This is a genomic window from Pseudomonas sp. OV546 (genome assembly GCF_900116845.1).
Classification (GTDB): Bacteria; Pseudomonadota; Gammaproteobacteria; order Pseudomonadales; family Pseudomonadaceae; genus Aquipseudomonas; species Aquipseudomonas petroselini.
The window spans coordinates 1,026,817-1,083,449 of record NZ_FPCE01000001.1 but is presented as its reverse complement, the minus strand read 5'-3'; the positions used below and the strand labels follow the sequence as shown (position 1 = coordinate 1,083,449).

The window sequence follows — 56,633 nt, the reverse complement described above, 5'->3', positions numbered from 1 at the left end:
CGGGCAATGGTTGTGCGCACCTGATCAAATGGATTGACATGCTTGCCTGAAGCAACAATATAATTGCCCCAGGCAACCATTCGAGTATTCGCGCATGTCTACCCCTCTGCTGATCGAGCGCGCCGGTGTCGTGCGCGGCTTCAACCGCTTCTATACGCAGCAGATCGGCGTGCTGCAGGAACACCTGCTGCAAAGCGACTACTCGCTCACCGAAATCCGCGTGATGTACGAGTTGTCTTCCCGAGGCGATCTCACCAGCGCTGACCTGTGCCACATGCTCAGCCTGGACGCGGGTTACCTGAGCCGGCTGGTAGGCGGCCTGGAAAAGCGCGGCCTGATCCAGAAAGTCCGCTCCGTTACCGATGCTCGCGCGGTGCAATTGCACCTCAGCGATCTCGGTCGCGCCGTGTTGGCGCCCTTGGAGCAACGCACCCAGAACGAAGTCATCGCCCTGCTCGACAGCCTGCCGGAGCAGCAACAGCATCAGCTCACCGAAGCCATGAAACGCATCCAGGCCCTGCTGCAAGGCACGGCGCCCAGCTATCTGCTACGCGATCCACAACCCGGCGACATGGGGTTGGTGGTGCAACAACAAACCGCGATATACGCGCGTGAATATGGCTGGAATTGGGAATTCGAAGCGCTGGTGGCGGAGATTGTCGCCAAGTACCTGCGCGAATTTGATCCGACCTCCGAGCGTTGCTGGATCGCGGAAAAGGACGGTGACGTGGTGGGGTCGGTGTTTGTGATCCGCCATGACGACACCACAGCCAAGTTGCGCATGCTCTACGTGGATGCCAGCGCGCGGGGCATGGGCATCGGCCAGCGTTTGGTGGACGAGTGCGTGCGTTTTGCCCGCCAGGTGGGCTACACCCGCATGCTGCTGTGGACCGTGGACATCCTGACCGATGCGCGCAAGCTCTATCAGAAAGCCGGGTTTGAGTTGGTGGAGGAGGAACCGATGGTCAGCTTCGGTAAATCCCTGGTCAGCCAGACCTGGGCCCGCGCGCTGTGAAACGGTCCCGCGCGATTGCCGCGCGGGACGTCAAGCCTTACAGGTCGGTGATTTCCTTGTGGCGCGGCACCAGCGTCTTCATCACGCTCCAGGCCACCAGGTAGGCCAGCGCACAGATCGCGAACATAATCATGTAGCCGGTGTGGATATCGTTGACTGACTTGTAGTAGTCGAACACCCAGCCACCAATCTTGGTCATCACCACCCCGCCCAAACCGCCGGCCATGCCGCCGATGCCGACCACCGAGGCCACGGTCTTCTGCGGGAACATATCGGAGACGGTGGTAAAGATGTTGCACGACCACGCCTGGTGCGCCGACGCGCCCACGCCGATCAACAATACCGGCACCCAGAAGCTGATGTAGCCCAGGGGTTGCGCCAACAGCACCACCAACGGAAACAGGGCGATCACCAGCATGGCTTTCATGCGGCCGTCATACGGCGCATCGCCACGGGCCATGAAGTAGCTCGGGAACCAGCCGCCGCCGATGCTACCGACCATGGTCATGCTGTACAGCACCGCCAGGGGCAGCACGATGTCGGGACCTTTCATGCCGTATTGCGCCGACAAGTAGGTGGGCAGCCAGAACAGGAAGAACCACCACACGCCGTCGGTCATGAACTTGCCGAAGGCGAAGGCCCAGGTCTGGCGGTAGGTGAGCAACTTGAACCACGAGACTTTTTTCTCTGCCACGCCCGCAGTTGCCGGGGTGAACGGCTGCACGGTCTGGTCGCTGCGGATATACGCCAGCTCGGCGGCCGACAGGCGTTTTTGCTCATCCGGCTTCTTGTACAGCGCGACCCACACCGCCACCCATACAAAGCCCAGGCCGCCGATCACGATGAAGGCCGCTTCCCAGCCCCATAACCCGGCAATCAACGGCACGCAGATCGGCGCCAGGATCGCCCCAACGTTGGCACCGGAGTTGAAGATACCCGTGGCCAGGGAGCGTTCTTTCTTGGGGAAATATTCAGCGGTGGCCTTGATCGCAATCGGGAAGTTGCCCGCTTCGCCAATCGCCAGCACGGCGCGGGAGAGCATAAAGCCGGCAATCGACACCGGAATCACCGCCAGGCCGATTGCACCGCTGATCGCCGCGATGCCCTCGCCCATCGGTACCGAGAACGCATGCATGATGGCGCCTGTGGACCAGATGCCGATCGCCACCACGTAGGCCGCCTTGGTGCCGATCTTGTCGACAAAACGCCCGGCGAACAGCATGGAGATCGCGTAGACAAACTGGAACACTGCGGCAATGTTGGCGTAATCGGTGTTGCTCCAGCCAAATTGCGTCGACAGTTGCGGCGCCAGCAAGCTGAGCACCTGGCGGTCGAGGTAGTTGACGGTGGTCGCGAAAAACAGCATCGCGCAGATGGTCCAGCGGTAGTTACCTACTGCTTGGCCAACGCGATGAGCATGGATGGGCTCGATCAAGTTCATGGCATCACTTTTTATTTTTGTTAGGTAGGACATATGTAACGTCATATGTCGTCGTACAACTGTGGCTTTTATATCGAGGTCCCTATCCCCTGTCAATCTGAAAGATTAGGGTTATATGAGGTCTTGCGCGGCTGTGAAAAGTGTCAGCTTTGAGCGGTTGTAGGATGACAAATCCTGAATACCCGGCTGGGTGGCTTGCCGGGTACATCATCGAGCACGCCGAAAGGCTGCATGCCAAGCTTCTCCAGCACGCGGATCGACGCCGCATGGTCGGGCCGGACCAGGCCAAATACCTCGGGTAACGCCAGGGTTTCAAATGCCAACTTCAGGGCATCGCGCCCCACTTCGGTGGCATAGCCCTGGCCCCAGGCTTGCTCGGCAAAGCGGTAACCCAGGTTGATGCGCCTTTGCGTCAGGTAATTGAGAGGCGCGATACCGCCAAAGCCGATGATGTGCTCGGGTGCTGCGTGGCGCGCAATCGCCCACCAGCCATAGCCCTCGCTGGCCCACTGCTCGAGCCAGCCGTCGAGCAGGCGTTGCGCATCGGCCAGGCACGTCAGGGGGCCGGCGGGGTTGAACAGGTGGGTCCGAGGGTCGCCGAAGATCGCGAACAATGGCTGCAGGTCGCTGGGGAGTGGCTGACGGTAGGTGAGACGCGCGGGGCTGGCGAGCATTCGGATAACTCTCTGGAAAATTCACAAAGTTCAATGCATCTGCAAAAAAACGCAAATACGGGTGAATTATTTCATGTCCGCTTGTATCTGAACTGACAGAGCGGTGCCATCGCTGCGATGGCACCTCCCCTGTTCTGCTTTAGAGTGCCCCCGCATGAAATTACGTAAGAAAAGCGTCAAACCCATCGGTTTGAAAGACATCACCATCGTTGACGACGCCAAGGTGCGCAAGGCAATCACCGCTGCCGCCTTGGGTAACGCCATGGAATGGTTCGACTTCGGCGTCTACGGGTTTGTCGCCTATGTGCTCGGCAAGGTGTTCTTCCCGGACGCCTCGCCCAGCGTACAAATGATCGCTGCATTGGGTACCTTTTCGGTGCCCTTCCTGATTCGCCCGCTGGGCGGTCTGTTCTTCGGCGCACTGGGCGATAAATACGGGCGGCAAAAAGTACTCGCCGCCACCATTGTGATCATGTCCCTGAGCACCTTTGCCATTGGCTTGATTCCCGGCTATGCCTCCATCGGCATCTGGGCGCCGATCCTGCTATTGCTGTGCAAAATGGCCCAGGGCTTCTCGGTCGGCGGTGAATACACCGGCGCGTCGATCTTCGTCGCCGAATACGCCCCGGACCGCAAGCGCGGTTTCCTGGGCAGCTGGCTGGACTTCGGCTCCATCGCCGGTTTCGTGCTCGGCGCCGGTGTGGTTGTACTGATTTCCACCGTGTTGGGTGAAGCCGAGTTCGAAGCGTGGGGCTGGCGCCTGCCGTTCTTCCTCGCCCTGCCCCTGGGCATCATCGGCCTGTACCTGCGTCACGCGCTGGAAGAAACCCCGGCGTTCCAACAGCACATGGACAAACTCGAGCAAGGCGACCGCGAAGGCCTGACCCACGGTCCCAAAGTGTCGTTCAAGGAAGTCGCGACCCAGCACTGGCGCAGCCTGCTGACCTGCATCGGCATCGTCGCGGCCACCAACGTGACGTACTACATGCTGCTCACCTACATGCCGAGCTACCTGTCGCATAACCTGCATTACAAAGAAAACAGCGGCGTGCTGATCATCATCGCGATCATGGTCGGGATGCTGTTCGTGCAGCCGTTCATCGGTTTTGTCAGCGATAAGATCGGTCGCAAGCCGTTCATCATCGCCGGCAGCATCGGCCTGCTGTTCCTGTCTATCCCTGCCTTTATGCTGATCACCAGCGGCAAGATCGGGCTGATCTTCGCCGGTTTGCTGATCCTGGCGGTGATCCTCAACTTCTTTATCGGGGTGATGGCCTCGACACTCCCGGCGATGTTCCCCACGCACCTGCGCTACAGTGCATTGGCCAGTGCGTTCAACGTGTCGGTGTTGATCGCAGGCGTCACCCCGACTGCCGTGGCCTGGCTGGTGGAAAGCACCAACGACCTGTACATGCCCGCCTACTACCTGATGGTGTTTGCGGTCGTTGGCCTGGTCACCGGCCTGACCATGAAAGAAACCGCCAACAAGCCGTTGCGCGGCGCAGCGCCGGCCGCTTCGGACATGGAAGAAGCCAAGGAGCTGCTGCAGGAACATCACGACAATATCGAGCAGAAGATCGAAGACATCGATGCCGAGATCGCCGAATTGGAAGCCAAGCGCAACAACCTTGTGCAGCAGCATCCACGGATTAACTAAGCCCTCAACGTGCGTGGTGGGCCAGGACCACCACGCAATTGGAGTGTTCACCTATGATTCCTAGCGTCACCTCAGCACAGTCCCTGCTCAGCGCCGATGAGCGCGCTGCCATCGCCGAAATAGAAGCCAGCACCAGCATCCTGCAACTGGTCACCCGCCTGACCGGCATGCGCTTTGCCGGCCTCGCCAAATTCACCGACCAGGAATGGGTGGTCTGCTCCGTGCACGACACCGCCGAAATGGGCATCCAGGTCGACGACGTGCTCGACCTCGAAACCACGCTGTGCAGTGAGTTCTTTATCAACCCTCAGACGCTGTTCATCCCGCAGATCAGCCAGAGCGGCCGTTTTGCCACGCGCCCGGTGGTCAAGCAATTCGCCATCGAAAGCTACGCCGGTGCGCCGATCTTCCTGCCTGACGGCCGCCTGTTCGGTGCGCTGTGCGCGCTGGATTCCAGGGCGACGCTGTTTGAAGACCCCAACCTGCCGGAAACCCTCAGCCTGTTCGCGCGGCTGATCGGTTGTATTTTCTACGCTAACCTGACGGCGGCTGATCACTGACAGTCGCTTTGCCACGCAGTGCCGCCACATCGCGCTTAGGCGGCATGCCGAACAAGCGGCTGTACTCGCGGCTGAACTGTGACGGGCTTTCATAGCCCACTTTGAACGCGGCACTGGACACGTCCTGGTGCTCGTTCAACATCAAGCGCCGCGCCTCATTCAGGCGCAGCCACTTCTGATACTGCAACGGGCTCATCGCCGTCAGCTGGCGAAAGTGATGATGAAAGGTTGCCGCACTCATTTGCACGCGCGCCGCCAATTCATCGACGCGCAATGCCGCGTCGTAATTGAGCTTCAGCCAATCAATCGCTTTGGCAATCCGATAGCCCTGCCCGTCGACGGAACAGATCTGACGCAATCGGCTCGCCTGGTCGCTTTTCAGTAGACGATAGTGAATCTCGCGCTGGATCAACGGTGCCAGCACCGCAATTGCTTCGGGTTCATCCAGCAGCGCCACCAGACGCGCGAAAGACGCCAGCATGCCCTGGGTCACCGTACCGATGCCCACCCCCTTCAGCACCGCCCGCTCCCGCGCCGGCGGCAGCTCACTCTGAGCGATCAGCTCGGCCAATATGCGCAAATCCAACTTGAAGGTGAGCCCAAGGCAAGGTCTTTCGGGGCTGGCCACCAGCACTTCGGAATTGGCGGGAATGTCCAGTGAGGTCACCAGGAAGCGCGAAGTATCGTATGGATAACCCTCACCCCCCGCCCACAGCTGTTTTGCACCTTGGGCAACCAGCACGATGCACGGCTCGACCATGCACACCACGGGGCTTGCGGGCCGTTCACGTCGGTAGAAGCCAAGACCAGGAATCGGCATGGGGTAGTCGCCCGGTGCCTGCACCCGCGATCCAATAGCCTGGATCAGCGCGTCCAGGGGCGTTTCATTGATAGTCATGACAGGCTCTTTTTCTCTCGTCATCGGACTTTACCCCGAGCGGTCCGTGGCGTCCCGGCAAACCGCAGAACTCAGAGGATCAGGCAAGTAATCCATTCAAACGCACTACAGAACCCTGACCGCCCCCGGGAAAATGTGCGCACCCAACCCCTCAAGGATCATCCGATGAAAAACCTCCTGCTCACCCTGGGTTTGCTGGTGACCTGCACCTCTTCACTGGGAGCCGATATGTCCAACGGTGCCAACAACTTCTACACAAGCGACAAGATCAATGTCGAAAAGGTCACCTTCAACAATCAATACGGCATGGCGGTCGCGGGCAACCTGTTTGTGCCCAAGGACCTTGCCCCCACCTCCAGAAATGCTGCGATTATCGTTGGCCACCCGATGGGTGCCGTCAAAGAACAGAGCGCGAACCTCTATGCGACCAAAATGGCAGAACGGGGTTTTGTAACGTTATCCCTGGATCTCCCATTCTGGGGAGAAAGTGCCGGCACACCACGCAATGCGGTGTTGCCCGAGCTCTACAGCGAAGCCTTCAGCGCCGCCGTGGATTACCTCGGTACCCAGCCAATCGTCGACCGCGAGCGCATTGGCGTGATCGGTATCTGCGGCAGTGGCAGCTTCGCCATCGCTGCCGCGAAGATCGACCCACGCCTCAAGGCCATCGCCACGGTCAGCATGTACGACATGGGCGCCGCGACTCGCAATGGCCTCAAACATGGCGTGACCTTGGCGCAACGCCGACAGGTACTGCTGCAAGCGGCCAACCAGCGCTATGTGGAATTCCAGGGGGGCGACACCGTCTACACCGGCGGCACACCGAACGCCCTGACCGGCGATGCGGTTGGCGATGAGTTCTACGATTTCTATCGCACATCGCGCGGTGAGTTCACCCCCACCGGCGCCTCGCCACACACCACCACCCGGCCGACGCTGAGCAGCAACGTGAAGTTCATGAACTTCTACCCGTTCAATGACATCGAGACCCTTTCTCCGCGTCCGCTCTTGCTGATTGCCGGCGCCAATGCGCACTCCCGCGAATTCAGCGAGGACGCCTACCAGCGTGCTGCCGAGCCCAAGGAACTGGTGATCATCCCCGACGCCGGGCATGTGGACTTGTACGACCGGGTCGACCTGATCCCGTTCGACACGCTCGCCGGCTTTTTCAGGAAGTACCTGAAGTGACGACCGCCGAGCCAAAAAACTGGGGCGCCGTACTCGCAATGTCACTGGCGGCATTTGCCCTGGTGGCCTCCGAGTTCCTGCCCGTGAGCCTGTTGACGCCGCTGGCGACCGACCTGCATATCACCGAGGGCCAGGCCGGACAGGGCATTTCGGTATCAGGGCTGTTTGCCTTGCTCACCAGCCTGGTAATTGCGGCCGTGGCGGCGCGGGTTGAACGCAAGCGCTTGCTGCTGTCCTTGACCCTGCTGATGATCATTTCTGGCACGGTGGTGGCATTCGCACCCAATTACTCCGTGTTCATGCTGGGCCGCGCGTTGATCGGCGTGGCCATCGGCGGCTTCTGGTCACTGTCGGCCGCCACCGCCATGCGCCTGGTGCCCGCAGCCCAGGTGCCGCGGGCATTGGCTATCGTCAATGGCGGCAACGCACTGGCAACGGTGATCGCGGCACCGTTGGGCAGCTTCGTCGGCGGCTTGATCGGCTGGCGCGGGGCGTTCTTTTGCGTCGTCCCCGTTGCAGTGCTGGCGGCGGCCTGGCTGATGCTCAGTCTGCCGTCGATCAAAGCGCAGGGGGCGGCAAAAAACGGCCGCCTGTTGGGCTTGATGAAGCGCAAGCCGGTGGCCTTGGGCATGCTGGCGGTCAGCGTGTTTTTCATGGGCCAGTTCATGCTGTTCACTTACCTGCGACCGTTTCTGGAGGCTGTCACCCAGGTCAGTGTTTCCCGGTTGTCGCTCATATTGTTGGTGCTGGGCCTGGCCGGACTGGTGGGGACGCTCCTGATCGAGCGTTTGCTGAAAAAGAGCGTGTTCCTGACATTGATCATCATCCCTTTGGTGATGGCGGGGATTGCGCTGGCGCTGGTCAAGGTCGGCAGCTCCATGGTGATGACCACGTTGTTGCTGGGGCTCTGGGGCCTGGTCGCCACCGCCGCGCCGGTGGGCTGGTGGACCTGGCTGTCGACAACCCTGCCCGACGATGCCGAGGCAGGGGGTGGCTTGATGGTCGCGATCATCCAGCTGGCGATAGCATCGGGCGCTATCGTTGGCGGCCTCGTGTTTGACTGGAGCGGTTACCAGGCTACCTTCCAGTTGAGTGCGGCGGTGCTGGGTGCGGCAGCCGTGTTGGCGTGGCTCGCGGCTCGCGCCAGCGGTTACCGCGCACTGTCGATGATTTGCCCGCCATCCGGTGTGAGGCTGTAGCCGGTAATGAATTGCGCGTCCTGGCTGGCCAGGAACAGCACCACCGGCGCAATGTCATCTTCAGGCGAGCCGTAACGCCCCAGCACATTGGTCAGCGCCGGGGCGTCATACGCATCGCCCCAGGTGTCGGCCACCGGCAACAGGTTGTTGACCGTGATGTTGTCCACTCCCCATTCTCGCGCCGCCGAGCGTGTGAGTGCGCGTACGGCTTCCTTGGCGATGTTGTAGGTGCATAGCCTGCCGGTGAAGCCCAAAGCCAGGGGACGCAACGCGCTCCAGCGTGAGCCCTGATCCGCTGCAACGCTCTCAACGTTTTGCCACGGCCGCCGATAACACGTCATACCCCTGACTTGCAGCGACGCTCTGCGGGAAACAATGCCGAACTCTCTCGCTCCTATCGTCCGCTCGCTTTCCGACCGCACCAGCCTTTCACTGGCGCGCACCTCGCTGTTCCGGTTCATGGGCTTGTTGGCCGTGGTATTTGCTGCCGCGGCCTACTCGCTGGTTTACCTCGCCCACGAACTGGACCGTTCCGAGCAGGTTGAAAGCGCCTTCTATACCCGTAAAGCCGTGCAATCGCTGGAGAAAACCTTACGGGTGACCGTCAAGGACTACGCCTTTTGGAGCGATGCCTACAAGCACTTGCACGTTAAAGTCGACAATGACTGGGCTTACATGCGGGGCAATCTCGGCGCCACGTTGTTTGATGATTTCGGTTTTCAAGGCCTGTTTGTGGTCAACGACGCCGATCGCACGGTGTACGCGGTCGTCGACGGCAAGCTGCTGGATATCGACCTCACGCAATGGCTGGGCCAGCCCATTGCCGGGATTCTCGACCAGGCCCGTGCGGGTGCCGACAGCGAAACACCGATCACCACCTTTATCAACGTGCACGGCAGCCCCGCGCTGGTGGCGGCCGCCGCCATCACTCCCGGCACCGACCCCACGGTGCGGGCCGATGGCCGGCCGGCCTCGGTGCTGATCTTCATCGACATCCTCAACAGCGCCAAACTGGCCGTGATCGGCGATGAGTTCGGCGTGAACAAACTGCACATTGCCAGCCCCGATGAAATCGGCAAAACGTTGCTCTTTCCCCTCGGCGACAACGGTACCGCCGGCAGCCTGCACTGGGAGCCGGCCCGGCCCGGTTTGCGGCTTATGGGGGTCGGTCTGCCGCTGCTGGGCCTGGCCGCGTTGCTGGTGTGCCTGATGACCTGGGCCATTTCGCGCCGCACCACCGCCGCCGCGCTCGCCCTGGATGCGAGCCATTCGTCGCTGCAGAACAGCCAGAATGCCCTGGCCACCAGCGAAGCACGCTTTCGCGATGTGGTGGAGGCCAGCTCCGACTGGGTGTGGGAAATCGACGCCGGTTGGCGCTTCACTTACCTGTCGGAACGCTTCGAAGGCGTCACCGGGTTGACCCGCTATGCGTGGATCGGGGCGACGATGAACGACTTGCTGGAGACCGAGTCGGGCCTGCTTTCCCAGTGGCTCAGCGCACCCGGACGACGCCCGGATATCAGCGTGCAGTGTCGCTACGTCGATGCAGCAGGACAGGAACGCACCACTCGGCTGTCGGCGCGAGAGATGCCGTGCGGCGGGTTTCGCGGGACGGCCACCGACGTGACGGAAGAAGTCGAAGCCCGTCGGCGCATCGAGTTCTTGTCCCAGCATGACGCCCTGACCGGGCTGCCCAACCGCACCCGCCTGCAAGCGTTCCTCGACGGCAAACTCAAAGCCCTGCCCTCCACCGAACAGCCCCTGGTGATGCTCAGCCTGGACCTGGATCGGTTCAAGCCGGTCAATGACCTGCTCGGGCACGCGGCCGGTGACCGGGTGCTCAACGAAGTGTCTGCGCGCCTGGCGGACTGCGTGCGCCATGGTGATCTGGTCGCTCGTGTCGGCGGCGATGAATTTGTGCTGATCCTGACCGATGCAGGCACTCAGGACGAAGTCGAAACCCTGTGTAAGCGGTTGATCGAATCCATCGAACGCACGATCAGAATTGACGAGCAAGAGGTGTTCATCAGCGCCAGTATCGGGATTGCCATCGCGCCCAACGATGCCCGCGAAGCCGCGGAACTGCTGCGTTACGCCGACATTGCGCTGTACGAGGCGAAGGCCGCCGGGCGCAATACCTGGCGGTTCTATTCCGGCGACATGAATGCGCGGATCATCGAACGTCGGCGTCTGGAAAGCGACCTTCGGTATGCGATCAAACATGCGGAACTGCGCCTGCACTTCCAACCCCGCTATCGCATCGCCGACGGGCAAATGGTCGGCGCCGAAGCGCTGGTGCGCTGGCAGCACCCGGTACGCGGCCTGATCGCGCCGGACACTTTTATTCCGATTGCCGAAGAGTCCGGGTTGATCCTGGCGCTGAGCGATTGGGTACTGGAGACCGCTTGCGTGTGTGCCGCGCAGTGGCCGGAGCCTCTTTTTGTGTCCGTCAACCTGTCACCCACGGAGTTCAAGCGTGGCAACCTGGTGGAGCGTACGCGGCAAGCGCTGAATAGCTCAGGCATTGATCCCGCGCGCGTAGAACTGGAAATCACCGAAAGCGTCATGCTTGAAGATGCCACCGGGGCGCTTGAGGTAATGTGCACACTCAAGCAATTGGGCGTACGCATTGCCATGGATGACTTCGGCACCGGCTACTCGTCCCTGAGCTATCTGCGCGCCTTCCCGTTCGATGGTTTGAAAATAGACCGCAGCTTCCTCACCCGACTGGAGGAAAGTGACGATGACAAGGCAATTATCCAGGCGATTGTCGGGCTGGGCCGCGCCCTGGCACTAACAGTCACGGCCGAAGGCATTGAAACCGCCGAGCATCTGGCGCTGCTCAAGGCCGTGGCCTGTGAAGAGGGCCAAGGCTATTTCCTCAGTCGGCCATTGGATATCGAGGCGCTCAACAGCTTGCTCGACGTGCACGCCGGCACCGTGCAGTGATTACCGGAAAAACTGGCTCGGCGTCTTGCCAAACTGTTTCTTGAACATGCTGGTAAACGCGCTCGGGCTTTCATAGCCCAGTTCCAGGGCGATATCGATCACCTTCTCGCCCACCGCAATGCGCTCCAGCGCCAGCAGCAGCCGCGCCTGCTGACGCCACTGGCCGAAGGTCATGCCGGTTGCCTTGCGGAACAGGCGCTGGATGGTGGTCTGGTCCAGGTTCAGGCGCGCGCTCCAATCCGCCACGGTGGAGGCGTCCCCCGGATCGTCCTGTAACGCAAGGCAGATCTGCTTGATACGCGGGTCGGCGGGCTGGGGCAACGCCAGTGGCAGCGCCGGCAGGATGGCGAGTTCGTCGAGGATCAGGTGCATGATCCGCGCCTCCCGCGAGTCCTCGGCGTACGGCGGTTTCAAACTCACCGACGCCCTGATCAGCTCGCTCAGCAGCGGCGAGATGCTGACCGTCTTCGGCTCGCCGGGCATGTTCGGGAACCGGTCCGGGCGCACAAACACGCTGCGCATTTTCAGGGTGCCGACACAGCGCAACGAATGCACCTGCCCGCTGGGCATCCAGATCCCGCGATTGGGCGGTACCGTCCACTGGTTCAGCGCCGAGTACACCACCATCACCCCTTCGATGGCGTAGAGCAGTTGATGTTTTTCGTGGCTGTGGTCGGGGATCACCCAATTTTCCGGGTAATCCGTGGCGGAACTGATGACCGCCCAGGCGCCTTCGTTGATTTCCTGGAGAAATTCATTCAGTGGTTTGATCATTTCGCCCTTTTTGCGATGGTTGCCGCCCGAATTACGCGAGACAGGCATTCATGACGAATCTAGCATAAACGCCGAATCATTTTGTAATGGATGGTGACCTTAAGAAGTCGCCGCCTCTGATTAGCTGCCTTGTATGGAATGCCTGCATGTCGACCCTCACCGCGTCACCCGCCGCTGCAACCACTGCACCCCAAGCCAGCCCCTTGGTCATGCGTATCCTCGGCGCCTGCGCCTTGGCGCATTTGATCAATGACCTGATCCAGGCCGTGCTGCCGTCGATCTACCCGATGCTCAAGGCCAACTACGGGCTGTCGTTCACCCAAGTGGGCCTGATCACCCTGACCTTCCAGCTCACCGCCTCGCTGCTGCAACCCTGGATCGGCTACCACACCGACCGCCACCCCAAACCGTGGCTGCTGCCGGCGGGCATGGTGTGCACCTTGATCGGCATCCTGATGCTGGCGTTTGTCGGCAACTTCCCGGCGATCCTGCTGGCGGCCGGCCTGGTCGGCGTCGGCTCGTCGACCTTCCACCCGGAAACTTCGCGTGTCGCGCGCCTGGCCTCCGGCGGTCGCTACGGCCTGGCCCAATCGACCTTCCAGGTCGGCGGCAACACCGGCAGCGCGCTGGGCCCGTTGCTGGCGGCGGCGATCATCATTCCCTACGGCCAAGGCCATATCGCCTGGTTCGGGCTGTTTGCCGTGTTCGCGATCCTGGTGCTGTACGGCTTGAGCCGCTGGTACCGCAACCACCTCAACCTGTTCAAGCTCAAGCAAGGCGGCAAAGCCACCCATGGTTTGTCCAAAGGCCGCGTGACCTTCGCCCTGGTCGTACTGGCCGTGCTGGTGTTTTCCAAGTACTGGTACATGACCAGCCTGACCAGCTACTTCACGTTCTACCTGATCGAAAAATTCCAGCTGTCGGTCTCCAGCTCCCAGATGTACCTGTTCCTGTTCCTGGGCGCAGTGGCGGTCGGCACCTTCGCGGGCGGCCCCATCGGCGACAAGATCGGCCGTAAGAAAGTCATCTGGTTCTCCATCCTTGGTGCAGCGCCGTTCACCCTGGCGCTGCCCTACGTCGACCTGTTCTGGACGGCGGTATTGAGCGTCGTGATCGGGTTTATCATCGCCTCGGCCTTCTCGGCCATCGTGGTCTTTGCCCAGGAACTGGTGCCGGGCAATGTGGGCATGATCGCCGGGATCTTTTTCGGCCTGATGTTCGGTTTCAGCGGGATTGGCGCGGCGCTGCTCGGTTTGCTCGCTGACACACACGGTATCGAGTACGTCTACAAACTGTGCTCGTTCCTGCCACTGGTGGGCATCCTGACCGTCTTGCTGCCGTCTACCAAAGGCATTTGACCGCACTTATCCGCATGACTGACGCAGGCAGGGACGCCTGCGCAGCATGCCGCAAGCCAATCCGTGCTTAAATCCTTGTTTGGCAGCTTCCCGCGCATTTCTGCTCGCCGCCCCTCCAAGGAACCCCCGCATGCGCCTGCCAGACTTCATTCTTGCAAACCTCGAACCGATTCTTCAGGCCTGGGAAGACTTTGCACGCACCATCCAGACCCCAGGCGCCGACCTCGACCGTGCAGGCCTGCGTGATCACGCCGAACAGATGCTGCACGCCATCGTACTCGACCTGCGCACCAGCCAGACGGTGCAGGAACAAACCGAAAAGGCTCAGGGGCTGGCACCGCAGAATGACACCGAGAGCCCCGCTGAAACGCATGCGGTAACCCGCTTGATGGCGGGGTTCTCCATCGACCAGATGGTGTCTGAATACCGTGCGTTGCGCACCAGCGTACTCAGCCAGTGGCTTGACCAGATCAAACACGGCACGGCGCTGCAAGTCGACGACATGAACCGCTTTCATGAGGCCATCGACCAGGCGCTGGCGGAATCCATCGCCAGCTACTCGCGCGCGGTAGAAGCGTCGCGCAATGTCTTCCTGGGCATTCTCGGTCACGACCTGCGCACGCCGCTGGGTGCGATTCTGCTGGGCGCCGACATGCTCAGGCGTTCGCCGGCCTTGGGCGAGCGCAATACCCGCGTGGCCACGCAGATTTACACCAGTGTCCAACGCGCCAGCCAGATCGTTGGCGACCTGCTGGATTTGACGCGCTGCCAGATGGGCCCCGGCATTCCGGTCAAACGCACGGCCGTCGACCTGGCACCGATCTGTGAACGGATCGTCGACGAAATCCGCGCGTTTCACCCCGACTCACACATCCTGTTCGAAGCGACAACCCAGGCCACTGGCGCCTTCGATGGCCCGCGCATGGAGCAAGTGTTTTCCAACATCATCAGCAATGCAGTGCAACACGGTGATGCGCGTTCACCGATCAAGGTGCAATTGTCGGCGTCAGCAGAGACGTTGGTGTTCGCGGTGCACAATCGCGGCAACCCCATCCCGGTGGACGTTTTGCCATTTATCTTCAACCCCATGGGGCGCTTTTCCCAACGCGCGGTGATTGAACACGGCCCCACGGAAGGCCTCGGGTTGGGCTTGTTCATCGCTTCTGAAATTGTGGCGTCCCACCAAGGGTTGATTGAAGTCGAGTCGAGCCTGGCGTCTGGTACGGTGTTCCGCGCAACGGTGCCTCTGTACTGACCTGCGTGCACTGACCTACGTGCACCGACCTCCGCGGGCTGATAGCCGTTCGCCAGTAAGGCTCCGAAAACCGCTCGCGAAGGCTTACAATCGCGGTTTTCAACGCAACCCTGGCAGACCCGGCAGCACATGACGCTCGACCCTCCTACGATTTTGGCACTCACCGTTGCCCTGGCAGCCGCTGCCGCCCTGTACCTGGCCGTTGAATGGCGCAGTGTGCGTGAACCTTCGCTGCTGTACTGGAGCGCCGGTTTCGCGACCATCAGCATCGGGTCCACGCTTGCGCTGCTGCGCATCAATGGCTTTGTGATGATCGGCATCTGGTTCGCCAACGGCCTACTGGTGAGCGCGCACTTTCTGTTTTTGCTCGGCGTGGCGCGGTTCACCCAGGTGCGCCTGTCACGCCTTTGGCTGCTGATGCTGGCGGTCTGGTTCGGCATGCTGATGCTGCCGGCCGACCTGCAGTGGTCCAAAGCCATGCTGGGGGTGCAGTCGCTGCTGGTGGCGCTGCCGACCTTGCGCGCCAGCTTTTTGCTGCGCCCCCATGGCAAATCGTTGAGCATCGGCGCGGTGCAATTGCGTTATGTGCTGCTGATCCATGGCACCTTCTATGTGGCCAAGGCCCTGTCGGTACTGATCCCCGGCACCTTGATCGACCTTGCCGCGTTCAAGGGCGAAATCATCCAGGTCTCCCTCGTGGAAGGCGCCATGGCAATCATGCTGATTGCCCTGTCGATGACCGGCTCCGAACGCTACCGACGCGAACAACAGATCGCCCGCCTCGCTGCCCGCGACCCCCTCACCGCTCTGTACAACCGCCGCGCCCTCGACCTGCGCGCCCCACGCCTGCTGGCCCAGGTGTCGCCGGCGCAACCGGGTGCGTTGCTGCTGATCGATATCGACAACTTCAAATCGGTCAACGACCTCCACGGCCATATCGCCGGCGACCGCTTGCTGATCGCGTTGAGTGAAATGATCCGCGGCGTGGTGCCCCGAGGTGCGCTGGCCGCACGCCTCGGCGGCGATGAGTTCGTGATCCTGTTGAACCCGGCCTCCACGGAGCAGATTGTCACGCTGGGCAGCAGCCTGCGCGACCAGTTTCACCAACTGGCCGCGCAGACCTTCGCCACGCCCGCGCCGGTCACCCTGAGCATCGGCGCCAACCTGTTTGATCAACCACCGCCGAGCCTGACGGCGCTGATTGAACAAGGCGATACCACGCTGTATGAATCCAAGCGGGCTGGCCGTGACAGCATCCGCCTGGTCGACCGGACCGGCACCGGCCCGTACGGCTAACTGCTTTTTCCAAAATCGACGGTGGCGGCGAATGCAAATGAGATGACGACCGTTGCAGCCATGCCAACACAAGCATCGACACAACGTTTTAGCAACCACAGTAACCACGATGCGAAGCGAGCCGCTCTTGATCTTGATCTTGATCTCAGGCGCCCCGTCAAACACGCTGGCCGTAATTCGACAGGGATTTGGGGGGTAAACCGGCAGGGATGCCGGTTTAGCCGCCCCGCGCCATGGATGGCGCGTGGCGGCGGCCCCCCAAATCCCTGTCGGATTACGGGCACACCGAGCGTGAGCGAGGTGCCGAGTGTTGGGGCAAGAGCGTTTTGCTTACTTTTGCGCTCTTCAAAAGTGAGCCGCCGTAAGGGCGGAACCCATAGCAGCCGTTACCTAAATAACGGATATGTACCCGGTCTGATCCAACATCCTGGTCGTCTGCAAGGCCGCCGGCGGGAGCAAGCTCCCTCGCCACAGATCCAGCGCCATACCCAGAATTGTGTAGATACCGAGGCCCCGATGGCGCTGAATCAGTCACCAGATGAATCGACTGACACACCGCTATCGGGGGCAAGCCCCCTCCCACATTGGGATCGCAGCCTAACCGTTAGAGGGCGCTCGACTGTCAGGCCGCCACGGGAGCAAGCTCCCTCGCCACAGGTCCAGCGCCGTACCCAGAGTGGTGTAGATACCGAGGCCCCGATGGGTGACACACCGCTATCGGGAGCAAGCCCCCTCCCACATTTGGATCGCAGCCTAACTGTTAGATGGCGCTGGTCTGCCAGGCCAGCGCCCTCGCCACAGCGCCACACCCAGACGTGTATAGATGCCTATACCCATCGCACGCAAGCCAGCGCCCACATTGACCCCCAGTAAAACGCTCACAGCAACCCACAAATCACCAACCCACCCAGCCCGAACAGACACGCCATCCCAACCGCATACGCCAGGGTGCGCCAGGGTTGCCATCCACCCAGATACATCAGCGTGTGCGCCATGCGCGCCAAGGTAAAACCACCAAACAGCGCCGCAGTCGTCCCAGTGGGAGTCCCCAGCACCACACACAACCCGCCAAGCACAAAGAACAACGGAATATTCTCCAGATCATTCGCCCACGCCTTACTCGCCCTCACCACCTGCGGCAATTCCCCTGCATGCGCAGCACAGCTGAAGAACGCCGCATCCTCCTGATTGATAAACGCCCGCGCCCGTATCCGGAAAAAACCCTGATAACAGGAAATTGCAAACATCTTCAGGCACAGCACCAGCACGCACAGCGCATAGACCTGCAAACGCTCACTCATCGCGGCCGCCGTTCACCACCAGATAAAGCAACGGCCCTACCGACACAAACACCGCCGTCAGCAAAAAATACGGCACCACCGACGCCAGCGACCGCCCGCGCCGCCGCGCATCCCGGTACATCCACACGCACGCCAGCACCGCCATCAGGTACAGGTCGATCACCACTTGCGCGGTGTCCGGCCGCGACATCAGTTCGCGTCCAAAGGCCAGCAGCGACTGCTCAGCCGTGAGCATCGTCGCCAGGGTGTACAGCGAAAATCCCAGCAGGCCCGCCAGGGCGATATAGGGTCTTCTCATGGTCGCTTCCTTGGAGTGATGAAGGCCCACGTTAGTGATAAGGTTCGGCCCTCGCAATGACCTCGGAGGTCATGATCCCGCCATGGACACCCCTTCTACCGCCGGCGAGCAGCTGCGCCAACTGCGCAGGCGCGCCAAGCTGAGCCAGCTCGACCTGGCCTTGATCACCGGCGTTTCCCAGCGCCACCTCAGTTGCATCGAGACCGGGCGGGCCAAGCCGAGCCCTGGCACCTTGCATAATCTGCTCACGGCACTGGAGACCCCGCTGGAGCAGTGCAACGGTGTGTTCCTCGCCGCCGGCTATGCGCCGCGCTACAGCGCCACCCCGCTCGCCTCGCCCGCCATGGCCGCGATCCGCGAAGCGGTCAACCATGTGCTGCACGCCAACAATCCCGCCCCGGCTATCCTGTTGGACAGCCAGTGGCAAGTGCTGTCGGCGAATGCCAGTACCGGCGTGCTGTTTGGACTGCTGGGCATACCGCCCGATGCAGCCTTGGGCTTGAACCTGCTGACCACGCTGCTGCAATCGGGCGGTCTGGGCGATCACCTGGTCAATGCCGAGGAGATACGCACCCTGGCCTGGCAGCGTGCCACCCGTGAGGCGCTGGGCAATCCTGAATTGGCCACGTTGCTGACGACATTGCCGACACCGACCCACACCGAACTGCCCGCGCAGATGCCACCGCTGGTACTGACGCGCGTCCGCTCAGCCCAAGGTGAACTGAGCTTTCTGTCCACGTTCACTACCTTCGGCATGCCCCAGGACATCACCCTCACCTCCCTGCGGATCGAACACCTGATTCCCGCTGACGAGGCCACTTGGCAAGTGATGCGCCGCGCGTATGCAGAGTATGCGGCGCTGGTTTTGTGAAATATCTGTACGTAGACTGCCGCCATACCCCCACTTGAAGGCGGCGAAAAAAAAGTGATGCACGTTACCGAAGTCTCCATTGCCCAATTGCGCGCCGCGCTTGAATCCGGCCAGACCACGGCGGTTGAACTGGTCCAGGCCTACCTCGCACGGATCGATGCCTATGACGGTCCGCAGACCGCCACCGCCTTGAACGCCGTGGTGGTGCGCAACCCCGATGCGCTGAAAGAAGCCGAGGCGTCCGATGCCCGCCGGGCCAAAGGCGAAACCTGGGGGCCATTGGATGGCATTCCTTACACGGCCAAAGACAGCTACCTGGTCAAGGGCCTGACCGCGGCATCCGGTAGCCCGGCGTTTGCCACCCTGGTCGCCCAGCGTGATGCGTTCACCATCGAACGCCTGCGCGCCGGTGGCGCCATCTGCCTGGGCAAGACCAATATGCCGCCGATGGCCAATGGCGGGATGCAGCGTGGCGTGTATGGCCGGGCGGAAAGCCCGTATAACGCCGACTACCTGACCGCACCGTTTGCCTCCGGCTCATCCAACGGCGCCGGCACCGCGACGGCGGCGAGCTTTGCAGCCTTTGGCCTGGCAGAAGAAACCTGGTCGAGCGGACGCGGCCCGGCCTCCAACAATGGCCTGTGCGCCTACACGCCCTCCCGTGGCGTGATTTCGGTGCGCGGCAACTGGCCGCTCACACCGACCATGGACGTGGTGGTGCCCTATGCCCGCACCATGGCCGACCTGCTGGAAATCCTCGATGTGGTGGTGGCCGAAGACCCGGACACCCGTGGCGACCTCTGGCGCCTGCAGCCGTGGGTGCCGATTCCGAGTGTGGCTTCGGTGCGCCCTGCGTCCTACGCTGAACTCGCGGTGCCCGCTGAATCCCTCGCCGGCAAGCGCTTTGGCGTGCCGCGCATGTACATCAATGCCGACCCGGACGCCGGCACCAGCGAAAAACCTGGGATCGGTGGCCCTACCGGGCAGAAGATCAACACCCGCGCCAGCGTGATCGACCTGTGGCAAGACGCACGCCAGGCGCTGGAAGCCGCCGGCGCCGAAGTCATCGAGGTGGACTTCCCGCTGGTGTCCAACTGCGAAGGCGACCGCCCTGGCGCGCCTACCGTGTTTAACCGTGGGCTGGTGTCCAAGGAATTTCTCCACGATGAACTGTGGGAACTGTCCGCCTGGGCCTTCGATGATTTCCTACGCGCCAACAACGACCCCGCGCTCAACCGCCTGGCGGATGTGGACGGGCCGAAGATCTTCCCCCACGACCCGGGCACCCTGCCCAACCGTGAGGACGACCTGGCCGCCGGCATGGACGAATACGTGCGCATGGCCGAACGCGGCATCACCCCGTGGAACGAGATCAGCACCTTGCCCGACGGCCTGCGTGGCCTGGAGCAAACCCGGCGGATCGACCTGGAAGACTGGATGGACACGCTCGGCCTCGACGCGGTGCTGTTCCCCACCGTCGCCGACGTAGGCCCGGCGGATGCCGATGTGAACGAAGCCTCCGCCGATATCGCCTGGAGCAACGGCATCTGGGTGGCCAACGGCAACCTCGCCATCCGCCACCTGGGCGTACCGACCGTCACCGTACCGATGGGCGTGATGGCCGATATCGGCATGCCGGTGGGGCTGACGTTTGCCGGGCGGGCCTATGACGATTCGGCGTTGCTGCGGTTTGCCTCGGCGTATGAAGCTACCGGCAGCAAACGCCAGATTCCGCCGCGTACGCCGCCGTTAGCAGCTGGCTAAACACGGTCAACCCTATGCAAGAGGGCTTACCGTGGAAGCAAGCTTGCTGTGGTGAGCGGGCTTGCCCCGCGCTGGGCTGCGCAGCAGCCCCATTGGGCTTACGGTGATACTGACGGGGGACAAGTCAAATCGTCGCACCTCTCCCCACCACAGCAAGCCCCACACATTTGCGTCGGTATTTCACATCAAGTGATGAAGGGCACGGCGATCAGCAGGATCGCCGTGCCATGGGCCAGCGTCGCCGCCAGCACACCGTAACGCAGGCGCACCAGCGCGCAAGCCAACCCTTCGATCAGGGTAAACAACAACACCGGCCAGCCCAGCTGAGTAACGCTCAGTGCCAGGAATGTATGGCAAGCCGCAAAGGCCACACCGCTGATCAGTGCCGCGCGCAATGGCGCCACCTGCTGTTCCAGATACCCCTGCAAATACCCGCGAAACAGCACCTCTTCCAACGCATTGGCACCATAGGCCAACACCACCATACCCGGCAGCCATGCCCAGTAGCCCGGGATCGCTGACGCTTCAATTGCCTGGTAGAAGCGCAGCGGCACACCGATCAAGCATCCGACGGCAAGGCCGACCGCAAGGCCGCCGATTCGATGCCCCCTTGACCAGCAGATCAGCGCCGACAGGTCTGGCGCCACTCGCATCAGCACGGCAATCAGTAGCAACGACAAGCCGCCCAACGCCGCCAACACAAACGCATTGGCCGTGAACGCCAACTGCACTTCGCTGCCCAGCGACCATAGGCCCAACGGGGTCATTACATCGCGCATCAGCACGAACGCCGCCAGCAGAATCAGGATACGCAGGGCCGTCAGCGACCTGGGCGTGAGTGCAAACCACAGGCCGAACAACAGCAGGCCCGGCGCCAGATACGTGGCGTAATTGATCAGTACTGCCATTCCTTGGGTAATCATGGGTCGCTCAGCCGTGCGCCACCGCGATCATATCGATCTCCACCGCCGCCGACTTCGGCAACTGCATCACCCCCACCGAGGTACGCGTATGCACCCCGGCTTCACCGAGGATCTCGTGCAGCAGGTCCGACGCACCGTTGGCCACCTCACTTTGCTGATCAAAGTCCTCGGCACTGCGCACGTACACGGTGATGCGCGGGATCGCCTTGATCGCGTCCAGCGAACCCAGCGCCTGCTTCAGCAACCCCAGGCAGCGCAACGCACTGATGCCGGCGGCGATTTGTGCCTGGGCCAGGGTCAGGTTTTCACCGACCTTGCCCGGCAGCACGATGGTATCGCCGACCCGCGGGATCTGGCCGCTGATGTACAGGTGGTTGCCGTCCCGGACCAGGGGCGTGTAGTTACCACCGACCTTGAATTCGTCCATCAGGTAGCCAAGGCGTTGTTGCGCGGCCTGGTATTTTTCGTCGCTGGTCATGGGCGTGAATCCTCGTGTCGGCGCCGCCACTTATCCACCACGTCACCGAGGGTCTTGGGCTCAGCGTTGCGAATCCAGGCCATGAAGGGCCGGTCGAACGTGAATGCCGGACCACAGTGCTCAAGCATGAAGCGGCGTACGTTCTGCGTGTTTTTGTAGTGAGGGGTAACGGGCGTGTTGCGGGTGATGGGGTCGCTGTGCCAATTGAAGTCCATTTGCTTGACGCTCTGACGCCTCAGGAGCCCCCAGCATAGCGCCAAAATGCCAAGATGGGCGCCGCTCGACCGACGCTCACCCTGGTTTTTTTTGCGGTCAGCCGCCGAAATCGGCGCCACGCGTGTTGACGAACACTGCATAGATCGAATGGCTGCCGGCCATGAACAGGCGGTTACCCTCACGGCCGCCAAAACACAGGTTGGGGCAGCGTTCCGGCAGCGAGATATGCCCGATAGCCTTGCCCTGCGGATTGAACACGCGCACGCCATCGAGTTTTTCCAAGTCGGCCTTGGGGTCGCCGTTGCCGCCCCAGCCACACCAGAGGTTGCCGCTCTCGTCGCACTTGATGCCGTCCAAGGCCGCGTACTCCAGGCCTTCGATATGCTTGCGACGGGCGCCCAGCGTACCGTCGTCATTCACGTCGATGGCCCAGATCAACCGGTTGGGCTTGGCCCGGCCTTCGACCACGTAGAGCAGTTTCTCATCCGGGGAAAAGCACAGGCCGTTAGGGCCGTTGAGGTCGTCGATCACCCGCGTGACCTTGCCGCTGTCACCGTCGATGCGGTAGACGCCATGGGGCTGGGTGGGCGTGATCTTGTGCCCTTCGTAGTTGTTGCCGGTCTGGAACGGCGGGTCCGTGAACCACACCAAGCCATCCCGTTTGCACACGATGTCGTTGGGCGAATTGAAGGGCTTGCCGTCAAAGCTGTCCGCCAGCACGGTGAGGCTGCCGTTGTGCTCGGTGCGGGTGATGCGCCGGCCCTCCTGGCTGGTGGTCGAGCCTTCGCACACCAGCAGCCGGCCTTGGCGATCACGGCACATGCCGTTGGAGAAATTGGCGTTTTCGCGGTAGACCGACAGGCTATCGGTCACCTCGTCCCAGCGCACGATGCGGTTGTTGGGGATATCGCTGAGCAGCAGGTAGCGGCCATCGCCGATCCACACCGGCCCCTCGGCCCAACGCAAGCCGGTCGCCAGTCGCTCGACACTGGCATTGAACAGGCGTAATTCCAGGAAACTGTCATCAAGCACTTTCACCAAGGGGTCTGGGTATCGCTGGCTCAATGGCTCAGCGGCATCTGCCAGGCGCGGCAAGTTGCCCAGCACTGCCACGGAGGCGGAAACCGCCAGGGAACGTTGCAGGAAAACGCGGCGACTGTGGTCGGTCCGGGCAGGCGAAGAGGAAGAATCCATGGTGTGTCTCCGTTATTTTATTGTTAGACGGGACGCCATTTTTAACCAGTGATGAGACATCGTACAAGAACAATGAAATCTCGAGCCCGAGCAAACCCTCAGCACCGTGTAAATATCCGAAATTTTACTTTCCAAACGGCACAAGAGTATTGCAATGTTGTACGACGACATAAGCGGTAACGTGTTGTCCCACCCCCAACAACAATAAGGAAACACCCATGCAAAAAGTCAAAGTGCTGATCGGTTTTCTGTGCCTGTTCAGCGGCTACGTGGCCGCAGCCCCCGCCGCCGATAAAGACGTCGCCCAAGCGGTCGACCACCTGACCCAAGCGATGCTGCATAAAGACCTCAAGCAGCTCCAGAGCCTGACCGCCGAGAACCTTACCTACGGCCACTCCAGCGGCAAGATCCAGAACAAGCAGGAATTCATCGCCGATATCGAGACCGGTCGCAGCGGCTTCAAGACCCTCGAAATGCAGAAACAGACCATCACCTTGAGTGGCGATACCGCCTTGGTCCGCAACCACTTCTCCGCCCTGGCAGTGAACAGCGGCAAAGAAGTGCCCACCGAAATCGAGAACTTCCAGATCTGGCAAAAGCAGAAAGGCCACTGGCTGCTGATCGGTCGCCAGGCGTTTAAATTCTAAGGGCTAGCGGTGAGCCGCCTGGCTCACCACTGCACGACCTTGCGCACCGTCAGCAACGCTTCGCGCAACGCCGCCATGTCCACCGACCCCAAGGCCAGCCGTAGTGCGTGGGGCACATGGGCCGAGACGGAAAACGGCTCGGCGGTTGACACGGAAATGCCCTCGCGCTGCAAGGCCATGGCAACCTGATCGGCGCGGGCCTCTTCCGCCAAGGGCAGCCACAAGAAATACGAACAGGGATGACGGGTGTACGCCAGGCCCTTCAACACCTGGGCTGCCAGGGCCTGGCGCGCCTGGGCATCACGGCGCTTTTGCGCTTCCAACTGCGCCACTGTGCCGTCCTCGATCCAGGCCACCGCCATAGCACTCATCACGCCGGGCACGTTCCAGGTGGTGGCCATGATGCTGCGTTCCAGGCCCTTGACCCATTCAAGCGGCGCCACCACAAACCCCACCCGCAGGCCGGTCGCGACGCTTTTCGAAAGCCCGCCCACATACACCGTGCGCTCCGGCGCCAGGGTGGCCAGGGGCGGCGGCGCGTCCTCGACCAGAAACGCATAGGCCGCGTCCTCGATGATCATCAGGTTGTGCTGCCGGGCGATCGCCACCAGCGCCTGGCGCTGGTCCAGGCTCAGCACCCAGCCCAGCGGATTGTGCAGCGTCGGCATGCTGTACACGGCACGCACCGAGCGCTTGCGACACAGCTTGTGCAGCGCGTCCAAGTCCGGGCCGGCCGCCGTGACCGGGATCGCGACAACGTCCAAGTGCAGGGTCTCGGCCAACACTTTGAACCCTGAATAGGTCAACGCATCCACCGCGATCACATCCCCGGGCTTGAGCAACGCCATCATCGTCACCGCCAAGCCGTGCTGGGCGCCGCTGACCAGCAGCACTTGGTCGGCCTCCACGCTGAGCCCCCTGCTGAGCACATGCCGCGCAAACGCAGCACGCTCGTGCAGGCGACCGGCGTGAGGCTGGTAACGCAACAACGCTTCGAGGTCGCCGGATAACGCCAATTGGCGTAACGCCGTGCGCAGCAGGTCCGCCTGGCCAGGCAGCGACGGGTAGTTGAAGTTGAGATCCAGCATCCCCGCCGCCACCGTCATCTGCCCACTGCCCTGCCCCGGCGGCAACGCGATCTCGCGCACGAACGTGCCACGCCCGGTTTCCCCACTGACCAGGCCCATGGCTTCCAGCTCGGCGTACACCCGGCTGGCGGTGACCAGGGCCAGGCCATGATCGGCGGCCAGTTGCCGGTGCGTCGGCAGCCGTGTGCCGGGCGGCATTATCCCGCTGCGAATATCGGCGGCGAAGCGGTCGACCAGGGACTTGTAGCGGGCGCGAGGCATAGACACTGTATCCATGACAATTTTTTGATTGTCTTAATGCTGCCCCCTAGGATGGCCTGATCGCAACCTCTCCTTTCTTCAGGGCACCCTTCATGGAACGTACATCCCCCTTCAACACCCTGGACAGCCGCACGCAAGGCTGGATCAACGGCTTTATCGGCGTGGTGATTTTCAGCGGTTCCCTGCCCGCCACACGCCTGGCCGTGATGGAGTTTGACCCGGTGTTCCTGACCATGCTCCGCGCGGCCATCGCCGCCGCCCTGGGGCTGTTCCTGCTGGGGCTGTTCAAGGAAAAACGCCCCGCACGTCATCAGTGGCTGCCCCTGGCGATCGTCTCTCTGGGGGTAGTGATCGGCTTTCCCTTGCTCACGGCGCTCGCGCTGCAATACGTGACGTCCGCCCACTCCATCGTGTTTATCGGCCTGCTGCCCCTGGCGACCGCTGTATTTGCCGTGCTGCGCGGTGGCGAGCGCCCGCGCCCGGTGTTCTGGGTGTTTTCGATCCTGGGCAGTGGGCTGGTGATGGGGTATGCCGTCGCCCAGGGGCTGAGCGCCGCACCGGCCGGCGATCTGCTGATGCTGCTGGCGGTGCTGGTCTGCGGCCTGGGTTACGCCGAAGGCGCCAAGCTGTCGCGCAGCCTGGGCGGCTGGCAGGTGATCTGCTGGGCATTGGTGGTGTCGATGCCGGTGGTGGTGCCCTTGAGCCTGGTACTGGCGCCGCCGAGTTTCCGCGGCATCAGCCTGCCCGCCTGGCTGAGCCTGGGCTATGTGGCGTTGTTCAGCATGTTGCTCGGCTTTGTGTTCTGGTACCGAGGCCTAGCCCAGGGTGGCATCGCCGCCGTGGGCCAGTTGCAATTGCTGCAACCGTTTTTCGGCTTGGCGCTGGCGGCGGGCCTGCTGCATGAGCCGGTCAGCCTGGGCATGGTACTGGTGACGGTCGCGGTGATCGGCTGCGTGGCGGGTGCAAAGCGGTTCGCGCGTTAACGCTGCGGCGCGACCATCTTGAACTTGATGTTGATGTCATTGGACACCACGCGATTGCCGGCCCATTCGCCCTCGCCAATCTTGAAGTCGCCGCGCTTGAGGATGAACTCACCGTCGAACACGCCGATACCGCCTTGCTCCTTGAGCACCACGTCGACCGTCACCGGGTGCGTGATGCCCTTGAGGGTCAGGTTGCCGCTGATGGTGTAGCGGTTGTCCCCCAGGGCCGTAACACCCGTGGACTCGTACACGCCCACCGGATACGTCGCGGTGTCGAACCAGGACGCACGTTGCAGCTCATCGTTCGCGTCGGGGCTGCCGGCGTCGATGCTCGCGAGTTGGATCTTGAGCAACGCATGCCCGGCTTCAGGTTTTTGCGTGTCGAAGGTCAAGCTGCCCTCGAACTCGCTGAAGGTGCCATACACCCGCTGCCCCAATTGTTTATAAGTGAAACTGATCTGGCTGGCGGTGCGGTTGACGTCCTTGTACTCCACCGCCTGGGCGCTGGCGCCATAGGCAAGGATCAAAGCCAGTAAAGCGACCGGGGACATTCGACGTTTCATGCAACGCTCCGCTGGAAGTAACGACACAGGTACTGAGCTGGTAGGTCATACCAGGGATTTATTCCAATCAGGCGTCTGTCCTGCTAAACAGAGTAGTCGCCCAAGCACAACAAGGATTCTGCATGCACGCCCCTTCACTCCAGGACACCACCGCGCGGGAAGGCATCTGCTACGGCTGCGGCGGCAGCAACCCCCACGGCCTGCACATCAAGAGCCGCTGGGACGCGGATGGCACCCACCTCGTGGCCGAGCACCTGCCCGAGGCAAAATACAGCGGCTGGCCCGACCTGGTCTACGGCGGATTGATTGCCATGCTGGTGGACTGCCATTCCAACTGGACCGCCATGGCCTACCATTACCGCGCCGAGCAACGCGAACCCGGCAGCCTGCCGCGCATCGACTGCGTCACCGGCAAGCTGGGCATCACATTCATCAAGCCGACGCCCCTGGGCGTCACCCTCACCCTGCGCGCGCGGGCTGAAGGCGATGTGGGCCGCAAAACCCGCGTGATCTGCGAGGTGTACGCCGATAACGTGCTGACCGCAGTGGGCGATTCGATCTTCGTACGCGTCGACACCGGCCAACTGGCCGCCGCCGCCCATGGCCGTGAGGGCTGATCCTGGTCTACATTGACTGCCACCGCTAATCGAGGATTGCACCGATGACTCGTCTCACCGCGAAAGACTTTGCGCCCGAACTGCTGGAACTCTACGACGGCTATGCCCACGGCAAGATCAACCGCCGCGAATTTCTCGACCGCGCCGCGCTGTTCACCTTTGGCGGCCTCACCGCCTCGGCCTTACTCGCGGCCCTGAGCCCCAACTACGCCCTGGCCGAACAGGTGAAATTCACCGACCCGGACATCGTCGCCGACTACATCACCTACCCCTCACCCAAAGGCAACGGCAACGTACGCGGCTACCTGGTGCGCCCGGCCAAAGCGGCGGGCAAGCTGCCGGCAGTGGTGGTGGTCCACGAAAACCGGGGCCTCAACCCCTATATCGAAGACGTCGCCCGACGCTTGGCCAAGGCCGGTTTTATCGCCCTGGCGCCCGACGGCCTGACCTCGGTCGGCGGCTACCCCGGCAACGATGAAAAAGGCGTGGAACTCCAACAGAAAGTCGACCCGACCAAGCTCATGAACGACTTCTTCGCCGCCATTGAATGGCTGATGCACCACGACAGCAGCACCGGCAAGGTCGGGATCACCGGCTTCTGCTATGGCGGCGGCGTGACCAATGCCGCCGCGGTGGCCTACCCCGAACTGGGTGCGGCGGTGTCGTTTTATGGACGCCAGCCGGAGGCCAAGGATGTGCCACGGATCAAGGCGCCGATCATGCTGCACTACGGTGAGTTGGACACGCGGATCAATGAAGGCTGGCCGGCGTACGAGCAGGCGTTGAAGGCGGCAGGCACCCGCTATGAGGCATATATCTACAAGGGTGCCAACCACGGTTTCCATAATGACTCAACGCCGCGTTATGACGAGGCGGCGGCAAATCTGGCGTGGAAAAGAACGCTCGACTGGTTCCATAAATATTTGGCCTAGACGCCCCTTAACTGTGGGAGCTGGCTTGCCTGCTCCCCCATTAGATCCACTGCGTTCTCGAGGTCAGTGTTCCAAGGCATACCGGCGGCAATGGTTGAGGTAACCCTGCTCATGGCTACCCACCAGTTGCACCACGCTGGTCCAGAGCCAGGACGGCGCGTCCAACTGCTTGGAGCGGTTCTCCTGCAACACCGCCATCCAGTCCTTGCGTGTGTCGCGATCCATCTGCCGCGCATGGGCGATACCGACCACCCGCGCGAGGTAGCCGGCGGCGTGCATGGCATCGATCTCGCTCAGTTCGTCCAGCTCCAGCTTCATGTCCTGGGGCAGCAGTTCACGGATAAAAAACCCGTGATCCAGAAAACGCGTGGCCACCATCCGCTCACCCAGGCCCGGTGACAGCTGGCGTGCACCCTCCACCACGCGACGACCGTTATCCCTCGGCATCTTCGCCCGCGCCGCACGGGGTGCAGCAGCCCCGACGGCTTCCTTGATATCAATCAGGCAATACTCTTGATCATCGTTGTCGCCCACGCCGAGCAAGGCGGCATACCGCAGCAAGCCGAGCGAACTGCAGCCCTTGACCCAATAGGCCGAGTCCAGCAGTTCGACCCTGGCATCCTTGGGCCGCCCCTTGAGGGAGGTGACCAATTGATGGATTTCATCCGAGGCACACAGGGTTTGCAATGCGGTTTTCTCGGCCCGTGATAACGACCAGAAATGCTTGCCCAAGGGGATGGTCGGCCGGGCGCTTTCGATGCGCTCACGCGCGAGGTTTTTCCAAGTGCGCGCCACCGCGCTGCGCATGCCCGCCTTGACCTGGGACGGACGTGGCGGGACCTGGTCGGGTTTGTCTTTGAACGCCTGTTCGTAGCCCAGCATCATTTCTTCGAGCATACGTGCGGTGGTGACGCCGGGCAGGTCCGAGCCGCGTGCAGCGGTCGCCAGGGACAAGGCCAGGCGCACCAGATCGTGGGTCGGATTACCGATCACCGTCTGGTCAAGGTCGCGGATATGCATATCGATGCGGCCGTTGGTGTCCCCGGTAGGCCCCAGGTTACCGGCGTGGCAGTCGCCGCAGATCCAGATGGCCGGGCCGTGGGGCAAGCGGCGGCCAGTCTGGCTGTGCAGCCACTCATAAAATTGCACCGTGCTGCCGCGTACGTAAGCGTGGGCGGAGCGCGCCATCTTCAAGTTTCGCAATTGGGTCAGGCGAGGCATGCGGGCGGAGGGGCGCGGTATTTTCATGGAATCACTCAGTGCAGGTGTTGCGGTAGAGCGCTGGCCCTCGGAAAATGTTTCATTATGTTTCAAAAAAAGCGTTCAGCCCGGCTGCGCCATGTCCCGCAACCAGCCCTTGAACGCCAGCATCGCCGAGGTCTCCGCACGCGACTGCAAGCGCGTCAGCCAATAGCTGCCGGTGGTGATATCGACGTCGAACGGCTGGCGAATGACATCGCTCTCCAGTTGCCGCGCAAACATCATCGCCGGTGCCAACGCCACCCCCATGCCTTGCAAGGCTGCCTCCATCATTGCCAATGACGAGTCGAACACGATGCTGCGCGGGGCCAGGGTGTCGGCGGGCAACCCGGCCGCCTGGAACCACAGGCTCCACTCATCGGTGCGGTAGGAGCGCAGCAACGTGTGTTTGAGCAGGTCAGCGGGTGCGTGCAGTTGCTCGGCCAGTTGCGGTACGCAGAGCACCGTCAAGGGTGCAGCCAACAGTTCGCAGGCATCCGTGCCATGCCAGGCACCGGCGCCAAAACGGATGGCGTAATCCAGGCCCTCGGCGGCCACATCGACGCGGTTGTTGTGGGTGGAAAGGCGCAGGTCGATAAACGGATAGCCGCGTTGAAAATCCGCCAGGCGTGGCAGCAACCACCCTACCGCAAACGTGCCGACGGCCCCCACGGTGAGGACCTCGCGGTAGTGCCCGCCTTCAAACTGGCCCAGCGTGTGGGCGATGCGGTCAAAGGATTCACGCACCACCGGCAGCAGGGTTTCACCTTCGCGTGTCAGCATCAGACCCCGTGGCAGGCGCTTGAATAATGTGACATTAAGTTGCGCCTCCAGGCTTTTTACCTGATGGCTGACCGCCGCCTGGGTGACGCACAATTCAATGGCCGCACGGGTAAAGCTCAAGTGACGGGCGGACGCCTCGAATGCGCGCAGGGCATTGAGGGGCAAATGGGAACGCAGCATGCTTTACCCTAGATTTTCTAATGGCAGATGCAAGATATCATCGTTTGTCGAAGGGACGGAACCTCACTAGATTTGCGACGCCTGCGCAGGCTCTGATCGTCAGCGCATCATTTACATGGAAGCGAGTAATCATGAACTTCAGCGTACGAAATTTCCTGTTTTCGGCCTTATTTTTCGTCTCCGGCACCAGCATGGCGGCGACCGATTTGCGCAAGGTCGTGGACAGTCATGTTGAGCCCCTGATGCAGCAACAAGGCATTGCCGGCCTGTCGGTGGCCGTCGTCAACAAAGGCAAGGTGCAATACTTTAACTACGGCGTCGCCAATAAAGACAAACAGCAGCCCGTGACTCAAGACACACTGTTCGAGATCGGCTCGGTGAGCAAAACCTTCACCGCCACCCTGGGCGGCTATGCCGAGGCCAGCGGCAAGCTCCAGCTCTCGGACAAGGCCAGCCAGCACCTTGCAGCCCTCAAGGGCAGTGCCTTCGACCGCATCAGCCTGCTGCAACTCGCCACCTACACCCCCGGCGGCCTGCCGCTGCAGTTTCCGGACGCCGCCGACAACGCCGACGCCATGATCGGCTATTTCCAGCACTGGAAACCCGCCTACGCGCCCGGTGCGCAGCGTCTCTACTCCAACCCGAGCATTGGCCTGTTCGGCTACCTGAGCGCCCAAAGCCTGGGCCAGCCGTTCAACACGGCGATGGAGAAAACCCTGCTGCCCAAGTTGGGCCTGAAGAACACCTATGTCAGCGTGCCTGCTGATAAAGCCGACGCCTACGCCCAGGGCTACGACAAGCAGGACAAACCTGTACGCGTCGGCCCCGGCGCGTTGGACGGCGAAGCCTATGGCATCAAGACCAGCACCCAGGACCTGGCGCATTACGTCATGGTGAACATGCACCCGCAAACCCTGGAGAAACCGCTGCAACAGGCCATCGCCACCACGCACACCGGTTACTACACGGTCAACGGTATGACCCAAGGCCTGGGCTGGGAGTCCTACCCCTACCCGATCACCCTGCAAGCGCTGATGGATGGCACCTCCACACCGATGGCGATGGAGCCGCACAACGTGAAGTGGCTGAACCCGGCTCAGGCGCAACCGGCGAACGTGCTGTACAACAAAACCGGCTCAACCGGTGGTTTTGGTGCCTACGTGGCGTATGTGCCGAGCAGGGACATCGGCGTGGTGATATTGGCCAACAAGAATTACCCGAATGCCGAGCGCGTGAAGGTGGCCCATGCGATCTTGAGTGCACTGGACCATTAAAAAGACTGCACATACCCCCCGTGGGAGCGGGCTTGCCCGCGATGAGGGTGTGCCAGCCAGCACAGTTGGCAACTGACACACCGCCATCGCGGGCAAGCCCGGCTCCCACAAGGTATTGCGGTATTGGCGGGATTTACATACCCAACCAGTGCGGCAACGCCAACGAGATAAACGGCAAGTAGGTGACCATGATCAGGAACACCAACAGGATCATCAGCCACGGCAACGCCGCACGGATCGTCTGCCCCAGCGTCAGCCCCGTCACCGCCGACGTCACAAACAGGTTCAACCCCACCGGCGGGTGCACCAGGCCGATCTCCATATTCACCACCATCACGATACCCAGGTGAATCGGGTCAATGCCCAGCTTCATGGCAATCGGGAAGAAGATCGGCGCCAGGATCAGCACGATGGCCGAAGGCTCCATGAAGCTGCCGGCGATCAACAACACCACATTGACCATGATCAAAAAGCCAATCGGCGTCAGGCCTTCGGAGAGCACCCAAGCGGTGATTTCCTGCGGGATCTGCTCGGTGGTCAGCACATGGGCAAACAGCATGGCGTTGGCGATGATGAACATCAGCATGATCGCCAGGCGCCCGGATTCCAGCAGCACCTTGGGGCAGTCGCGCAGCTTCATGTCCTTGTAGACGAACAGCGCGACGAACGCTGAATAAACCGCCGCCACCGCCGCCGCTTCGGTCGGGGTGAACATGCCGCTGTAGATGCCGCCGAGGATGATCACCAGCAGCAACAGGCCCCAGAAAGCACGCCGTGCGCAGGTCAGCCACTCGCGGAAGGTCGCTCGCGGCTGCGCCGGCAGCTTCTTGATGCGCGCGACGATGTAGATCGCGATCATCAGCATCAGGCCCAGCAGCAGCCCCGGAATGACGCCCGCCATAAACAGCTTGCCCACCGAGGTTTCAGTCGCCGCCGAATACACCACCATCACGATCGACGGCGGGATCAGGATGCCCAAGGTCCCCGCATTACAGATAATCCCCGCACCGAATTCCTTCGGGTAACCGGAACGCACCATCCCCGCCACGGCAATCGAACCCACCGCCGCCACCGTCGCCGGTGACGAACCCGACAGCGCCGCAAACAGCATGCACGCCAACACCGCCGCAATCGCCAGGCCGCCACGGATATGGCCGACGCAGGCGTTGGCAAAGTCGATCAAGCGCTGCGCCACGCCGCCAGTCGTCATGAACGCACCCGACAACAGGAAGAACGGAATCGCCAGGAAGGTATAGGCGTCGGAGGTTTCGAACAGCTTGATCGCCAGGGAACTGACCGAGTCCTGGCTGAACATCAGGATAGACACCGCGCCGGACAAGCCCAGGGAAATCGCGATGGGTACACCCAGGAACATGAATACGAATAACAGCAGGAATAAACAGAGCACGGCCATCAGTGACGCTCCTCATGGCTGCCGGCCAATTTGCTGGCCTCACCGGCCTCGTCGGCCAGCCCCAACCCGACCTGGCGGTGGGTAAAGATGCGGTAGAAAATTTCCAGGTAGCGGATGAACACCATGGCGAAACCAATGGGCACGATCACCACGATGTCACCGACATCGATGCCGTACTGGTCGAGGTCTTCGGCGCCGATATGCGCGCCCATGACCGCACTCACCCACTTGTAGCTGGCGACCATGAACAACCCGGCGTAGGCCAGGCAGCACAGGCAGGCGAGCATGCCCAACACGCGCTGCACCGGGCGCTTGGTCAGCTTGACCAGTGCGTCCACGCCGAGGTGGCCGGCGGTGCGTACGCCGTAGGAAATGCCAAAGAAAATCAGCCAGCCGAACATGGCCTTGGTCAGCGCTACGCTCCAGGTCATGTCCTGGGCCCAGGTCATGGTGTGGTCACCCAGCGCGCCGAAGAACTGGCTGCTCCAGGCCCATTTGTCGGACAGGGCAAAAAACAGCGTGTAGATGTTGTTGAGCATGACGTAGACGAATGTCACCAGGGTCATGGCGGCCAGCAGGAAAGCGATAAAGCCTTCCTCCAGGTGCTCCCAGACGCGCCTTAGCGTTTGCATGGCAAAACCTCGCGAAAGCAAATGAGATATCGATATGTGGGAGGGGGCTTGCCCCCGATAGCGGTGGGTCAGAGACAGATGGGCAAGCTGACACACCGCAATCGGGGGCAAGCCCCCTCCCACATTGGGGGGTTACCGATTGGACGCGTCTGCCGCCTTGATCAGGTCAGCCCCAATTTCCCCTTCGAACTTCTGCCACACCGGGCGCATGGCTTCGCGCCAGAGCTGGCGTTGCTCGGGGGTCAGTTCGATGATTTCGCTGGTCTTGGCGTCGATGATCTTCTGCTTGGCCGACTGGTTCAGCGCCTCAGCCTGTTTGTTCACCTCGACCGTGACCTCGACCATGATCTGCTCCAGGGTGCTACGGATATCCGGCGGCAGGCCGGTCCAGAACTTGGCGTTGGTGATCACCATGTAGTCGATCAGGCCATGGTTGGACTCGGTGAAATACTTCTGCACCTCGTTGACCTTCTGGCTTTCATAGTTCGACCAGGTGTTTTCGGTGCCGTTGACGGTGCCGGTCTGCAGACCTTGGTACACCTCGGCAAAGCTCATCTTGCGTGGGTTGGCGCGGATCGCCTTGAACTGTTCTTCCAAGACGCTCGAGGCCTGCACGCGGAACTTCAGGCCACGGGCATCCTTGGGTTCATGCAGTGCTTTGTTGGCAGAAAGCTGCTTGAGGCCGTTGTGCCAATAGGCCAGGCCGAGGATGTTCTTGTCCTGCATGGACGTCAGCAGCTCCTTGCCCTGGGCGGCCTGGAAACGGTCGACAGCGGCAAGGTCGTTGAACAGGAACGGCAGGTCGTAGATCTGCACTTGCTTGGTGTATTGCTCGAACTTGGCCAGGGACGGGGCCAGCATCTGCACGTCGCCCAGCAGCAGCGCTTCCATTTCCTTGCCATCGCCGAACAGCGACGAGTTCGGGTACACCTCGACCTTGACTCTGCCCGGCAAGCGTTCTTCGGCAAGCTTTTTGAACAACAACGCGCCCTGGCCTTTGGGGGTGTTTTCGGCAACCACGTGGGCGAACTTGATGACAATCGGGTCCGCCGCCTGGGCCAGGCCCGCGGCAAACAAAGTGGCGGCGCACAGCAGCGCCCGGGAGAGCTTGAGCATGGAAAATCACCTTCTTATTGTTGTGTTGTCAGGCAAGGTGCCTGATGTCAGGCGTGTAGTGAATTTCGAATTCTAGATACCTGCGTTCGGCCAAGCCGAACGCCAAAAACCGGTTCGATCCCTTGTGGCGAGGGAGCTTGCTCCCGTTGGGCTGCGCAGCGGCCCCAGGAAAAACCGGAGCGCTGCGCACGCCAACGCGAGCAAGCTCGCTCGCCACAGGTTTACTCGGCAGCTAATAACCGTTGTGCGCGCAGCAACACCGGGGCATCCACCATCTGCCCGTCGATCTGGTAGGCCCCTGCCCCATGCGCGCCGGCGTCTACCACGCGCTGGGCCCAGGCCAGGTCCTCGGCGCTCGGCGCCAGCGCTTCATGGATCACCGGCACCTGCTTGGGATGGATACACAACGCCCCGGCAAACCCCATTTCATAGGCATGCCGGATCGAACGGCGCAGGCCCTCGGGATCATCGATGGCCGGGTGCACGCCGTCCAGCGGCGCTACCAGGCCGGCGGCGCGGGAATGCACGATCAGCGCCAGCCGCGCCTGGTCGAGGGCGAACTGCGCGGCCGGGGAATTACTGCTCAGGTTCAGGTCCAGTGCCAGGTCCAGCCCACCGAACGACAGGCGCTCCACCTGCGGCGCATGGGCGATCTCGGCCACGGCCAGCAAACCGCGTGCGCTTTCGATAATCGGCCAGATGACTTTGCCGGTAGCCGCTACCACAGCAACCTGGGCCGCACTTTCGACCTTCGGCAGCAACACCCCCGCCACGTTCGGATGGGCTTTGCAGAACGCCACATCCTCGAAATGCTCGGCGTGCTCCGGCGCATTGATGCGCACCCACACCTGAGCCTCGGGATGCGCCTGCAGGAACCCCCCGAGGTTATCCCGCGCCTGGCGCTTGAGCGGTTCTTCCACCGCGTCTTCAAAATCCACGATCACCGCATCGGCACCACTGGCCAAGGCTTTGGAAAATCGCTCCGGTCGGCTACCGGGCACAAACAACGCCGAACGAACCAAGGGCCTTGGCATCTGTTGAGTTCCTTATTATTAGATAACTTAAATAACACCGCGTGCACGCAGAGCGTCGATGGCCTCTGCCGAGTAACCCAGCTGATCCAGGATGCCCTGGCTGTGCTGCCCCAACCCTGGAACCGCGTCCATGCGCGGGGTGAACGCGGCATTGCGCGCCGGAGGCAGCAGCGACGGCAACGGGCCGGCCGGGCTGTCGACCTCGCGCCAGCTGTCACGCGCCTTGAGCTGCGGGTGGTCCCACACGCCTTGCATATCGTTGACGCGGGCGCTGGCGATTTGCGCAGTTTCCAGGCGCTGGATCACCGCTTCGGCGTCGAGCTGGGCAAAACTGTCAACGATGATCTGGCGCAGCGCTTCACGGTTGGCCGAGCGCTTGAAGTTGGCGGCGAAACGCTCGTCCGTCGCCAGTGTCGGCGTGAGCAGCACCTTGTCGCAGAACGCCGCCCATTCGCGCTCGTTCTGCAACCCGAGCATCACCGTGCCGCCGTCGCCGGTGGGAAACGGCCCATAGGGATAGATCGTCGAATGCGCGGCCCCGGCCCGCGGCGGCTGGGGTGCGCCGTCGAACGCGTAGTACATCGGGTAGCCCATCCACTCCACCAGGCTCTCCAGCATGCTCACGTCGATGCGGCTGCCCTTCCCCGTCTTGCCGCGCAGCAGCAGTGCCGAGAGGATGCCGCTGTAGGCGTACATACCCGCCGAGATGTCGGCGATGGAACAACCGGCCTTGGCCATCTGGTCTTCGCCGGGGCCGCCGGTCACCGAGAGAAAACCGCCCTCACTCTGGATCAGCAGGTCGTAGGCCTTCTTTTTCTCGTAGGGCCCGCCTTCGCCGTAGCCGGAAATGTCGCAAACAATCAGGCGTGGAAAACGCGCCTGCAGTGCCTCGAACGACAAGCCCATGCGCGCCGCCGCACCCGGCGCCAGGTTCTGCACCAGCACATCGGCATCGGCCAACAGGGTGTCGAGGATAGCGCCCGCCTCGCCTTGCTTGAGGTCCAGTGTCAGGCTTTCCTTGGAGCGATTGGTCCACACGAAATGCGAGGCCAGGCCGCGCACGCGCTCGTCATAGCCACGCGCAAAGTCGCCGCTGCCGGGGCGTTCGATCTTGATGACACGGGCGCCCAGGTCGGCCAACTGGCGGGTACAAAAAGGCGCGGCAATCGCGTGTTCCAGGCTGACAACGGTGATGCCGTCCAGCGGTCGTTGGTGAGTCATGACGGTTCCTCAGAGCCAATGGGCCATGGATGCGGCGTTGCGTAAGTCCCAGACCTTTTCAATCAGGGCATGGGCCTCAAGCGGCGTGCGGGCGCCGCTGAATTGGGCGAGGCGCTGGAATTTATCCGCCAGCTCTCGACGGCTGAGGGTGTTGCCCGGGTCGCCCTTGGGCTCGTCGATGGCGCCGTGCAGCGTGCGGCCGTCAAGGGTGGTGACGGTGACGCGGCCGAGCCAGCGCTGGGGGTAAGCGCTGTCGACTTCGGCGTCGAGGGTCATACTGACCTTGTCGCGGAAGCTGGAGACGGCCGGATCGGTCAGCGCCCGTTCGTGGAACTCCGTGAGCCCGGCCTTGCCATGCACGGCGATCAAGCCCAGCACGGTGCCCATGGAGAACTTGGCCTGGTGCACGCTGGTCGGCACGGTCACGCGCCCCAGCACATCGATGGCGCCTTGATGCACCCGCGTCTCCACATGGGCGATATCGGCGGCGGTGAGGCGTTCGCGCTGCATCAGGTCCAGCAGCGCATCGGCCGCCGGATGCGTATGGCGGCACGAGGCGTGGAACTTGAACGAGGTTTCCAGCAGCGCCCAGCGACTGCCCAGGTCGGCGGACAACTTGCTCGGCTCGGCATCGCTGGACATCCCCGCCGCCAAGCCCTGGTCGCCTTCAAGGATATTGCGCGCACCGGTCAGCCCTTCCGCCGTCAGGTACGCGGCGAGCAAACCGTCCGCCGCCGCCTTGGCCGTGTGCAATTGCTTAGAGTCGGCGGCATCGCGCAGGAACTCCCACAGCCCGGCAGCCTGCGTGCCGGCGCTGCCGAGCAGGTTGATGAATTGTTCTTGGTTGAAATCCAGCAGCTTGCCCACCGCAACGGCCGCCGCCAGGGTGCCGACCGTGGCCGTGGTGTGAAAGATGCGGTAGTGGGAACGGCCCATGAATTCGCCGATACGGATACCGGCTTCATAACCGGCCACCGAGGCCAGCAGCAAGTCGCGGCCGGATTTGCCCAGGTCCTGGGCGGCCGCCAACGCGGCGGGAAACACCACGGTCGCCGGGTGCAAAACGGAACTGTTGTGCAGGTCATCCTGCTCCACCAGGTGGGAGGAAGCGCCGTTGACCAGCGCGGCGAAATACGCGCTGGTGCTGGCGCCGTTGACGATCACCTGCGCCGGGCCGCTGCTTGGCCCCATTTTCTGCGCATAACGCTCGAATAACGGGATTGGGTGCGCGCCCTGGCTCGCCAGCGCCGAGGCCAGCCAGTCCAGATACAGGTCTTCGGTACGCGCCAGCACGTCTTCCGGCAGGTGCGTGTCATTCAGCTCGGCAAGGAACCGACACAGGGCTTGGGTATGGCTCACGGTCAGGCCCTCAGAAACTGCGCGGCAGTTCGAGCAAGTGCTCGGCCACGTAGGACAGGATCAGGTTGGTGGAGATCGGTGCCACCTGGTACAGGCGCGTCTCGCGGAACTTGCGCTCCACGTCGTATTCGCAGGCAAACCCGAAGCCGCCGTGGGTCTGCAGGCACGCATTGGCTGCCTCCCAGGACGCCTTGGCCGCCAGGTACTTGGCCATGTTGGCACTGGCCCCGGCATTTTTGCCGCTGTCGTATTCCTCGCAGGCACGCCAGCGCATCAGGTCCGCCGCTTCGATCTCGATATGCGCTTCGGCGATCGGGAACTGCACACCCTGGTTCTGTCCGATAGGCCGGCCAAACACCACACGGTCGCGGGCATAGGCGCTGGCCTTTTCGATAAACCAGCGGCCGTCGCCGATGCATTCGGCGGCGATCAGCGTGCGTTCGGCGTTGAGGCCATCGAGGATGTATTTGAAACCCTTGCCCTCTTCGCCGATCAGGCTGTCCAGCGGCAGCTCGAGGTTGTCGAAGAACAGCTCATTGGTTTCGTGGTTGACCATGTTGGCGATGGGCTGCACGGTGAGGCCATGACCGATGGCCTCGCGCAGGTCCACCAGGAAGATCGACATGCCCTCGGACTTTTTCTTCACTTCAGCCAGCGGCGTGGTGCGCGCCAGCAGGATCATCAGGTCGGAATGCTGGATGCGCGAGATCCACACCTTCTGGCCGTTGATCACGTACTTGTCGCCGCGCTTGATCGCGCTGGTCTTGATCTTGGTGGTGTCGGTGCCGGTGGTGGGCTCGGTCACGCCCATGGACTGCAGGCGCAATTCGCCGCTGGCGAGCTTGGGCAGGTAGAAGCGTTTCTGCGCTTCGCTGCCGTGGCGCAGCAAAGTGAACATGTTGTACATCTGGCCGTGCACGGTGCCCGAGTTACCGCCGCAGCGGTTCACTTCTTCGAGGATCACCGAAGCCTCGGCCAGCCCCAGGCCGGAACCGCCGTACGCCTCGGGGATCATCGCCGACAGCCAGCCGGCGTCGGTCAGCGCTTTGACGAAGGCTTCGGGGAAGCCCTTTTGCTCGTCAATCTTGCGCCAGTAGGCGGCATCGAATTCGGCGCACAAGGCGCGCACGCCTTCGCGGATGGCATTGAGTTCTTCATTGTCGTTCGGGTTCATTAACGGCTCTCCGCCTGTTGTTCTTGGATTATTCGACTTGGATTATTCGACTTGGATTATTCGAAATGCACCTGGGCTTGCTGCGCCAGGCCGTCAGCGTTACCGGCCCACAGCTGCGCCACGCCGGTTTCAGTCACGCGGCCCGCCACTTCAAACGGCTGCGGCGCAATCAACGGGCGCACACCGCGATAGGCAAAACGGCGCAAGGTGGCTTCGGGGTGGGCACGGCAGAACGCGCGCAGGCTCAGGGTGGCGATCAAAGGCCCATGCACCACCAGGCCTGAGTAGCCTTCGGTGCCGGTGACATAGGGGTAGTCGTAGTGAATGCGGTGACCGTTGAAGGTCACGGCGCTGTAGCGAAACAGCAGGGTCGGCGTGGGATCGATCGCTTCGTGCCATTCACCGTGCTCCAGCGCCTCTGCGCTGCCGGCCTTGGGCGGCGTGGGTTCGCGGTAGACGATGTCCTGTTCTTCGCGGATCGCCAGGCGCCCGTCCTGGGCATAGTCGTGGCGCACGGTGACAAACAACAGCGAACCGGTGCGGCCGTTCTTTTCTTCGACCTGAGTAATGGTCGACACGCGGGTCGCCGCCTCCCCGGCACGCAGCGCGTGCAGAAACTCGATACGCCCACCGGCCCACATGCGGTTGCGGTTGTCGGCCGGCGGCAGGAACCCGCCACGCGCCGGGTGGCCGTCGCTACCCAGGGCGGTTTCCGGCAGCGGGTCCTGGAAGAAGCACCACTGCCACAACGGCGGTATGTCCGCGCCGTCCTCGGGCACTGCCTCGCCGAACGTAGCGGCGATACGTTTGAGCAGGTTATGGCTCAGGTGGTCGTGAGCGGTTTCGCTTCGGCCGATCCAGTCAGTGGCGCTCATCGGGTGCAGTTCCTCGGGCAGTGAGTGTCTGCCCCGGATCATGCAAGCGCCCGCCCGTTCTGAGAATTTGCATTTCAATAAACCAGCGTTCGGTTATGCTGAACGCCAATTCACTGAAAACACCGCATACCCCTGTGGGAGTCTTGCATGCACTTCGACCTGGCCGACCTGCGCCTGTTTATCCACATCGCCGAATCCCCCAGCCTGACCCAGGGCGCCAAGCGTGCGTTTCTTTCGCCGGCCGCCGCCAGTGCACGGATCAAGGCCCTCGAAGGCCAGCTCGACACCCGCCTGCTGTACCGTGACAGCCGTGGCGTGGAGATCACCCCGGCCGGTGAACGCTTGCTGCACCATGCGCGGCTGATCATGCGCCAGGTGGACTACCTCAAGAGCGAATTCACCCAATACGGCGTGGATTCGGCCGGGCATATCCGCATCTTCGCCAACACCACGGCGGTCACCGAATTCTTGCCGGAAGTGCTGGCGGGGTTCCTGTCACAAAGGCCTGGCGTCACCGTCGACCTGCAGGAGCGCCTGTCTCGCGACATCGTGCGCGGCGTGCTCGATGGCACCAGCGACATGGGCATTATCGCCGGCCCCGTGGAAGCGGCGGGTTTGCAGGTGCTGCATTTCAGCACAGACACCTTGGTATTGATGGTGCCGGTCGGCCACCCGCTGGCAGCGCAACCGTCAGTCACCCTGGAACAGACTCTCGCCTACCAGCATATCGGCCTGCATGAAGGCAGCACCTTATTGAGTTTTTTGCGCGAACACGTGGAGCGGCTGGGCAAGCACTTGTCGCTGCGTATCCAGGTGTCGAGTTTCGAGGCGATCTGCCGGATGGTCGAAGCCGGTGTGGGCATCGGCATCATTCCGGAGTCCGCCGCCGTGCGCCACAGTCGCACCATGCACGTGGTGGCGGTGAAGCTCGATGAGCCGTGGGCGATTCGCGAACGCAGCATCCTGGTGCGGGAGCTGGAGGCGTTGCCCGGCACCATTCGTGCGTTGATCGCCACGTTGATGCCGGACTCGGTCAATGCAGGCTGAGGTTGCGCTGGCGGGCGTCTTCCACCGTGATGTGGCTCAAACGTCCCTGGTCATCGAATAACAACCAGCCATCGCCGGTGCGACGGATATTCACCTCGTAGCGCGGCCAATGCAGCACAGCACACACGGTGTCACTGCCACGATGGATAAAGTGCCAGCGGGTGTCGCGGTCACTGGCGATATAGCCGAATACCAACCAATCCGCGTCGACGACGATGCGCACCGGGTCGCTATCGAAGCACCCTTCATCACAGCCCGTCAGACGATACCCCTTGCGGTTGCCGTCGACATCCAGGATCAGCACGGGCTCTTCGTCGTCGCTGTACCGGATCAGGTACTCAACGGTTTGATCGAGTGCACAGAACAGCGCGTGGCTTTCCTCTGACTGCGGCGACGCCGGCTCACGCCCCGCCAACCGCCGCTCAGGCAGGCGATAATGCCAGCGCTCAAAGCCTTCCAGCGGGTTATGGAGCCACAGGAACTCATTGCGTTCATCACTTTTGAGGGCGCGAACCGAGCCTGGCAAGTCGCTGACGTGCCACAGGGTTTCAAAGCCGCGATCCACGTCCACCACACGCAGTTGCCGGCCTTGGCCGAGGGTCCAGGTGCTGCCATCAAACTGATCGGCGAATACATCGAGCACCTGCACGCCCAAGTCGGTCGCGGCACGGTTGACCAAGTCCAACTTGCTGATGCGCCACACCGTGTCGCGCCGGGTCAGCACCAGCGCCATTTGCCGGCTGTGCGCCAAGACAATCCGCTGGGCCGGCACGGCGAAATGGAACAGCGGCGTGCCGCTGGCATCCGTCACCACCGCACCGGCCTCGCCCAGTGCCACCAGATAACGCTCGTCATCCAGCGACACCGCATCGTATACGGAGCGGCTGCCCTGGACCGGGGCTGACCACTGCAATGCCTCGCCCGCGCGCTCCAGCGAGCGCACGGCGGGACGTTTGAGTGACTGGCCAGGCAAGTCCGCCTGCAAACATTTGTCCCGGCTCATTTTGACCAGCGACTGCAGTTGGTTGAAGTTGAGCCCCCCGCGCCCACTGAGCTGGTCGGCGAGCACCGCGTGCACGGTGGCACCGGCGAGCCAGGCCAGGGCCACGGTGTCGGACTTGTGCGCCAACAACGTGTGCGCCAGGGCATCCCGCTCGGCGCAACGGCCGGGATCGTCACGCAGCTGTTCGATCCAGGGTCCGTAAGCTTCCAGGGTTTGGGGCAGCAATATGGCGCGCTTTACCAAGGCGCCAATCGCCAGGCGCCCACCGGCCGCTTCGGCATCGAGCAGCCATTGAGCGGCGCGCGGGCGCTCTTGCGGCAAGCTCCACACCACCTCGACGGCTTGCAACCACAGGCCCTTGGCGATCAGCGACTCGGCCCACTCCAGGCGTAAACGGTCGGCGATCTGCGGCTGCTTGGCCTGCAGCAACACCACCGCATCGGCAAATGCATCATCACGACGCGCCACCAGCAAGGCGCGCTGCCAGTTCTCGGCCAGGCACAGCAGGCGCACGATGACCGCAGACGGCATGTCCCAGGCGAGAGCGAGGTCGGCGGCCTGTTGGTAGCGCGCGTGCTTTTCCAGGTAATCGAGTGCTTCCTGGCGTTCCTTGAGCAGTTCAGCGAGTACGAATACCGCTTCTTCGATACGGTTTTCGCGGGCCAGGCGCTCATAGGAGCGCCGGTAGATCTGGCGCAGGTGCTCGGTCAGCCCTTCCTCGAAGCGGTAGGTACGGCTGGGCCCGTGCTGTTGGCTGAGGGTCAGGTCCTGGCGCCGCTGCGGCGTACCGAAGTGCTGTTCGGCATTCGAGTGCTGGTCACCCAAGGGGATGGCATGGCGCAACGCCTCGGCGAAATCGCCGTCCTCGAACATCTCCAGCATGCGCTGCATGTAAGCCGCCTGACGCTTGCCGTACAGCCTGGAGAGCTTTGAATGCTCGGTCAGGCGGGTCAGCCAGCGGCGCCAGGCCGCCGGCTTATGACGAGCTGGTTTGGCGCGCTGGGGAATGCTTGGGTTGTCCGGGGCTTGCGGCACAGCGCCGATAGGTCGCGCACCTCGGCGCAGGAATGTGTTCAGCGCTACCAGCAAGGCGGTGAAGACAATGGCGCTCAGCAACATGCCCAGGATCACGCCGCTGATGTCTTCGGTGGTCGTGGCAGACACCGGTGTCAGCGGCACGGATTGGCCCTGGGTGGCCATCCAGATCAACCCTGCAACCAGGGCCAGGGTGACGCCCAGTTTCAACGCCGGATAGGGTGCGGACTCCTCGTTGCCCCATTGGCGTGCAGCCTTGGGGGGCGGCGCTTTCGGTGCGGGTGATTGCCGCTCCAGCAAGGCCCGGATCACGCCCTCCTGCTCGGGGCTGACCGGCGCCAATCCGCCCAGGATCTCGCGTACATCGGTGATCACCGGCTCAGGCAGGGCCAGCACGACGGGCGCATGACAATCGAAGGTATCGAGCAAGGTGTAGGCGCTGATATCAAGCCACTGCCCAGGTTCCAGGGCCTGGGCATCGCGCAACTGCAAAGCGTGCACCTGGCTGCCGCGCACCAGCCACAGGTCGGCGGCCGGTAAAGCGCGCAGCTCCTCGGCGCTCAGCTGGGCCGAACACAGGCCACGGCCCTGACGCACCAGCGGCCAGCCGGCAAGGGCCTGGCAATCCAGCGCGACCGGCGTGCTGAATTGCACTAAATCGCCGTCGGCAAAACGGTAGGCCATCGCGCCCGTGCGCCAGTGCTCCAGCATCAAGCGAGCCCGTTCCTGCAGCGCAAAGCGCTCGGCGGGCAACCACATGCCGTCGATGGATTGATGCCCGGTCAACAACGGCCGGCGGATCAACTGGGATTCTGGCTCAAGCATGGGCAGGCTCATGTTTCAGGTCACACATCACTTGCAAACGCATGGCGCGCTCGGCAACGTTGAACACCAGTAATTCCCGAGCAGTGGTCAGCACCGCCACCAGGCCGCTCATGGGGCAGAAACTCGCACGGGCAATCGGTGCCGTCGTGGTGAACAGCGTCTGTTGTTGGCCCTCGGTGTACAGGCCAACGGTGTGCTGGTTCGGCCCCAGCAGTACCAGCGAATAGCGTTCCTGCGCCGCCACGTGGTGATGCAGACCGATGGCGCTCCAGCCGGGCGTCAAGTCGATCTGTACCTTTTTCGCGGGAAAACTCTCGTGGGTCACCAGGCGCCAACTCTGGCGGCCACCTTGGTGAGTGAGTAATGCGCAGCCACCAAAGGCGTACTTCCAATGCGGGGTGCTGGCGAACAGTATCTGGCTCACACCGGCAGCCGCACCGACTGCATAACCGTGACTGCGGGCACCGGAGGACGTCGCGGGGTAAGCCACCATTTGCCCACCCTCGATGCGGGCGTAGACCAACGATAAGGCATCCAACTGCGCCAGCCCCATGACATTGTCCGTCACCGAGAAACATTCTGCCCTCGGCGCGTGGCCAGGCCGCTGCCAGTGAGCGAGCTGACCGTTTGTATCGAGTAAATACAGGCGTTCCGCCTGTTCGCCGCGCAGCCACACCGCGGGCAGAAAGGTCGCAGTGCCCGGCGGCAGGTGCATTTCTTCGCGTGTGGGCTTGTTCACCGAAACGAGATTGGGGATGTTCCAGAAGGTCAGGATATTACCATCACCGAGCACCGCACCGAGGCTGCGGTAGTTAAAGGTGGCCGCGAGCACGTGCTGATGTTTGCCCCACAGGCGACGTCGCACTTCGAGGTTTTTTTTCTGGTTCTTGTGCGGCAGCTTGATCACCACCATGCCGTGCTCATCGAGCAAGCGCAGGGCGACATAGTTGCCGGAACCGGAGATGACCGGCGGCAGGGTCAATGCAACCCGCGCCACCCGGCCGGCAGCGGTCGGTGCCGGCGTGTGCACGGCGTTATCGAACTGGCCCTTGAGCAAGCGCACGGCCTGCTGCTCCTCCGGCAGCGGCAGCGACACGCGCCGCGACTGCAAGGCGAACGTCAGGCTGCGCCCATCCAGATTGCGCGTAATCTGCACGCGGTGGGTGCAGACCTTGGGATCCGTGGGCGGCAAGCGCTGGCCGACCACCCAGCATTCTCCAACCGCGTGGTCGGCCAGCGCTTCACGCCAGGCCAGCCAATGGTCGTCGCTCACGACCTCGTAGGTGCGGGCGTCGAGCAGGCGCTTGAGCTGCGCCGATGAGTCCAGCTCATGCAACTCGGGCGTGGCTTGCAGAATGCCCCAGCGCAATTGCGCCCCCGCCTCTTCGGCACGCCGCGCCAGCAGCATCAACAGCGCCAGGTGCACCAGGCGCGCAGCCCCCAGTTGCAAGGGGCCCGCATCAAACAGCACCACGATCAGGCGGTTCGCTTCACGGGCACGGTAGTGCGGGGCGAGGAACATATGCTCACCGCCGACCGCCCGGCGCAGGAACTCGTCAGGCACTTCATCGGCCAGCAGCCATTCACTGGACAGCAGTCGCTCATAGGGGCCGCGCCGATGCAGGTCGCCCAGGCCATCGGGCTCCGGCACTCCGCCCTGGTGCAGGCCGCGCAGCGGTCCGAGCAGAGGGTTGAGTCGACCGAGCAGGTCGGCGAACAGGGGCAGGTGTTGCGGGGCAAACCACTCCAGCCACTGCCGCCAGGGTTGCAGCGCCTCAGGCAGTTGCATGGGCGACTCCCCAATAGGCGGCGATACGTTGCAGATGCGCGGGCGACACGGCCAGCAGGCGGTCCAGCGGGATCACCGCCTGCGGGTCGTGCCACACCAACAAGGGCGCGCGTTTGAAGCGAGCGGACAAGGCCTGCCCCAACAGGTCCTGTGGCACCTGCGGTTCCCAACTGGTCGGCAGCCAGAGGTGCGGCGCGCTGGTGCTGGGCGCAGCGTAAGCAACGCCGTCGACCCAAGGCAGGTCGGCCATTACGCCCGTCACCACCAGTACATCACCATTGGCAGTGGCTTGCAGCCGCGCCGCATGGTCGGCCGCGAGCAGCGCCAGGCGTGCGTGCAGGCGCCGGGCAGCATCGCCCCAGGCCACGGCGGCCTGAGCCTCGGCGGGCACTGGCCGTGAACGCCAGGCCCAAGGCTGGGTCAGCGCACTCATTCGCTGGGGGTCAGCAATCGAGTGAGTTGTCCCCGCGCCTGCTGCAGAGGTTCGGGCAGGGTCTGGCTATTGAAATTGGCATCGATCTCGCGCAACAGGCCTTCGAGCACGCTACTGGCCGGCGGTTCTGCACGGGAGAGGTAGTCTTCGGCGGTTTCCAGCAGCCGATTCACACGTGACATCGGCTGCAACGTCGCCTCTTCCACCGCGCTGAACAAATGGCTGTTGCTGGAGGCAGCAAACAGGTCGCGCAATACTTCGCGGCCGTGTTGCTGGGTAGCCTGGGTCGGCAACACGTACAGCAGCGGCCACAAGTCGGCGTCGCTGGCTTCCAGGCGACCACTGAGCAATGCAGCGGCCGCGATCAAGCGCTGGGACTTGACGATGCGCCGGTCAGACAACTGGATCCCGGCTTCGCGCAGGCGACGAATGGCTTGGGCCAGGGCTGGGCGCACAGCGGTCAGGTCAACGTGTTTCAGGGCCTGGCCGAGCGTGTCCAGTTGCGCAAGGCCGAGCAACTGTTGCACCGGGCGCTGCTCCGACTGCCAGCCGCCGGCCAGCATGGCTTCCAATTGATTGTCCGGCACCGACTCGACAAACAGATGCAACAGGAAACGGTCGCCGAAGGCTGCCAACGCCTCATCATCCGGCAGGCCGTTGGCGGCGCCGACGCACACGCGCAGCGGGCATTGCACCTGGGTATGGCCACGACGGAATCGGCGTTCGTTGAGTACGCCCAGCAAGGTGTTGAGGATCGCGGTAGAGCCCAGGAAGACTTCGTCGAGAAACACGATATCGGCTTCCGGCAGCATGCCGCTGACGTCGGTTTCCACCGTGCCTTCGCGCAGCTTTTTCAGGTCTACCGCGCCGAACAGTTCGGACGGCTCGGTGAAACGTCCGAGCAGGTATTCGAAGTAACGCCCACCCATAGACTGCGCGACACGCCGCACCACCGCGCTTTTTGCAGTGCCGGGCGGCCCGATCACCAGGATGTGCTCCTGGGCCACGGCTGCCAGCACGATCAATTCGGCCAGTTGCTCGCGCCCGACCAAGCCTTCGGTAGCGGCACGCACGGCGTGGCGGATTTGCGCGGCAGCGCTCTGCAACTGAGCAATCATGGGTGTCTTCCCTGAAACCAAAGCGGGGAATCTTGCCTGAGGCTAAGGTATTAGCAAAGCGTTGTTACATACTCATATCAGGAGTCAGCCCATGCAGCTTGAAGGATCCTGCCATTGCGGCGCCGTGACGTTCAGCCTCACCAGTGCCCACCCCTACCCTTACCAGCGTTGCTACTGCTCGATCTGTCGCAAGACCCAGGGCGGTGGCGGTTATGCGATCAACCTGGCTGGCGATGCCCAGAGTTTGAAGGTGCGCGGGCGCAAACTGATTTCGATCTACCACGCCAGGCTCAAGCCCGAGGGTGCCAGCCGAGCCCATGCGAGCAGCGCTGAACGGCACTTCTGTTCGCAATGCGGCAGCGCCTTGTGGCTGTTCAGCCCCGAGTGGCCGGCGTTGATCCATCCGTTTGCATCGGCCATCGACACGCCATTGCCGGTGCCGCCGGAACATACACACCTGATGCTGGGCTCGAAGGCGCCGTGGGTGGAAGTGACGTTGCGCCAAGGCGATCTGCAGTTCGATGAGTACCCCGAAGAGTCCATCGCCCAATGGCATGAGCGCCTCGGGCGACGCCTTCAAACGTACCCATCCCCCCCTGAGTTTCTGACCCCATGAAACCCCTGATGCGTTGCAAAAGCCTGTGCCTGTCCCTTACCTCAGTGTGTTTGCTCGCACACAGCTTCTGACCTGAGAACCGAATTAAAAATGTGGGAGGGGGCTTGCTCCCTCCCACAGTTGATCTGTCTTGCTTTCAAGCTCGTTATTCGGCATACGCCCAGGTCATCCGGAACGACGCCCCGCCCCATTCCGAATCCAGCACTTGCACTTGGCCGCCGTGCCACTGCGACACCCGCTGCACCAGCGCCAGGCCCAGGCCGAAACCGCCGGTGCGGCGGTCGCGGCTGGCGTCCAGGCGCGTGAACGGCTGGAAGATCTTCGCCCGGCCTTCCTCCGGCACACCGGGGCCATCGTCACACACGCGCACTTCATAGCCGCTGCCGAACTTGACCAGCGACACTTCCACGCGGCGCTCGGCGTAGCGCACGGCGTTGCGCAGCAGGTTGATTACCGCACGCGCCATAAAGCGCGGCTCGATCTGGATAACGTCCACCTCGCAGGTGCGCAACGACAGCTGGATGCCGGCCGCCTCGGCCTCCAGGGCCACGCTGCCGATCACACTGTCGAGCCAGCTGTGGGCCTCGATGCGCTCACGGGTGACCTGGGTGGCGCCACGCTCCAGGCTGGCGTAGGTGAGCAGTTCGGAGACCATTTCTTCCAGCTCGCCCAGGTCGGCATACATGTCGGTGATCAATTCGCTGCGCTGGCGTGGGTCGGTCTGTTGTTTCAGCTGGTCGAGCTCGAACGACAGGCGTGCAATCGGCGTGCGCAGTTCGTGGGACACGGCGTTGGTCAGTTCGCGCTGGTTGGCGATCAGGCTTTCGATGCGCTCGGCCATCTGGTTGAAGTGCCCGGCCAGCTCACGCACCGTGGAACGACGTGGCAGCAGAATGCGTGAACCGAGGTCGTTGTCACCGAAACGTTGTGCCGCCAGGCGAATATGTTCCAGGTCACGCCAGTGCGGGCGCACCCAGAAATACAGCACGATCGCCAGGCTCAATCCCAGCAGGCAATAGGCCCACAGGTACAGCCATTTCGGTTCTTCAGGCAGTTTGATATTAAGCAACTGCGGGCCGCCATCGATATTGGCGATGAACTCCATGAAGTCGCCGCGTACCACCAACTTTCCGGCGGCAAGCAACTGTCGTTCACGCGGGTCGAGCGCCAAGTCATCGCGCTGGACCAGTTTCAGGTGCAGGCCGTAGTGGGGTTGCAGCTCGCTCAGGCGCGCCGCGCGGGCATCGCCCGGCAAGGGTCGCAATTGTTCCACCAAGCCATAAGCCGGGCCGCGCAGGGCTTCGCGGTTATAGGTTTCATTGGCTTCGGGCAGCAACTCATCGAAGGTGTAGTTAACCAGCCAGATCGCCCCCGCCAGCCCCAGCGCCAGGATGATGTACAGGCGAATGTAGAGCCGCAGCATCTAGACCTCCCACGCGAATGGGTTGAACAGGTAGCCCTTGCCCCAGATCGTCTTGATGCACACCGGTTCGCGGGGGTTGTCGTTGAGTTTGCCGCGCAGCTTGCTGATGTACACATCGACGCTGCGGTTAAGGCCGTCGAAGGCGATGCCGCGCATGCGGTTGAGGATGTCATCGCGGGACAGGATCGTGCCCGAGTTACTGGCCAGCAGCCACAGCAGCTCGAATTCCATGGTGGTGAGGTCGATCTGTTCGTCCCCCAGGCTGACCACGCGGCAACTGCGATCGATGGCCAGCCGCCCGAAGGCCAGGGCCCCGCGCACCGTCGGCTCCGGGGCTTGGCGCCGTTGCAGGGCGCGCAGGCGTGCCAGCAGCACGGGGGGCTTGATCGGCTTGATCACATAATCGTCGGCACCGGACTCGAGGCCGAGGATATGGTCCAGGTCGTCTTCCTTGGCGGTGAGGATCACGATGGGCGTGTCGGACACCGTGCGAATCCCGCGGCACACGTGCAGGCCGCTCTGGCCGGGCAGCATCAGGTCGAGTACGACGATCTTTGGCTTGAACTCCAGGAACGCCGCCAGGGCTTTGTCACCCCGGTGCTCCACGCGCACCTCAAAACCATGCTGCGACAGAAAGTGCGCGATCAGCCCCGCCAGTTTCTCGTCATCCTCAACGAGCAAGACCTTGCCCAGCCCCAGGTTTTCCATAAGTTCCCAATGTGCAGACGCGGATTGAAGAGCGGGCATTATAGGTGGCAAGCTGGGCAACTAAAGCCGTTGGCCAGCACCGGCCGACGAAGCTTCATGCTTTTAAGAGTTTTTAACAAATAAGCTGCAATCTTTAACGCCATGTACAGGGAGTTGTATGCGCAAGGATTACCTGGCGTTCTTTGTTTCGCTGTTCCTGTCACGGCTGGCGGACCAGATCCTGCTGTTTATCGTGCCATTGATCGTGTTTCAGACCACTCAAAGTGTGGCCTGGGCCGGGCTGGCGTTCTTTGTCGAGTCGCTGCCGCGCTATCTGGCGTTCCCGGTGTGCGGCGCAGTGTGCGACACGTTCGCACCGGTGCGCATCCTGCATATCAGCCAGGTTTACCGGGCGCTGGCCTGTGTGCTGGCGGTTGCCTTGTACGGGGTGTTCGACGGTATTTACTGGGTCGTGCTGCTCTCGGCAGTGTGCGGGGTACTGACCACCCAAGGCATCATGGCGCGAGAAGTGCTGATGCCGCATATCTTCGCGCAGTACAGCTATGCCAAGACCCTCTCCTATTCGCAGATCGCCGACCAGAGCGGGCTGGTGCTGGGGCCATTGGTGGCCGCACTGATGCTTGAGGTATGGGCGTGGCACTGGGTGGTGCTGGGCGTGGCCGGGCTGTTCCTGCTCGCAGACCTGGCGATGCGGGTGTGGCAACGCTCCAGCACGGCCAGCCTGGCAACCTTCGAGCAACATCGAGATATCTGGCTGCGGCCGCTGAAGATTGCCTTCGGACATATCCGCCGCCTGCCGGAGTTGAAGCGGGTCATCACGTTGGCGGTGGGTGTGAACCTGATCATTGGCGTCACGCTGGCCACCTCTGCGGCCATGGTGACCGGCCAGTTTGCGGCGGGCAAGGACGCCTATGCCCTGCTCCAGGCGGCGGGCGCGCTGGTGACCATCGGCATTCTGTTTTATCTGGCACGGGCCGGCCTGCCCCTGAAGGTGCTCGGCGGACTGTCTTATTCGATGATCGGCGTGGGCGCAGTGATCATGGCGATCAGCCCCGACGTGTGGCTATACGTAGTGGGCTTCCTGCTGGTCACCGGCTTCGACAAGATGTTCAACGTCTACCTGCGCAGCACCCGTCAGCGGGTCATCCCCGTGCAGGACTTTGGCAAGACCGTGGGCGTGATCACGCTGCTCAATAACCTGCCGCAGCCCCTGGCAGGCCTGGCGGTTGCGCTGCTGGCGGCGCCCTTGGGCACGCAGACGGTGATCCTGCTGCTGGCCGCGATCACCGCCTTGATCGGCGTGGCCGTGGCCTCAGGCTGGCACGCCACTGTGAAAGCGGAACTCGATGTCGGGTGACTCGATCAGTTCTTGCTCGGTCGCCCTCACCCGCTCGATCACCTGGGCGATGTCCTTGGCGTCACCGTACTGGTACGCCAACTTCAGGTAACCCTGGAAGTGCCGCGCCTCGCTTTTCAGCAGGCCGAAGTAGAACTTGCCGAGTTCTTCGTCCAAATGCGGCACCAGCGCTTCGAAACGCTCGCAACTGCGCGCTTCGATAAAGGCGCCGACCACCAGGGTATCCACTAGTTTGACCGGTTCGTGGCTGCGCACCACTTTGCGCAAACCGGAGGCATAGCGCCCGGCGTGCAGCTGGCGCAGCTCGACCTTGCGCTTTTTGATCAAACGCATGACTTGTTCGTGGTGCACCAGCTCTTCGCGGGCCAGGCGCGACATCATGTTGATCAGGTCGACATGGCCGTGGTACTTGGCGATCAGGCTCAGGGCGGTGCTGGCGGCTTTGAATTCGCAGTTCTTGTGGTCGATCAGCAGGGTGTCCTGATCGGCCAGCGCGGCCTGGACCCAGGCATCAGGGGTGCGGCAACCGAGGAATTCGTGGATTTCTGGCAGGTTCATCGGGCTCACGGGCAAAAGGATCACAAAAGGCCGGCGATTATACCGACCCCGCCGCAGACCACCAGCCACCGGCCTTGATGTGCATCAACATGACGTGCGCCAGCCAGCAACTATAGTTGTTGCAGCCCCCACCCTTTTTGGAGATCCCGATCATGCAAGCCATCCGCAGCATCCTGGTGGTCATCGAGCCCGAGCATTCGGAAAGCCTGGCCCTCAAGCGTGCCAAGCTGATCGCCGGGGTCACCGGCGCACACTTGCATTTACTGGTCTGCGACAAGAAGCATGAGCACTCGGCGCTGCTGGCCCTGCTCAAGTCGGGCTTGCAGGAGGACGGCTACAGCGTCACCACCGAGCAGGCGTGGAATGACAGCCTGCATGACACCATTATCGACGTGCAGCAAGCCGAGGGCTGTGGGCTGGTGATCAAGCAGCACTTCCCGGACAGCCCGTTGAAAAAAGCCCTGCTGACGCCTGCGGACTGGAAGTTGCTGCGTTATTGCCCGACGGCGGTGTTGCTGGTCAAGACAGCCACGCCGTGGGCTGGCGGCGTGATCCTCGCGGCGATCGATGTGGGCAATACCGATGGCGAGCACCGCTCGTTGCACACTTCGATCATCGACCATGGCTTTGATATCGCCAGCCTGGCCAAGGCGCAGTTGCACGTGATCAGCGCCCATCCGTCGCCGATGTTGTCGGCGGCGGACCCGACGTTCCAGCTCAAGGAAACCATCGAGGCGCGCTATCGCGAGCAATGCAAGGCGTTTCAGGCCGAGTTCGATGTGGACGAATCGCACCTGCATATCAAGGAAGGCCCCGCGGATGTGTTGATCCCCCATCTAGTTCACACCCTGCAAGCGGCGGTAACGATCATCGGCACCGTGGCGCGCACCGGGATCTCCGGGGCACTGATCGGCAATACGGCAGAGGTGATACTGGATGCGGTGGAGAGTGATGTGCTGGTGCTCAAGCCGCAGGCGTTGATGGATCACCTGCAAGAACTCGCCAGCAAGCCCTGATCCAACCTTATGAACGATGGAGATCAAAATGTGGGAGGGGGCTTGCTCCCGATGAGGGCGTTCCAGTTGATAAATCCTGGGCTGACACGCCGCCATCGGGGGCAACCCCCCTCCCACAGGGGTTATCCGTTGTCAGTTGGAAAGCGCATCGCGCAGGAAACCCGGTGCGATATAGCGCTGGTAATGCGCCTCGGACAGGATAAAGAACTCCCGATCAATGGCATCGCGTAATTCCGGCAAGGCCCAGTCACGAAATTCGGGCAACAGCACCATGCCGTAGGCCTCCAGGTTATTGATCACCCGCGCCCCACGCGCGATCAGTTGATAGGCCCAGCAGTACTCGGACTGGTGCGGCACGAAGCGGATCTTGCGCTGTTCCAACTGGCCGCGCAGGGTCTTGGGGTCGAAAACCTCGAGCTTTCCGGCCATTACCTGCACCAATAATTGCTCCAACCGCAGCCAGACCGCGCGCTTTTCTTCTTCGTTATAGCCATTCCACAGGATCACTTCGTGGTGGAAGCGCTTACAGCCACGGCATACGAGATCGCCGTAGACCGTGGAGCACAGGCCGACGCAGGGGGTCTTAATGGTTTGGTTGGACATGGGCAACAACACGCAGATCAGCGAAACAGTGCGCCATGTTAGCCCTTTGTCTAACCTTCATCACCCTGCAAACTTCGCGAGGCAACTTACCTTTAGAATTTTTTTGCCGTAGAATCATCCGGCCTTGTAAGGCGCCAATAATCCGCTGGAAGCTGTTTTCAAAGCGTCACGAGCACAGTCGTTCCTTCAGAACGGTGTTGGCGATGGTTAATGACTCGGTAGGTCAGAGCCCTCGCCAACCCTCATCAGCTCCGTTCTGCAGGCGTAAAACTTTGAAAGCAGCTTCTGTGAGGAATGCCGGCAGCGCTGGCTTTGCGGCCCAAAAAGCCCCCGAGCGCATGCGTGCCGTTCATTTCTGGATGAGCGTCCCGTGGGACCACTGATGAGGGTAATAACTGTGCTTGAAGCCTACCGCAAACATATCGAAGAGCGTGCAGCCCTGGGTATCGTTCCCCAGCCGCTTAACGCCGAACAAACCGCAGGCCTGGTCGAGCTGCTGAAAAATCCTCCGGCTGGCGAAGAAGAATTCCTCGTTGACCTGATCACCAACCGCATTCCACCAGGCGTTGACGAAGCCGCTTACGTCAAGGCCGGTTTCCTGTCTGCCCTGGCCAAGGGCGAAGCCACTTCCCCCCTGATCGACAAGAAACGCGCGGTTGAACTGCTTGGCACCATGCAAGGCGGCTACAACATCGTGACCCTGGTTGAGCTGCTGGACGACGCCACACTGGCACCGGTCGCCGCCGCCCAACTCAAGCACACCCTGCTGATGTTCGATGCGTTCCACGACGTCGCCGAAAAAGCCAAGAACGGCAACGAACACGCCAAAGGCGTGCTTCAGTCCTGGGCTGACGGCGAGTGGTTCCGCAACCGCCCTACCCTGGCCGACAAAATCAGCCTGCGCGTGTTCAAGGTCACCGGCGAAACCAACACCGACGACCTGTCCCCTGCGCCGGATGCCTGGTCCCGCCCTGACATCCCGCTGCACGCCCTGGCCATGCTGAAAATGGCCCGTGAAGGCATCGTGCCGGACGAGCAAGGCAAGACCGGCCCGATGAAGCAGATCGAAGAGATGCGCGGCCAAGGCTTCCCGATCGCCTACGTCGGCGACGTGGTCGGTACCGGTTCCTCGCGTAAATCCGCGACCAACTCCGTGCTGTGGTTCTTCGGCGACGACGTTCCCTACGTGCCGAACAAGCGCGCCGGCGGTTTCTGCTTCGGCAGCAAAATCGCTCCGATCTTCTACAACACCATGGAAGATGCGGGCGCACTGCCCATCGAGTTCGACGTCTCCAACATCAACATGGGCGACGTGATCGACCTCTACCCGCATGCCGGCAAAGTCTGCAAGCACGGTACCGACGAAGTCATCACCACCTTCGAAATGAAGACCCCGGTGCTGTTGGACGAAGTTCGTGCCGGCGGCCGTATCCCGCTGATCATCGGTCGCGGCCTGACCGACAAGGCCCGTGCTGAGCTGGGCCTCGGCCCTACCGACCTGTTCAAGCTGCCTGAAGCGCCTGTCGACACCGGCAAAGGCTTCACCCTGGCACAGAAAATGGTCGGCAAGGCGTGCGGCCTGCCGGAAGGCAAAGGCGTTCGTCCTGGCACCTACTGCGAGCCGAAGATGACCACCGTGGGCTCCCAGGACACCACCGGTCCTATGACCCGTGATGAACTGAAAGACCTGGCGTGCCTGGGCTTCTCGACCGATCTGGTAATGCAGTCGTTCTGCCATACCGCGGCCTATCCAAAGCCGATCGACGTAACCACCCACCACACCCTGCCTGACTTCATCATGACCCGTGGCGGTGTATCGCTGCGTCCAGGCGACGGCATCATCCACAGCTGGCTGAACCGCATGCTGCTGCCGGACACCGTCGGCACCGGTGGTGACTCCCACACCCGTTTCCCGATGGGCATCTCGTTCCCGGCCGGCTCTGGCCTGGTCGCGTTCGCCGCAGCCACTGGCGTAATGCCACTGGACATGCCGGAATCGATCCTGGTGCGCTTCAAAGGCAAAATGAAACCTGGCATCACCCTGCGTGACCTGGTTCATGCCATTCCTTACTACGCGATCCAATCGGGTCTGCTGACCGTAGAGAAAAAAGGCAAGAAGAACGCCTTCTCCGGCCGCATCCTGGAAATCGAAGGCCTCAACGACCTGACGCTGGAGCAAGCTTTCGAGCTGTCCGACGCCTCGGCTGAACGTTCGGCTGCCGGTTGCACCATCAAGCTGTCGAAAGACTCGATCACCGAGTACCTGAACTCCAACATCACCCTGCTGCGCTGGATGATCGGTGAAGGCTACGGTGACCCGCGCACCCTGGAACGTCGCGCCCAAGCGATGGAAGCCTGGGTCAAGAACCCTGAGCTGATGGAAGCCGATGCCGACGCGGAA

The 56,633-nt window shown here is 62.3% G+C and carries 52 protein-coding genes (1 of these 52 running past the window's edge); 21 read left to right on the top strand and 31 right to left on the bottom strand.

What is annotated here, in order from left to right; genetic code table 11:
- The first annotated feature begins 94 nt into the window (after nt 1-94).
- Nucleotides 95-1,015, top strand: a complete 921-nt coding sequence (locus BM403_RS05030; RefSeq protein ID WP_012724591.1) for a bifunctional helix-turn-helix transcriptional regulator/GNAT family N-acetyltransferase — start codon at nt 95-97, stop codon at nt 1,013-1,015.
- Between the two features lie 37 nt (nt 1,016-1,052).
- On the opposite strand, the gene BM403_RS05025 is transcribed toward BM403_RS05030, so the two are convergent.
- Together BM403_RS05025 and BM403_RS05020 are read right to left on the bottom strand one after the other, a co-directional pair.
- A complete protein-coding gene (locus BM403_RS05025; RefSeq protein ID WP_093541876.1) occupies nt 1,053-2,456 on the bottom strand; it encodes an MFS transporter in 1,404 nt (467 codons plus the stop codon).
- Between the two features lie 143 nt (nt 2,457-2,599).
- Complete coding sequence (locus BM403_RS05020; RefSeq protein ID WP_093541873.1) at nt 2,600-3,130, bottom strand: GNAT family N-acetyltransferase; 531 nt, start codon at nt 3,128-3,130, stop codon at nt 2,600-2,602.
- A 154-nt stretch (nt 3,131-3,284) separates the two neighbouring features.
- Here BM403_RS05020 and proP point away from each other — a divergent pair, with 154 nt between their 5' ends.
- Complete coding sequence (gene proP / locus BM403_RS05015) at nt 3,285-4,787, top strand: glycine betaine/L-proline transporter ProP (protein ID WP_012724594.1); 1,503 nt, start codon at nt 3,285-3,287, stop codon at nt 4,785-4,787.
- A gap of 53 nt (nt 4,788-4,840) precedes the next feature.
- Nucleotides 4,841-5,347, top strand: a complete 507-nt coding sequence (locus BM403_RS05010) for a GAF domain-containing protein (protein ID WP_093541871.1) — start codon at nt 4,841-4,843, stop codon at nt 5,345-5,347.
- Here BM403_RS05010 and BM403_RS05005 read toward each other — a convergent pair.
- A complete protein-coding gene (locus BM403_RS05005; protein ID WP_093541869.1) occupies nt 5,322-6,245 on the bottom strand; it encodes an AraC family transcriptional regulator in 924 nt (307 codons plus the stop codon). The two genes, BM403_RS05010 and BM403_RS05005, sit on opposite strands and share 26 nt — an antisense overlap.
- Nucleotides 6,246-6,410: 165 nt before the next feature.
- On the opposite strand from BM403_RS05005, the gene BM403_RS05000 reads away from it, so the two are divergent.
- Both BM403_RS05000 and BM403_RS04995 read left to right on the top strand, forming a co-directional pair.
- Nucleotides 6,411-7,433 (top strand): alpha/beta hydrolase, encoded by a 1,023-nt coding sequence (locus tag BM403_RS05000; RefSeq protein WP_093541867.1) that lies wholly within the window; start codon nt 6,411-6,413, stop codon nt 7,431-7,433.
- Nucleotides 7,434-7,471: 38 nt separating this feature from the next.
- A complete protein-coding gene (locus tag BM403_RS04995) occupies nt 7,472-8,632 on the top strand; it encodes an MFS transporter (RefSeq protein WP_093541947.1) in 1,161 nt (386 codons plus the stop codon).
- On the opposite strand, the gene BM403_RS04990 is transcribed toward BM403_RS04995, so the two are convergent.
- Nucleotides 8,584-8,901, bottom strand: coding sequence for an SDR family oxidoreductase (locus tag BM403_RS04990; RefSeq protein WP_224795913.1), 318 nt, complete (start codon nt 8,899-8,901; stop codon nt 8,584-8,586). The genes BM403_RS04995 and BM403_RS04990 overlap by 49 nt on opposite strands.
- Before the next feature lie 106 nt (nt 8,902-9,007).
- Here BM403_RS04990 and BM403_RS04985 point away from each other — a divergent pair, with 106 nt between their 5' ends.
- On the top strand, nt 9,008-11,581 hold the full coding sequence (locus BM403_RS04985) for a bifunctional diguanylate cyclase/phosphodiesterase (protein ID WP_093541865.1): 2,574 nt from the start codon (nt 9,008-9,010) through the stop codon (nt 11,579-11,581).
- Here BM403_RS04985 and BM403_RS04980 read toward each other — a convergent pair whose 3' ends face one another.
- Nucleotides 11,582-12,403: an AraC family transcriptional regulator gene (locus BM403_RS04980; RefSeq protein WP_093541863.1), complete on the bottom strand. Its 822-nt coding sequence runs from the start codon at nt 12,401-12,403 to the stop codon at nt 11,582-11,584.
- A 98-nt stretch (nt 12,404-12,501) separates the two neighbouring features.
- Here BM403_RS04980 and BM403_RS04975 point away from each other — a divergent pair, with 98 nt between their 5' ends.
- From BM403_RS04975 to BM403_RS04965, 3 genes are all read left to right on the top strand, one after another.
- Nucleotides 12,502-13,713, top strand: coding sequence for an MFS transporter (locus tag BM403_RS04975; protein WP_012724602.1), 1,212 nt, complete (start codon nt 12,502-12,504; stop codon nt 13,711-13,713).
- 130 nt (nt 13,714-13,843) lie between these two features.
- Nucleotides 13,844-14,968 carry a sensor histidine kinase gene (locus tag BM403_RS04970; protein WP_012724603.1) on the top strand — a complete coding sequence of 375 codons (1,125 nt, stop codon included), beginning with the start codon at nt 13,844-13,846 and terminating at the stop codon, nt 14,966-14,968.
- A 129-nt stretch (nt 14,969-15,097) separates the two neighbouring features.
- Nucleotides 15,098-16,264 carry a GGDEF domain-containing protein gene (locus BM403_RS04965; protein WP_093541860.1) on the top strand — a complete coding sequence of 389 codons (1,167 nt, stop codon included), beginning with the start codon at nt 15,098-15,100 and terminating at the stop codon, nt 16,262-16,264.
- Between the two features lie 878 nt (nt 16,265-17,142).
- Here BM403_RS04965 and BM403_RS04960 read toward each other — a convergent pair.
- Nucleotides 17,143-17,565: an MAPEG family protein gene (locus tag BM403_RS04960; protein WP_093541858.1), complete on the bottom strand. Its 423-nt coding sequence runs from the start codon at nt 17,563-17,565 to the stop codon at nt 17,143-17,145.
- Nucleotides 17,558-17,863, bottom strand: a complete 306-nt coding sequence (locus BM403_RS04955; RefSeq protein WP_043205442.1) for a DUF2834 domain-containing protein — start codon at nt 17,861-17,863, stop codon at nt 17,558-17,560. Before BM403_RS04955 ends, BM403_RS04960 begins: the two co-directional genes overlap by 8 nt.
- A gap of 82 nt (nt 17,864-17,945) precedes the next feature.
- Here BM403_RS04955 and BM403_RS04950 point away from each other — a divergent pair, with 82 nt between their 5' ends.
- Together BM403_RS04950 and BM403_RS04945 are read left to right on the top strand one after the other, a co-directional pair.
- A complete protein-coding gene (locus BM403_RS04950; protein WP_012724607.1) occupies nt 17,946-18,734 on the top strand; it encodes a helix-turn-helix domain-containing protein in 789 nt (262 codons plus the stop codon).
- A gap of 54 nt (nt 18,735-18,788) precedes the next feature.
- Complete coding sequence (locus BM403_RS04945) at nt 18,789-20,498, top strand: amidase (RefSeq protein ID WP_012724608.1); 1,710 nt, start codon at nt 18,789-18,791, stop codon at nt 20,496-20,498.
- Nucleotides 20,499-20,683: 185 nt separating this feature from the next.
- Here the strand turns inward: BM403_RS04945 and BM403_RS04940 are convergent, their stop codons facing one another.
- The 4 genes from BM403_RS04940 to BM403_RS04925 all read right to left on the bottom strand — a co-directional run bounded on the left by BM403_RS04940 (nt 20,684) and on the right by BM403_RS04925 (nt 23,309).
- Nucleotides 20,684-21,421 (bottom strand): CPBP family intramembrane glutamic endopeptidase, encoded by a 738-nt coding sequence (locus BM403_RS04940; RefSeq protein ID WP_012724609.1) that lies wholly within the window; start codon nt 21,419-21,421, stop codon nt 20,684-20,686.
- 7 nt (nt 21,422-21,428) lie between these two features.
- Complete coding sequence (locus tag BM403_RS04935) at nt 21,429-21,899, bottom strand: RidA family protein (RefSeq protein ID WP_093541856.1); 471 nt, start codon at nt 21,897-21,899, stop codon at nt 21,429-21,431.
- Nucleotides 21,896-22,114: a DUF6434 domain-containing protein gene (locus BM403_RS04930; RefSeq protein ID WP_093541945.1), complete on the bottom strand. Its 219-nt coding sequence runs from the start codon at nt 22,112-22,114 to the stop codon at nt 21,896-21,898. The genes BM403_RS04935 and BM403_RS04930 overlap by 4 nt, the downstream gene beginning before the upstream one ends.
- Nucleotides 22,115-22,211: 97 nt before the next feature.
- On the bottom strand, nt 22,212-23,309 hold the full coding sequence (locus tag BM403_RS04925) for an SMP-30/gluconolactonase/LRE family protein (RefSeq protein WP_093541854.1): 1,098 nt from the start codon (nt 23,307-23,309) through the stop codon (nt 22,212-22,214).
- A 218-nt stretch (nt 23,310-23,527) separates the two neighbouring features.
- Between BM403_RS04925 and BM403_RS04920 the strand changes: the two genes are divergently transcribed.
- The gene (locus tag BM403_RS04920) at nt 23,528-23,956 is read left to right on the top strand and encodes a nuclear transport factor 2 family protein (protein WP_012724613.1); all 429 of its coding nucleotides are present in this window, start codon (nt 23,528-23,530) and stop codon (nt 23,954-23,956) included.
- A gap of 23 nt (nt 23,957-23,979) precedes the next feature.
- Here BM403_RS04920 and BM403_RS04915 read toward each other — a convergent pair whose 3' ends face one another.
- Nucleotides 23,980-25,305 carry an aminotransferase-like domain-containing protein gene (locus BM403_RS04915; RefSeq protein ID WP_093541852.1) on the bottom strand — a complete coding sequence of 442 codons (1,326 nt, stop codon included), beginning with the start codon at nt 25,303-25,305 and terminating at the stop codon, nt 23,980-23,982.
- A 92-nt stretch (nt 25,306-25,397) separates the two neighbouring features.
- On the opposite strand from BM403_RS04915, the gene BM403_RS04910 reads away from it, so the two are divergent.
- Complete coding sequence (locus BM403_RS04910) at nt 25,398-26,288, top strand: DMT family transporter (protein ID WP_093541850.1); 891 nt, start codon at nt 25,398-25,400, stop codon at nt 26,286-26,288.
- Here BM403_RS04910 and BM403_RS04905 read toward each other — a convergent pair.
- Nucleotides 26,285-26,851: a YceI family protein gene (locus BM403_RS04905; protein ID WP_046034817.1), complete on the bottom strand. Its 567-nt coding sequence runs from the start codon at nt 26,849-26,851 to the stop codon at nt 26,285-26,287. The genes BM403_RS04910 and BM403_RS04905 overlap by 4 nt on opposite strands.
- A gap of 122 nt (nt 26,852-26,973) precedes the next feature.
- On the opposite strand from BM403_RS04905, the gene BM403_RS04900 reads away from it, so the two are divergent.
- Nucleotides 26,974-27,468 carry a PaaI family thioesterase gene (locus BM403_RS04900; protein WP_093541847.1) on the top strand — a complete coding sequence of 165 codons (495 nt, stop codon included), beginning with the start codon at nt 26,974-26,976 and terminating at the stop codon, nt 27,466-27,468.
- Nucleotides 27,469-27,512: 44 nt separating this feature from the next.
- On the top strand, nt 27,513-28,400 hold the full coding sequence (gene yghX, locus BM403_RS04895; RefSeq protein WP_046034815.1) for a YghX family hydrolase: 888 nt from the start codon (nt 27,513-27,515) through the stop codon (nt 28,398-28,400).
- A gap of 63 nt (nt 28,401-28,463) precedes the next feature.
- Here yghX and BM403_RS04890 read toward each other — a convergent pair whose 3' ends face one another.
- Complete coding sequence (locus tag BM403_RS04890; protein ID WP_046034814.1) at nt 28,464-29,648, bottom strand: DUF2252 domain-containing protein; 1,185 nt, start codon at nt 29,646-29,648, stop codon at nt 28,464-28,466.
- Nucleotides 29,649-29,723: 75 nt separating this feature from the next.
- On the bottom strand, nt 29,724-30,602 hold the full coding sequence (locus BM403_RS04885; RefSeq protein WP_093541845.1) for a LysR family transcriptional regulator: 879 nt from the start codon (nt 30,600-30,602) through the stop codon (nt 29,724-29,726).
- A 131-nt stretch (nt 30,603-30,733) separates the two neighbouring features.
- Between BM403_RS04885 and ampC the strand changes: the two genes are divergently transcribed.
- Entirely contained in the window at nt 30,734-31,876 is a 1,143-nt protein-coding gene (ampC, locus tag BM403_RS04880) for a class C beta-lactamase (RefSeq protein ID WP_093541843.1), read from the top strand.
- Nucleotides 31,877-32,009: 133 nt separating this feature from the next.
- Here ampC and dctM read toward each other — a convergent pair whose 3' ends face one another.
- From dctM to BM403_RS04840, 8 genes are all read right to left on the bottom strand, one after another.
- Entirely contained in the window at nt 32,010-33,290 is a 1,281-nt protein-coding gene (dctM, locus tag BM403_RS04875; protein WP_012724622.1) for a C4-dicarboxylate TRAP transporter large permease protein DctM, read from the bottom strand.
- The gene (locus BM403_RS04870; protein WP_046034810.1) at nt 33,290-33,922 is read right to left on the bottom strand and encodes a TRAP transporter small permease; all 633 of its coding nucleotides are present in this window, start codon (nt 33,920-33,922) and stop codon (nt 33,290-33,292) included. The genes dctM and BM403_RS04870 overlap by 1 nt, the downstream gene beginning before the upstream one ends.
- Nucleotides 33,923-34,054: 132 nt before the next feature.
- Nucleotides 34,055-35,038, bottom strand: coding sequence for a TRAP transporter substrate-binding protein (locus BM403_RS04865; RefSeq protein ID WP_046034809.1), 984 nt, complete (start codon nt 35,036-35,038; stop codon nt 34,055-34,057).
- 221 nt (nt 35,039-35,259) lie between these two features.
- Nucleotides 35,260-36,072: an HpcH/HpaI aldolase/citrate lyase family protein gene (locus BM403_RS04860; RefSeq protein ID WP_093541841.1), complete on the bottom strand. Its 813-nt coding sequence runs from the start codon at nt 36,070-36,072 to the stop codon at nt 35,260-35,262.
- A 27-nt stretch (nt 36,073-36,099) separates the two neighbouring features.
- Entirely contained in the window at nt 36,100-37,293 is a 1,194-nt protein-coding gene (locus tag BM403_RS04855; protein WP_093541839.1) for a CaiB/BaiF CoA transferase family protein, read from the bottom strand.
- A gap of 9 nt (nt 37,294-37,302) precedes the next feature.
- Complete coding sequence (locus tag BM403_RS04850; protein WP_093541837.1) at nt 37,303-38,652, bottom strand: MmgE/PrpD family protein; 1,350 nt, start codon at nt 38,650-38,652, stop codon at nt 37,303-37,305.
- A gap of 10 nt (nt 38,653-38,662) precedes the next feature.
- A complete protein-coding gene (locus BM403_RS04845; protein ID WP_012724628.1) occupies nt 38,663-39,826 on the bottom strand; it encodes an acyl-CoA dehydrogenase family protein in 1,164 nt (387 codons plus the stop codon).
- A 56-nt stretch (nt 39,827-39,882) separates the two neighbouring features.
- A complete protein-coding gene (locus tag BM403_RS04840) occupies nt 39,883-40,701 on the bottom strand; it encodes an HTD2 family dehydratase (protein ID WP_093541835.1) in 819 nt (272 codons plus the stop codon).
- 147 nt (nt 40,702-40,848) lie between these two features.
- On the opposite strand from BM403_RS04840, the gene BM403_RS04835 reads away from it, so the two are divergent.
- Nucleotides 40,849-41,748, top strand: a complete 900-nt coding sequence (locus BM403_RS04835) for a LysR family transcriptional regulator (protein WP_046034804.1) — start codon at nt 40,849-40,851, stop codon at nt 41,746-41,748.
- Here BM403_RS04835 and BM403_RS04830 read toward each other — a convergent pair.
- Genes BM403_RS04830 through BM403_RS04815 form a run of 4 tightly spaced genes read right to left on the bottom strand, consistent with a single transcriptional unit; the run spans nt 41,735 to nt 47,951 of the window.
- A complete protein-coding gene (locus tag BM403_RS04830) occupies nt 41,735-44,611 on the bottom strand; it encodes a bpX6 domain-containing protein (protein ID WP_256577123.1) in 2,877 nt (958 codons plus the stop codon). The genes BM403_RS04835 and BM403_RS04830 overlap by 14 nt on opposite strands.
- Nucleotides 44,604-46,400, bottom strand: a complete 1,797-nt coding sequence (locus tag BM403_RS04825; protein WP_093541831.1) for a hypothetical protein — start codon at nt 46,398-46,400, stop codon at nt 44,604-44,606. The genes BM403_RS04830 and BM403_RS04825 overlap by 8 nt, the downstream gene beginning before the upstream one ends.
- A complete protein-coding gene (locus BM403_RS04820) occupies nt 46,387-46,833 on the bottom strand; it encodes a bpX5 domain-containing protein (RefSeq protein WP_093541830.1) in 447 nt (148 codons plus the stop codon). Before BM403_RS04820 ends, BM403_RS04825 begins: the two co-directional genes overlap by 14 nt.
- Complete coding sequence (locus tag BM403_RS04815) at nt 46,830-47,951, bottom strand: AAA family ATPase (RefSeq protein WP_012724634.1); 1,122 nt, start codon at nt 47,949-47,951, stop codon at nt 46,830-46,832. The genes BM403_RS04820 and BM403_RS04815 overlap by 4 nt, the downstream gene beginning before the upstream one ends.
- A gap of 91 nt (nt 47,952-48,042) precedes the next feature.
- On the opposite strand from BM403_RS04815, the gene BM403_RS04810 reads away from it, so the two are divergent.
- The gene (locus BM403_RS04810; protein ID WP_012724635.1) at nt 48,043-48,567 is read left to right on the top strand and encodes a GFA family protein; all 525 of its coding nucleotides are present in this window, start codon (nt 48,043-48,045) and stop codon (nt 48,565-48,567) included.
- A gap of 145 nt (nt 48,568-48,712) precedes the next feature.
- Here the strand turns inward: BM403_RS04810 and BM403_RS04805 are convergent, their stop codons facing one another.
- Nucleotides 48,713-49,990: an ATP-binding protein gene (locus BM403_RS04805; RefSeq protein WP_046034799.1), complete on the bottom strand. Its 1,278-nt coding sequence runs from the start codon at nt 49,988-49,990 to the stop codon at nt 48,713-48,715.
- The gene (locus tag BM403_RS04800) at nt 49,991-50,698 is read right to left on the bottom strand and encodes a winged helix-turn-helix domain-containing protein (protein WP_012724637.1); all 708 of its coding nucleotides are present in this window, start codon (nt 50,696-50,698) and stop codon (nt 49,991-49,993) included. It abuts the gene before it with no gap.
- A gap of 157 nt (nt 50,699-50,855) precedes the next feature.
- On the opposite strand from BM403_RS04800, the gene BM403_RS04795 reads away from it, so the two are divergent.
- Complete coding sequence (locus BM403_RS04795; RefSeq protein ID WP_093541828.1) at nt 50,856-52,055, top strand: MFS transporter; 1,200 nt, start codon at nt 50,856-50,858, stop codon at nt 52,053-52,055.
- Here BM403_RS04795 and BM403_RS04790 read toward each other — a convergent pair.
- Nucleotides 52,011-52,613 carry a MiaE family protein gene (locus BM403_RS04790; RefSeq protein WP_046034797.1) on the bottom strand — a complete coding sequence of 201 codons (603 nt, stop codon included), beginning with the start codon at nt 52,611-52,613 and terminating at the stop codon, nt 52,011-52,013. The genes BM403_RS04795 and BM403_RS04790 overlap by 45 nt on opposite strands.
- Before the next feature lie 152 nt (nt 52,614-52,765).
- On the opposite strand from BM403_RS04790, the gene BM403_RS04785 reads away from it, so the two are divergent.
- Nucleotides 52,766-53,629, top strand: a complete 864-nt coding sequence (locus BM403_RS04785; RefSeq protein WP_012724640.1) for a universal stress protein — start codon at nt 52,766-52,768, stop codon at nt 53,627-53,629.
- 132 nt (nt 53,630-53,761) lie between these two features.
- On the opposite strand, the gene BM403_RS04780 is transcribed toward BM403_RS04785, so the two are convergent.
- A complete protein-coding gene (locus BM403_RS04780; protein ID WP_046034796.1) occupies nt 53,762-54,232 on the bottom strand; it encodes a DUF1289 domain-containing protein in 471 nt (156 codons plus the stop codon).
- A 397-nt stretch (nt 54,233-54,629) separates the two neighbouring features.
- Here BM403_RS04780 and acnB point away from each other — a divergent pair, with 397 nt between their 5' ends.
- A protein-coding gene (gene acnB / locus BM403_RS04775; protein WP_046034795.1) for a bifunctional aconitate hydratase 2/2-methylisocitrate dehydratase crosses the window boundary here: on the top strand, nt 54,630-56,633 show its 5' portion. Its footprint extends 606 nt past the window's final position; only the first 2,004 of its 2,610 coding nucleotides appear in the window; its start codon is at nt 54,630-54,632; its stop codon lies off the right edge, out of view.

Coding starts and splice junctions, on each gene's coding strand:
- BM403_RS05030 (WP_012724591.1), top strand. CDS start 95: ATGTCTACCCCTCTGCTGATCGAGCGCGCCGGTGTCGTGCGCGGCTTC.
- BM403_RS05025 (WP_093541876.1), bottom strand. CDS start 2,456: ATGAACTTGATCGAGCCCATCCATGCTCATCGCGTTGGCCAAGCAGTA.
- BM403_RS05020 (WP_093541873.1), bottom strand. CDS start 3,130: ATGCTCGCCAGCCCCGCGCGTCTCACCTACCGTCAGCCACTCCCCAGC.
- proP (WP_012724594.1), top strand. CDS start 3,285: ATGAAATTACGTAAGAAAAGCGTCAAACCCATCGGTTTGAAAGACATC.
- BM403_RS05010 (WP_093541871.1), top strand. CDS start 4,841: ATGATTCCTAGCGTCACCTCAGCACAGTCCCTGCTCAGCGCCGATGAG.
- BM403_RS05005 (WP_093541869.1), bottom strand. CDS start 6,245: ATGACTATCAATGAAACGCCCCTGGACGCGCTGATCCAGGCTATTGGA.
- BM403_RS05000 (WP_093541867.1), top strand. CDS start 6,411: ATGAAAAACCTCCTGCTCACCCTGGGTTTGCTGGTGACCTGCACCTCT.
- BM403_RS04995 (WP_093541947.1), top strand. CDS start 7,472: ATGTCACTGGCGGCATTTGCCCTGGTGGCCTCCGAGTTCCTGCCCGTG.
- BM403_RS04985 (WP_093541865.1), top strand. CDS start 9,008: ATGCCGAACTCTCTCGCTCCTATCGTCCGCTCGCTTTCCGACCGCACC.
- BM403_RS04980 (WP_093541863.1), bottom strand. CDS start 12,403: ATGCCTGTCTCGCGTAATTCGGGCGGCAACCATCGCAAAAAGGGCGAA.
- BM403_RS04975 (WP_012724602.1), top strand. CDS start 12,502: ATGTCGACCCTCACCGCGTCACCCGCCGCTGCAACCACTGCACCCCAA.
- BM403_RS04970 (WP_012724603.1), top strand. CDS start 13,844: ATGCGCCTGCCAGACTTCATTCTTGCAAACCTCGAACCGATTCTTCAG.
- BM403_RS04965 (WP_093541860.1), top strand. CDS start 15,098: ATGACGCTCGACCCTCCTACGATTTTGGCACTCACCGTTGCCCTGGCA.
- BM403_RS04960 (WP_093541858.1), bottom strand. CDS start 17,565: ATGAGTGAGCGTTTGCAGGTCTATGCGCTGTGCGTGCTGGTGCTGTGC.
- BM403_RS04955 (WP_043205442.1), bottom strand. CDS start 17,863: ATGAGAAGACCCTATATCGCCCTGGCGGGCCTGCTGGGATTTTCGCTG.
- BM403_RS04950 (WP_012724607.1), top strand. CDS start 17,946: ATGGACACCCCTTCTACCGCCGGCGAGCAGCTGCGCCAACTGCGCAGG.
- BM403_RS04940 (WP_012724609.1), bottom strand. CDS start 21,421: ATGATTACCCAAGGAATGGCAGTACTGATCAATTACGCCACGTATCTG.
- BM403_RS04935 (WP_093541856.1), bottom strand. CDS start 21,899: ATGACCAGCGACGAAAAATACCAGGCCGCGCAACAACGCCTTGGCTAC.
- BM403_RS04930 (WP_093541945.1), bottom strand. CDS start 22,114: ATGGACTTCAATTGGCACAGCGACCCCATCACCCGCAACACGCCCGTT.
- BM403_RS04925 (WP_093541854.1), bottom strand. CDS start 23,309: ATGGATTCTTCCTCTTCGCCTGCCCGGACCGACCACAGTCGCCGCGTT.
- BM403_RS04920 (WP_012724613.1), top strand. CDS start 23,528: ATGCAAAAAGTCAAAGTGCTGATCGGTTTTCTGTGCCTGTTCAGCGGC.
- BM403_RS04915 (WP_093541852.1), bottom strand. CDS start 25,305: ATGCCTCGCGCCCGCTACAAGTCCCTGGTCGACCGCTTCGCCGCCGAT.
- BM403_RS04910 (WP_093541850.1), top strand. CDS start 25,398: ATGGAACGTACATCCCCCTTCAACACCCTGGACAGCCGCACGCAAGGC.
- BM403_RS04905 (WP_046034817.1), bottom strand. CDS start 26,851: ATGAAACGTCGAATGTCCCCGGTCGCTTTACTGGCTTTGATCCTTGCC.
- BM403_RS04900 (WP_093541847.1), top strand. CDS start 26,974: ATGCACGCCCCTTCACTCCAGGACACCACCGCGCGGGAAGGCATCTGC.
- yghX (WP_046034815.1), top strand. CDS start 27,513: ATGACTCGTCTCACCGCGAAAGACTTTGCGCCCGAACTGCTGGAACTC.
- BM403_RS04890 (WP_046034814.1), bottom strand. CDS start 29,648: ATGAAAATACCGCGCCCCTCCGCCCGCATGCCTCGCCTGACCCAATTG.
- BM403_RS04885 (WP_093541845.1), bottom strand. CDS start 30,602: ATGCTGCGTTCCCATTTGCCCCTCAATGCCCTGCGCGCATTCGAGGCG.
- ampC (WP_093541843.1), top strand. CDS start 30,734: ATGAACTTCAGCGTACGAAATTTCCTGTTTTCGGCCTTATTTTTCGTC.
- dctM (WP_012724622.1), bottom strand. CDS start 33,290: ATGGCCGTGCTCTGTTTATTCCTGCTGTTATTCGTATTCATGTTCCTG.
- BM403_RS04870 (WP_046034810.1), bottom strand. CDS start 33,922: ATGCAAACGCTAAGGCGCGTCTGGGAGCACCTGGAGGAAGGCTTTATC.
- BM403_RS04865 (WP_046034809.1), bottom strand. CDS start 35,038: ATGCTCAAGCTCTCCCGGGCGCTGCTGTGCGCCGCCACTTTGTTTGCC.
- BM403_RS04860 (WP_093541841.1), bottom strand. CDS start 36,072: ATGCCAAGGCCCTTGGTTCGTTCGGCGTTGTTTGTGCCCGGTAGCCGA.
- BM403_RS04855 (WP_093541839.1), bottom strand. CDS start 37,293: ATGACTCACCAACGACCGCTGGACGGCATCACCGTTGTCAGCCTGGAA.
- BM403_RS04845 (WP_012724628.1), bottom strand. CDS start 39,826: ATGAACCCGAACGACAATGAAGAACTCAATGCCATCCGCGAAGGCGTG.
- BM403_RS04840 (WP_093541835.1), bottom strand. CDS start 40,701: ATGAGCGCCACTGACTGGATCGGCCGAAGCGAAACCGCTCACGACCAC.
- BM403_RS04835 (WP_046034804.1), top strand. CDS start 40,849: ATGCACTTCGACCTGGCCGACCTGCGCCTGTTTATCCACATCGCCGAA.
- BM403_RS04830 (WP_256577123.1), bottom strand. CDS start 44,611: ATGCTTGAGCCAGAATCCCAGTTGATCCGCCGGCCGTTGTTGACCGGG.
- BM403_RS04825 (WP_093541831.1), bottom strand. CDS start 46,400: ATGCAACTGCCTGAGGCGCTGCAACCCTGGCGGCAGTGGCTGGAGTGG.
- BM403_RS04820 (WP_093541830.1), bottom strand. CDS start 46,833: ATGAGTGCGCTGACCCAGCCTTGGGCCTGGCGTTCACGGCCAGTGCCC.
- BM403_RS04815 (WP_012724634.1), bottom strand. CDS start 47,951: ATGATTGCTCAGTTGCAGAGCGCTGCCGCGCAAATCCGCCACGCCGTG.
- BM403_RS04810 (WP_012724635.1), top strand. CDS start 48,043: ATGCAGCTTGAAGGATCCTGCCATTGCGGCGCCGTGACGTTCAGCCTC.
- BM403_RS04805 (WP_046034799.1), bottom strand. CDS start 49,990: ATGCTGCGGCTCTACATTCGCCTGTACATCATCCTGGCGCTGGGGCTG.
- BM403_RS04800 (WP_012724637.1), bottom strand. CDS start 50,698: ATGGAAAACCTGGGGCTGGGCAAGGTCTTGCTCGTTGAGGATGACGAG.
- BM403_RS04795 (WP_093541828.1), top strand. CDS start 50,856: ATGCGCAAGGATTACCTGGCGTTCTTTGTTTCGCTGTTCCTGTCACGG.
- BM403_RS04790 (WP_046034797.1), bottom strand. CDS start 52,613: ATGAACCTGCCAGAAATCCACGAATTCCTCGGTTGCCGCACCCCTGAT.
- BM403_RS04785 (WP_012724640.1), top strand. CDS start 52,766: ATGCAAGCCATCCGCAGCATCCTGGTGGTCATCGAGCCCGAGCATTCG.
- BM403_RS04780 (WP_046034796.1), bottom strand. CDS start 54,232: ATGTCCAACCAAACCATTAAGACCCCCTGCGTCGGCCTGTGCTCCACG.